This window comes from Clavibacter sp. GW821-FHT01D01 (assembly GCF_059422605.1).
On sequence record NZ_JBWKXC010000007.1, the window covers coordinates 1 to 57,671 of the forward strand.

At 68.2% G+C, this 57,671-nt stretch carries 47 protein-coding genes, 1 tRNA gene and 1 other RNA gene (1 of these 49 running past the window's edge); 11 read left to right on the plus strand and 38 right to left on the minus strand.

The genetic code is table 11. The annotated features are described in order from the left end of the window. The 4 genes from AC07VC_RS10425 to ffs form a co-directional block, all read right to left on the minus strand. A partial coding sequence (locus AC07VC_RS10425) for a choice-of-anchor G family protein (protein WP_494724462.1) occupies window positions 1–2,210 on the minus strand: 2,210 nt, incomplete at its 3' end. A 51-nt stretch (window positions 2,211–2,261) separates the two neighbouring features. After that, window positions 2,262–3,452, minus strand: a complete 1,191-nt coding sequence (locus AC07VC_RS10430) for an acetate/propionate family kinase (protein ID WP_494675328.1) — start codon at window positions 3,450–3,452, stop codon at window positions 2,262–2,264. 60 nt (window positions 3,453–3,512) lie between these two features. After that, the gene (pta, locus tag AC07VC_RS10435; protein WP_317229942.1) at window positions 3,513–5,630 is read right to left on the minus strand and encodes a phosphate acetyltransferase; all 2,118 of its coding nucleotides are present in this window, start codon (window positions 5,628–5,630) and stop codon (window positions 3,513–3,515) included. Between the two features lie 105 nt (window positions 5,631–5,735). Next, window positions 5,736–5,832: signal recognition particle sRNA small type (gene ffs / locus AC07VC_RS10440), an RNA gene on the minus strand. A 96-nt stretch (window positions 5,833–5,928) separates the two neighbouring features. Between ffs and AC07VC_RS10445 the strand changes: the two genes are divergently transcribed. From AC07VC_RS10445 to AC07VC_RS10460, 4 genes are all read left to right on the plus strand, one after another. Next, window positions 5,929–6,582 (plus strand): SDR family oxidoreductase, encoded by a 654-nt coding sequence (locus AC07VC_RS10445; RefSeq protein WP_317229941.1) that lies wholly within the window; start codon window positions 5,929–5,931, stop codon window positions 6,580–6,582. A 406-nt stretch (window positions 6,583–6,988) separates the two neighbouring features. Continuing rightward, a complete protein-coding gene (locus AC07VC_RS10450; RefSeq protein WP_494675327.1) occupies window positions 6,989–9,772 on the plus strand; it encodes a helix-turn-helix domain-containing protein in 2,784 nt (927 codons plus the stop codon). Window positions 9,773–9,820: 48 nt separating this feature from the next. Then, a tRNA-Ser gene (locus AC07VC_RS10455) sits at window positions 9,821–9,908 on the plus strand. 94 nt (window positions 9,909–10,002) lie between these two features. Beyond that, the gene (locus AC07VC_RS10460; RefSeq protein WP_494675326.1) at window positions 10,003–11,364 is read left to right on the plus strand and encodes a tyrosine-type recombinase/integrase; all 1,362 of its coding nucleotides are present in this window, start codon (window positions 10,003–10,005) and stop codon (window positions 11,362–11,364) included. 268 nt (window positions 11,365–11,632) lie between these two features. Here AC07VC_RS10460 and AC07VC_RS10465 read toward each other — a convergent pair whose 3' ends face one another. From AC07VC_RS10465 to AC07VC_RS10515, 11 genes are all read right to left on the minus strand, one after another. Next, window positions 11,633–13,480, minus strand: a complete 1,848-nt coding sequence (locus AC07VC_RS10465; protein WP_494675325.1) for an FtsK/SpoIIIE domain-containing protein — start codon at window positions 13,478–13,480, stop codon at window positions 11,633–11,635. 97 nt (window positions 13,481–13,577) lie between these two features. Beyond that, window positions 13,578–13,967: a hypothetical protein gene (locus tag AC07VC_RS10470; RefSeq protein WP_494675324.1), complete on the minus strand. Its 390-nt coding sequence runs from the start codon at window positions 13,965–13,967 to the stop codon at window positions 13,578–13,580. A 130-nt stretch (window positions 13,968–14,097) separates the two neighbouring features. Beyond that, entirely contained in the window at window positions 14,098–14,274 is a 177-nt protein-coding gene (locus AC07VC_RS10475) for a hypothetical protein (protein ID WP_494675323.1), read from the minus strand. A gap of 649 nt (window positions 14,275–14,923) precedes the next feature. Next, a complete protein-coding gene (locus tag AC07VC_RS10480) occupies window positions 14,924–17,110 on the minus strand; it encodes a replication initiator (RefSeq protein WP_494675322.1) in 2,187 nt (728 codons plus the stop codon). Between the two features lie 614 nt (window positions 17,111–17,724). After that, window positions 17,725–18,807, minus strand: a complete 1,083-nt coding sequence (locus AC07VC_RS10485; protein ID WP_494675321.1) for a hypothetical protein — start codon at window positions 18,805–18,807, stop codon at window positions 17,725–17,727. A 114-nt stretch (window positions 18,808–18,921) separates the two neighbouring features. Then, window positions 18,922–19,521 (minus strand): hypothetical protein, encoded by a 600-nt coding sequence (locus AC07VC_RS10490; RefSeq protein ID WP_494675320.1) that lies wholly within the window; start codon window positions 19,519–19,521, stop codon window positions 18,922–18,924. Between the two features lie 106 nt (window positions 19,522–19,627). After that, entirely contained in the window at window positions 19,628–20,803 is a 1,176-nt protein-coding gene (locus tag AC07VC_RS10495; RefSeq protein ID WP_494675319.1) for a hypothetical protein, read from the minus strand. Between the two features lie 112 nt (window positions 20,804–20,915). Next, window positions 20,916–21,521 (minus strand): hypothetical protein, encoded by a 606-nt coding sequence (locus AC07VC_RS10500; RefSeq protein WP_494675318.1) that lies wholly within the window; start codon window positions 21,519–21,521, stop codon window positions 20,916–20,918. 192 nt (window positions 21,522–21,713) lie between these two features. Next, window positions 21,714–22,274, minus strand: coding sequence for a hypothetical protein (locus AC07VC_RS10505; RefSeq protein ID WP_494675317.1), 561 nt, complete (start codon window positions 22,272–22,274; stop codon window positions 21,714–21,716). Window positions 22,275–22,422: 148 nt separating this feature from the next. Beyond that, window positions 22,423–22,998: a hypothetical protein gene (locus AC07VC_RS10510; RefSeq protein WP_494675316.1), complete on the minus strand. Its 576-nt coding sequence runs from the start codon at window positions 22,996–22,998 to the stop codon at window positions 22,423–22,425. A 224-nt stretch (window positions 22,999–23,222) separates the two neighbouring features. Beyond that, window positions 23,223–23,444: a hypothetical protein gene (locus AC07VC_RS10515; RefSeq protein WP_494675315.1), complete on the minus strand. Its 222-nt coding sequence runs from the start codon at window positions 23,442–23,444 to the stop codon at window positions 23,223–23,225. 586 nt (window positions 23,445–24,030) lie between these two features. Here AC07VC_RS10515 and AC07VC_RS10520 point away from each other — a divergent pair. Both AC07VC_RS10520 and AC07VC_RS10525 read left to right on the plus strand, forming a co-directional pair. Continuing rightward, the gene (locus AC07VC_RS10520) at window positions 24,031–24,711 is read left to right on the plus strand and encodes a hypothetical protein (protein WP_494675314.1); all 681 of its coding nucleotides are present in this window, start codon (window positions 24,031–24,033) and stop codon (window positions 24,709–24,711) included. Continuing rightward, complete coding sequence (locus tag AC07VC_RS10525; RefSeq protein WP_494675313.1) at window positions 24,711–25,664, plus strand: aminoglycoside phosphotransferase family protein; 954 nt, start codon at window positions 24,711–24,713, stop codon at window positions 25,662–25,664. Before AC07VC_RS10520 ends, AC07VC_RS10525 begins: the two co-directional genes overlap by 1 nt. Here the strand turns inward: AC07VC_RS10525 and AC07VC_RS10530 are convergent. The 3 genes from AC07VC_RS10530 to AC07VC_RS10540 form a co-directional block, all read right to left on the minus strand. After that, window positions 25,661–26,746, minus strand: a complete 1,086-nt coding sequence (locus AC07VC_RS10530) for a heparan-alpha-glucosaminide N-acetyltransferase domain-containing protein (protein ID WP_494675312.1) — start codon at window positions 26,744–26,746, stop codon at window positions 25,661–25,663. The genes AC07VC_RS10525 and AC07VC_RS10530 overlap by 4 nt on opposite strands. 40 nt (window positions 26,747–26,786) lie before the next feature. Then, window positions 26,787–28,022 (minus strand): multidrug effflux MFS transporter, encoded by a 1,236-nt coding sequence (locus tag AC07VC_RS10535; RefSeq protein ID WP_317230822.1) that lies wholly within the window; start codon window positions 28,020–28,022, stop codon window positions 26,787–26,789. A gap of 128 nt (window positions 28,023–28,150) precedes the next feature. Further along, a complete protein-coding gene (locus AC07VC_RS10540; protein ID WP_494675311.1) occupies window positions 28,151–29,248 on the minus strand; it encodes an aminotransferase class V-fold PLP-dependent enzyme in 1,098 nt (365 codons plus the stop codon). Window positions 29,249–29,329: 81 nt separating this feature from the next. Between AC07VC_RS10540 and AC07VC_RS10545 the strand changes: the two genes are divergently transcribed. The 3 genes from AC07VC_RS10545 to AC07VC_RS10555 all read left to right on the plus strand — a co-directional run bounded on the left by AC07VC_RS10545 (window position 29,330) and on the right by AC07VC_RS10555 (window position 31,322). Further along, window positions 29,330–30,286 carry a LysR family transcriptional regulator gene (locus AC07VC_RS10545; protein WP_494675310.1) on the plus strand — a complete coding sequence of 319 codons (957 nt, stop codon included), beginning with the start codon at window positions 29,330–29,332 and terminating at the stop codon, window positions 30,284–30,286. Window positions 30,287–30,423: 137 nt separating this feature from the next. Beyond that, window positions 30,424–30,759, plus strand: a complete 336-nt coding sequence (locus AC07VC_RS10550; RefSeq protein ID WP_317229511.1) for a hypothetical protein — start codon at window positions 30,424–30,426, stop codon at window positions 30,757–30,759. 125 nt (window positions 30,760–30,884) lie between these two features. Continuing rightward, the gene (locus AC07VC_RS10555; RefSeq protein ID WP_494675309.1) at window positions 30,885–31,322 is read left to right on the plus strand and encodes a MarR family winged helix-turn-helix transcriptional regulator; all 438 of its coding nucleotides are present in this window, start codon (window positions 30,885–30,887) and stop codon (window positions 31,320–31,322) included. A 55-nt stretch (window positions 31,323–31,377) separates the two neighbouring features. Here the strand turns inward: AC07VC_RS10555 and AC07VC_RS10560 are convergent, their stop codons facing one another. From AC07VC_RS10560 to AC07VC_RS10600, 9 genes are all read right to left on the minus strand, one after another. Next, a complete protein-coding gene (locus AC07VC_RS10560) occupies window positions 31,378–31,944 on the minus strand; it encodes a GNAT family N-acetyltransferase (protein WP_494675308.1) in 567 nt (188 codons plus the stop codon). Continuing rightward, window positions 31,941–33,428: a GH1 family beta-glucosidase gene (locus AC07VC_RS10565; protein ID WP_494675307.1), complete on the minus strand. Its 1,488-nt coding sequence runs from the start codon at window positions 33,426–33,428 to the stop codon at window positions 31,941–31,943. Before AC07VC_RS10565 ends, AC07VC_RS10560 begins: the two co-directional genes overlap by 4 nt. Next, the gene (gene yicI, locus AC07VC_RS10570; protein ID WP_317229507.1) at window positions 33,421–35,742 is read right to left on the minus strand and encodes an alpha-xylosidase; all 2,322 of its coding nucleotides are present in this window, start codon (window positions 35,740–35,742) and stop codon (window positions 33,421–33,423) included. The genes AC07VC_RS10565 and yicI overlap by 8 nt, the downstream gene beginning before the upstream one ends. Further along, window positions 35,739–37,781, minus strand: coding sequence for a beta-galactosidase (locus AC07VC_RS10575; RefSeq protein ID WP_494675306.1), 2,043 nt, complete (start codon window positions 37,779–37,781; stop codon window positions 35,739–35,741). Before AC07VC_RS10575 ends, yicI begins: the two co-directional genes overlap by 4 nt. A 114-nt stretch (window positions 37,782–37,895) precedes the next feature. Beyond that, on the minus strand, window positions 37,896–38,828 hold the full coding sequence (locus AC07VC_RS10580; RefSeq protein WP_494675305.1) for a carbohydrate ABC transporter permease: 933 nt from the start codon (window positions 38,826–38,828) through the stop codon (window positions 37,896–37,898). After that, a complete protein-coding gene (locus AC07VC_RS10585) occupies window positions 38,825–39,796 on the minus strand; it encodes a carbohydrate ABC transporter permease (RefSeq protein WP_317229504.1) in 972 nt (323 codons plus the stop codon). The genes AC07VC_RS10580 and AC07VC_RS10585 overlap by 4 nt, the downstream gene beginning before the upstream one ends. Window positions 39,797–39,807: 11 nt before the next feature. Next, a complete protein-coding gene (locus AC07VC_RS10590) occupies window positions 39,808–41,106 on the minus strand; it encodes an ABC transporter substrate-binding protein (protein ID WP_317229503.1) in 1,299 nt (432 codons plus the stop codon). A 91-nt stretch (window positions 41,107–41,197) separates the two neighbouring features. Further along, window positions 41,198–42,247 carry a LacI family DNA-binding transcriptional regulator gene (locus AC07VC_RS10595; protein ID WP_494675304.1) on the minus strand — a complete coding sequence of 350 codons (1,050 nt, stop codon included), beginning with the start codon at window positions 42,245–42,247 and terminating at the stop codon, window positions 41,198–41,200. A 147-nt stretch (window positions 42,248–42,394) separates the two neighbouring features. Continuing rightward, window positions 42,395–43,372, minus strand: coding sequence for an aldo/keto reductase (locus AC07VC_RS10600; protein WP_494675303.1), 978 nt, complete (start codon window positions 43,370–43,372; stop codon window positions 42,395–42,397). A gap of 96 nt (window positions 43,373–43,468) precedes the next feature. On the opposite strand from AC07VC_RS10600, the gene xylA reads away from it, so the two are divergent. Further along, a complete protein-coding gene (xylA, locus tag AC07VC_RS10605; protein ID WP_494675302.1) occupies window positions 43,469–44,662 on the plus strand; it encodes a xylose isomerase in 1,194 nt (397 codons plus the stop codon). Window positions 44,663–44,771: 109 nt separating this feature from the next. On the opposite strand, the gene AC07VC_RS10610 is transcribed toward xylA, so the two are convergent. The 9 genes from AC07VC_RS10610 to AC07VC_RS10650 form a co-directional block, all read right to left on the minus strand. After that, the gene (locus tag AC07VC_RS10610; RefSeq protein WP_494675301.1) at window positions 44,772–45,137 is read right to left on the minus strand and encodes a hypothetical protein; all 366 of its coding nucleotides are present in this window, start codon (window positions 45,135–45,137) and stop codon (window positions 44,772–44,774) included. Window positions 45,138–45,511: 374 nt separating this feature from the next. Beyond that, window positions 45,512–45,772 (minus strand): hypothetical protein, encoded by a 261-nt coding sequence (locus AC07VC_RS10615; RefSeq protein ID WP_494675300.1) that lies wholly within the window; start codon window positions 45,770–45,772, stop codon window positions 45,512–45,514. A 268-nt stretch (window positions 45,773–46,040) separates the two neighbouring features. Then, entirely contained in the window at window positions 46,041–47,228 is a 1,188-nt protein-coding gene (gene mmsB / locus AC07VC_RS10620) for a multiple monosaccharide ABC transporter permease (protein WP_317229497.1), read from the minus strand. 5 nt (window positions 47,229–47,233) lie between these two features. Then, window positions 47,234–48,763, minus strand: a complete 1,530-nt coding sequence (gene mmsA, locus AC07VC_RS10625; protein ID WP_494675299.1) for a multiple monosaccharide ABC transporter ATP-binding protein — start codon at window positions 48,761–48,763, stop codon at window positions 47,234–47,236. A 181-nt stretch (window positions 48,764–48,944) separates the two neighbouring features. After that, window positions 48,945–50,075, minus strand: coding sequence for a sugar-binding protein (locus AC07VC_RS10630; RefSeq protein WP_317229050.1), 1,131 nt, complete (start codon window positions 50,073–50,075; stop codon window positions 48,945–48,947). A 76-nt stretch (window positions 50,076–50,151) separates the two neighbouring features. Then, window positions 50,152–51,669 (minus strand): L-arabinose isomerase, encoded by a 1,518-nt coding sequence (araA, locus tag AC07VC_RS10635; protein ID WP_317229049.1) that lies wholly within the window; start codon window positions 51,667–51,669, stop codon window positions 50,152–50,154. After that, window positions 51,666–52,376 (minus strand): L-ribulose-5-phosphate 4-epimerase, encoded by a 711-nt coding sequence (locus AC07VC_RS10640; RefSeq protein ID WP_494675298.1) that lies wholly within the window; start codon window positions 52,374–52,376, stop codon window positions 51,666–51,668. The genes araA and AC07VC_RS10640 overlap by 4 nt, the downstream gene beginning before the upstream one ends. Further along, window positions 52,373–54,094, minus strand: coding sequence for a ribulokinase (araB, locus tag AC07VC_RS10645; protein ID WP_494675297.1), 1,722 nt, complete (start codon window positions 54,092–54,094; stop codon window positions 52,373–52,375). Before araB ends, AC07VC_RS10640 begins: the two co-directional genes overlap by 4 nt. Window positions 54,095–54,272: 178 nt before the next feature. Then, the gene (locus AC07VC_RS10650) at window positions 54,273–55,295 is read right to left on the minus strand and encodes a LacI family DNA-binding transcriptional regulator (protein ID WP_104290771.1); all 1,023 of its coding nucleotides are present in this window, start codon (window positions 55,293–55,295) and stop codon (window positions 54,273–54,275) included. Between the two features lie 190 nt (window positions 55,296–55,485). Here AC07VC_RS10650 and AC07VC_RS10655 point away from each other — a divergent pair, with 190 nt between their 5' ends. Further along, complete coding sequence (locus AC07VC_RS10655; protein ID WP_494675296.1) at window positions 55,486–56,250, plus strand: RNase H family protein; 765 nt, start codon at window positions 55,486–55,488, stop codon at window positions 56,248–56,250. A 99-nt stretch (window positions 56,251–56,349) separates the two neighbouring features. Here the strand turns inward: AC07VC_RS10655 and AC07VC_RS10660 are convergent, their stop codons facing one another. Then, a complete protein-coding gene (locus AC07VC_RS10660; RefSeq protein WP_494675295.1) occupies window positions 56,350–57,522 on the minus strand; it encodes a cystathionine gamma-synthase in 1,173 nt (390 codons plus the stop codon). A 47-nt stretch (window positions 57,523–57,569) separates the two neighbouring features. Further along, window positions 57,570–57,671 carry the final stretch of a cystathionine beta-synthase gene (locus AC07VC_RS10665; protein WP_317229046.1) on the minus strand. It continues 1,263 nt past the right edge of the window, so the window shows 102 of its 1,365 coding nt (coding positions 1,264–1,365); its start codon lies off the right edge, out of view; the stop codon is at window positions 57,570–57,572.

A 57,671-nucleotide genomic window follows, 5' to 3' on the forward strand; every position in this document is an offset into this window, starting at 1 on the left:
CCGCTCACGATCACGTCCTGAGTACCGCCCGCGATCACCTCGTCCTCATCGGGCTCGAGGATCGTCACCGGAGCGACATCCGGCGCGACCGGACCGACGGTGAACGTCACCGTGTCGGTGGTCGTCACCCCGCCGACGGTCTGGGAGGCGGTCGCCGTGTAGGTGCCCGCGACGAGTCCCGGGAACTCGACCGAGAACCCGCCACCTGCGGCGACAGGAGACGTCTGGGTTGGCTGACCGGCGATGCTGACGGTGACAGGCGCCGATTCATCGGCCGTGCCCGACACGGGAACATCCGCCGTCGTGGCGTCACCCGCGAATGCGAAGTTCTGGTCGGGAGTCGGCGACATGATGTCGACCGGGGTGGCCGGTGCGACGACCGCCTCAGCCCGCACGGAGGCGGATGCGAGGTCGATCACGGGCCCATTCACGAGCGGGAGGAGGGAGACGCGGAGCGCGGTCACCGTGAAGATGCCGGCTGTGTCGGTGCCCTCGGGGTCCGCGAAGCCGAAGGGCTCTTCCTGGTCGGGAGCAGGGTCAGCCGTGATCTCCTGACGATTCACCGTCAGCTGGACCACTTCGCCGACGACGTCGAAGACGGGGTCCAGCGATCCGATGAGGGGCGTCGTGACCGCCGTCACGTCTGCCAACTGCAGCACGTCCCCGAGGGACGTCCGCAGCGAAGGCAGCAGGTTGGCGACGACGATGTCCGTCAGCGGCTGGGCGATGTCACCCAGGGGCAGATTCAGGATGCTCGTCCCGGACACGTCGATCTCCGGCTGCGAGTTCCCCGGACCCGTCGGGTTGAGGAGGTCAGACAGCGTCGTGTCGATCTGGATGTCCACGGCTCCGACGTTGAGCGGGAGAACTGTCCCGAGACGGACCGCGGCGTCCACGTCGACTACGACGCGAGTGGAGTCGAGCACCGCCTCCAGCACTGCGGCCGGGAGGAGATCGGTGAGGATCTCGTCGACGGCGGCGGCGATCGTGTCCGCCAACAGGATGTCGGTGTTCGCCCCGCGATCGTTCAGCGATACGAGCTCGTCGATGTCGACCGTGACCGTGCCGTCGTCGAGATCGATCGTGACGCCGCCGCTCGTGATCGGCTGGGTGAGGACCGCGTCGACGGCCGACTGCGTGTCGAGCGTCACTGCGATCGTGCCGGTCGGCGTCGCCACGTTCACCACTCCGGTGAGGAGCGGGCCGAGGAGGGTGGTCAGCAGGCCGTCCAGGGTGTTGCCCACAGTGGGGCTCAGCTGCAAGGTCGTGTTGACGCCCGGCGCGAGCGCGACGATCCCGTCATCCAGCGATGTCGCCAGCGTGCCCACCAGCGGACTGGTGATGTTCGCATCGGCCGATGCGATGTTGTACCCGGACGTCACCTGGCCGGCTCCGGGGTCGGTCGCCGTGGCGGAGAGCGCCCCGAGCCCGAGGGAGAGGTCGGAGACGGTGCCCGTCGCCCCGAGCTCACCCAGCAGGGGTGCGAGGTCCAGCTGGATCACGTCGCCCGAGCCTGCGTTGAGGTTGATGGCGCCCATGTCGGTCACGGCACCGGCGGCACCGGTCGCGCCGACGCTTCCTGACGACGCGTACTGGTTGGCAGCGCCACCAGCGACCGCCTGATCGAGGGTGAGGATGTCGCCGAGCTGGATGTCGGCCGCGATCTGCGCCTGGAGGAGCCCGCTGAGGACGGTGGCGTCGATGACGCCCGACTCCCTCTGCGGATCCACGGCGTCACCCGGCCGGAAGCCCGTGTAGGCGCCCGAGAGCTGGGCGATGGCGGACAGGTCCGGCTCGCCGGAGAGCGTGAGGAGACGGCCTTCCGCCTCCGCTGTGTCGCCCACCGCGGCGTTCGCGGGCACGGTGCCCCCGAATGCAACGATGGCCGCGGCCAGCCCGAAGGCCGTCGCGGTCGCCAGCCTGCTTCTGCGGCTGGGCATGTGTAGTGCCATGTTGGATCCCCTCGATTGCATGGCCGGCCAGCAGCGCCCGAAGGGCGCGCGGCCGTGCGTCATCACCGAGAGGTGGCCCCCACCAGTCCCCCCGGACCCCACGAGCGTGTCATCCGCGCTCATGGGCCGACAACCCTGCGGGGCACTGGTCTGCCGGGGATGGGTACTGCGTGCTGGAACCAGTAGTGGAGCCAGTGGCGCTACCGGCCCCGGGCGTCCCGGGGACGCGGAGGAGGCCCGTGATCCGGAGAGGATCACGGGCCTCGGAGGCGGCGCCGCGGAGGAGGAGCGGCGGGAGGGAGCGGCGGTTCAGCCCGCCGTCGCGGCGAGCGACTGCCGTGCGATCTCCAGCTCCTCGTCCGTGGGGATCACGAGCACCGCGACGGGGGACCCCTCGGGGCTCACGTACCGCGGCTCGGAGGAGATGAGCTCGTTGCGGTCGTCGTCGATGGCGATGCCCATGAACTCGAGGCCCGCCAGCGACCGGCGGCGGACGAGCGGGTTGTTCTCGCCGACGCCGGCCGTGAACACGACCGCGTCGACGCCGCCGAGCTGCGCCGCGTACGCGCCCACGTAGTGGCGGATGCGGTGCCGGTAGACGCCGAGGGCCGTCTGCGCGGCCTCGTCGCCGTCCGCGGCGGCGCGCTGCACGTCCCGCATGTCTCCGAGGCCCGTGAGTCCGAGCAGTCCGCTCCGGCGGTTCAGCAGCGTCTCGAGCTCGTCGAGGCCGAGGTCGGTGTGGCGGGCGAGGTGGAACAGGATCGCGGGGTCGATGTCGCCGGAGCGGGTCCCCATCACGAGGCCCTCGAGCGGGGTGAGGCCCATGGACGTGTCGATGGACCGGCCGCCCTGCACGGCGGCGGCCGAGGCGCCGTTGCCGAGGTGCAGCACGATGATCCGGGTCTCCTCGAGCGGCTTGCCGAGCAGGCGCGCGGCGGCCTCCGAGACGAACTTGTGGCTCGTGCCGTGGAAGCCGTAGCGGCGGATGCGGTGCGCTGCGGCGAGCTCCCGGTCGATGGCGTAGGTGTACGCCTCGGCGGGCAGCGTCTGGTGGAACGCGGTGTCGAAGACGGCGACGTGCGGCACGTCGGGGAACGCGGTCTGCGCTGCCTCGATCCCCTGCAGCGCGCCCGGGTTGTGCAGCGGCGCCAGCGCGGAGAGGTCATCGATGTCGGCCTTCACCTCGTCGGTGACGACGGTCGGCTCGACGAACACGTCGCCGCCGTGCACGACCCGGTGGCCGACCGCGACGGGCGGCTCCTCGTCGAGCGACGGCCCGTGCTCGGCGAACGCGTCGAGCATCGCCTGGAACCCGGCGGTGTGGTCCGCGATGGGCAGCTCGCGCTCCCATGAGTCGCCGCCGGCCTTGTGACGCGTGGATCCGGTCGGCTCGCCGATGCGCTCCACGAGCCCGGACGCGAGCACGGACTCCGTGTCCATCTCGATGAGCTGGTACTTGAACGACGACGATCCGGAGTTGACGACGAGGACGACGGGCACGGGGGTTCTCCTGACGGTGCGGGTGCGAGTGCGGGCGGGACGGACGGGACGGACGGGCGCTCAGCCCGCCGCGATCCCCTCGGCCTGGATGGCGGTGATGGCGACGGTGTTGACGATGTCCTGCACGAGCGCGCCGCGGGACAGGTCGTTGATGGGCTTCCGGAGGCCCTGCAGGACGGGTCCGATCGCGACGGCGCCGGCCGACCGCTGCACGGCCTTGTACGTGTTGTTGCCGGTGTTGAGGTCCGGGAAGATGAACACCGTCGCCCGGCCGGCGACCTGCGAGTCGGGCATCTTCGTGGCCGCGACGGCCGCGTCAGCCGCCGCGTCGTACTGGATGGGCCCCTCGACCGCGAGGTCGGGCCGCAGCTCCCGCACGCGCGCGGTGGCCTGGCGGACCTTCTCCACGTCGGCTCCGGCACCGGACTCCCCCGTCGAGTAGGAGAGCATCGCGATGCGCGGCTCGATGCCGAACTGGGCGGCGGTCGCGGCGGACGAGATGGCGATGTCGGCGAGCTGGTCGGCCGTCGGATCCGGGTTCACGGCGCAGTCGCCGTAGACGAGGACGCGGTCGGCGAGCGCCATGAGGAACACGCTGGAGACGACGGAGACGCCGTCCGTGGTCTTGATGATCTCGAAGCCCGGGCGGATGGTGTGGGCCGTCGTGTGCGCGGCACCGGAGACCATGCCGTCGGCGAGCCCGAGCTGCACCATCATCGTGCCGAAGTAGGAGACGTCGGTGACGGTCTCGCGCGCGATGTCGAGCACCATGCCCTTGTGGGCGCGGAGGCGCACGTACTCCTCCGCGAAGCGCTCGCGGAGCACGGCGTCGAAGGGGCTGAGGACGGTGGCACGGCCGATGTCGATGCCGAGCCCGATGGCCCGCGAGCGCACCTCGATCTCCTCGCCGAGGATCGTGACCTCGGCGATGCCGCGGCTGAGGATGGTGCCCGCGGCGCGGAGCACCCGGTCGTCGGTGCCCTCGGGCAGCACGATGCGCTTGCCCGCCGTCCGCGCGCGCTCGATGAGGCCGAACTCGAACATGAGCGGCGTGACCACGTCGGAGCGGCTGACGTCGAGGAGCTCGAGCAGGCGGGAGGTGTCCACGTGCTGCTCGAACGCGGCGAGCGCGATGTCCATCTTCCGGGCGGACTCGGGAGAGAGCCGGCCGCGGGTCTGCGTGATCCGCTTGGCCGTCTCGTAGGTCCCGAGCTCCGTGGAGATGATGGGCAGGGTCTGGTCGAGGCCCGAGACGAGCGTCTCGATGGTGGGCGACAGGGCGAAGCCTCCGTTGAGGACGATGCCCGCGACCGTGGGGAACGTCTCGGAGGCGTGCGCAGTGAGGACGCCGAGGAGCACCTCGCTGCGGTCGCCGGGGATCACGACGATCGCGCCCTCGGTGAGGCGGGCGAGCACGTTCTCCATCGACATGGCGGACACGACGACGCCGAGCGCCTCCCGGCTGAGGAGGGCCGCGTCGCCCTTCACGAGCGTGCCGTCGACCGCGTCGAGGAGCTCCGCGACGGTCGGCGCCACGAGGAACGCGTCCTCCGGGATCGCCCACACGGGCACGTGCGGGGTCCGCGCCTGCAGGGAGGCCGGGATCGCGGCGGGGATGGCGGCGGTGATGGCGTCGAGGGCGTCCGGGTCGGCGCGGTTGACGACGATCCCGAGGAGGCCCGCGTGCGCGGTGACGAGCTCGGGGACGGCGAGGTCGGCGATCTGGCGCATCTCGTCGGGGCTGCGGCCGCCGGACTCGTCGGAGCGGCGTCCGGTGAGCACCAGCAGCACGGGGGCGCCGAGGTTCGCGGCGATCCGCGCGTTGAACGACAGCTCGGTGGGGCTGCCGACGTCGGTGTAGTCGCTGCCGACGATGACGACCGCGTCGCACTTGGCCTCGACGGCCTTGTAGCGCTCCACGATGCGCGACAGGGCGGCCTCGGGATCCGCGTGCACGTCGTCGTAGGTGACGCCCACGCACTCGTCGTAGTCGAGGTCGACCCCGTCGTGCGAGAGCAGGGCCTCGAGCACGTAGTCGCGCTCCACGATGGACCGGGCGATGGGCCGGAACACGCCCACCCGCTGGATCTGGTGGGTGAGGGTGTCGAGCACGCCCAGCGCCACCGTCGACTTGCCCGAGTGCCCTTCGGCGGACGTGATGTAGATGCTCCGAGCCATGCCCGCAAGCCTATGGGCGTCGCCTGCACGGCGGCCGGACGGATCCTGGGCCGCGCGGGCCGCGACGCGATCCACCACGGAGCGCTGAGGCGCGCCCGGTTAAAAGGAGAAGACCCCTCGCGCACCTGCCAGAGCCCGGCTGCCCTTGCTGCGTCTCCGCCCTGGGGGAGTTCACCTGGATGGCACCACGCGAGGAGCCGACACCGAGTGTACCCGACCCGGCGAGCCCGCCGGTCGGCCCGCCGTCGGTCCCGCTCCGCCCAGCGACCGGTCACGAAGCGCGCGTACCGTGGACGTCATGCGCATAGTCATCGCCGGAGGACACGGCCAGATCGCCCGACTGCTCGAACGACGCCTCGCCGACGCGGGCCATCAGCCCGTCGGCATCGTCCGCAACCCCGACCACTCCGCCGACCTCGCCGAGGCCGGCGCGGAGGCCCTCGTGCTCGACCTGGAGGAGAGCGACGTGGATGCGGTCGCGGAGGCGCTCCAGGGCGCCGACGCCGTGGTCTTCGCCGCGGGCGGCGGGCCCGACTCGGGCCCCGAGCGGAAGCTCACCATCGACCGCGACGGCGCGATCCTGCTCGCGGACGCCGCCGAGCGGGCCGGGGTCCGCCGCTACGTGATGATCTCGGCCATGGCGGTCGACGGGTTCGACCCCGACAGCGACGACACCTACGAGATCTACCAGCGCGCCAAGTCGGAGGCGGACGCCGACCTCCGGGCGCGGGACCTCGACTGGACCATCGTCCGCCCGGGCGGCCTCACCGACGAGCCCGGGACGGGCCGGATCCAGGTCGGCACCTCCACGGGCCGGGGCACCATCCCCCGCGCGGACGTCGCGGAGATCGTGGCGACCGCGCTCATCGACGGCACGGGCGTGCGCGTCCAGTTCGAGGCGGTCTCGGGCGAGGAGCCCGTCGCCGAGGCCATCGCCGGCCTCCGCTACTAGCGCCCGCGGACGGGGCCCGAGCGCCCATCCGGATGACGGTCCCCTCCTCCCCGGAGGGGGCCGTCATCCGCTTCCGGGCTGCTGAGGCACCCGGGTCGTGCCGCGGTCGACCTCGCCGGCCCGACGGCACCCGAAGCCGTCGTCGGCCCGCGCGTCGCCGCACGTGTGCGCCGGAGCGCACCATCCGGAGCATCCCCATGCCCGGACATGTGGAACACGCTAGGAGCGGCATCGGGTGTCCCCCACAGTGCGGACTACTTATTTCCGTGACGCATCCGATCAGTAAGCGTCGGTCCGCCTGGCCTGATCCCCGTATTCCGGCGAGTATGGGAACTCAGGGTCCGCGCAGCCTCGGGGGATGCGGCGCGTTCCACCGCTCTTCCGCGACGGGGGTCACATGAAGCAGATGACGCAAACCTACCTACGGGCGAGCGCACGACCGGCGAGCACCTCCGCCGGACGGGGCAGCCGCGCGCGCGACCTGGAGACCCTCGAGCGCTGGCTCATCGCGGGCACCAGCGCCGTCGTCACGGGCAGCGTCGGGTCCGGTCGGAGCCACGTCGCCGGCCGCGTCGCCGACTCCCTCACCCGCGCCGGCCTCACCGTGATCCGCGCGCACGCGTCCACGCCCGACCTCGCGGAGGTCCTCCGCCGGGTCATCGACCAGGTGCCCGGCATCCGCGCGCCGCGTCCGCTGCCGGCCGCGCGCCCGATCGTCGTGATCGACGACGCCCACCTCATGCCCGCCGACCTGCGCGCCGCCCTGGTGGACGCCCGCGCGCGCGAGCGCTGCACCCTCCTCGTCACCGTCGACGACACGGGCAGCGACGCCCGCCGCCCCCGCGGTCGCGACGCCGAGGCCGGCGGGGACGCCGCCGCGCGCATCGCGCAGGCCGCCTCCGAGGTGCTGGGGCTCTGGCGGAACGGATACGCCGAGCGGCTCGACCTCGCTCCGCTCGACACGGCCGAGGTCGACGCCATGGTCGACTCCCTCGCGGGGTCGGTGGCGCTCGACAAGGCCACGCGGGTGCAGATCCAGCGGCGCAGCGCCGGCCGCCCGTTCCTCGTCCGCGAGCTGACCTTCGAGGCGCTGGAGGCGGACGGCAGCGCCCGCACCGTCACCGGGTACGCGTTCCCGAGCCCGCACGCGCCGCGCGCCCGCATCCTCGAGCTGGTGTCGTCGCGCGTGTCGATGCTGGGCGACGACGAGCGCAGCACGCTCATCCTGCTGGCCCGGCTGGACGGCGTGCCGTACCAGCGCGCCGCCCGCCTGTTCGGCGAGACGATCCTCCGGGTGCTCGGCGCGCGCGGGCTCGCGCGGGTCCAGGGCCAGGGGGACATGATCCTCCGCGCCGACCTGCTCGAGGCCGAGGCGGCCCTCGCCCGCACCGATCCCGACGCCGTCGACGTGCTCACCTGCCGCGTCGTCCGCGCGCTCATGCAGGAGGCCGCGAACGGCGTGCCGCTCAGCCCCAAGGAGAGCCTGCTCATCGCGCGCACGCTCACCGAGTCCGGACGGCGCGAGGCGGTCGAGCGCTTCGGCGCCCCGCTCCTCGCCGCCGTGCACCTGGTCGCGGCCCGGCTCGCGAACGACGTGGGCATGACCCACGACGCGCTCGCGTTCGCGGAGATCGCCGCCGACGGCGGATCGCCGGCGTACGCGGCCTGCGAGACCGCGCGGGCGCTCGTGGTCCTCGGCAACCCCGGACGCGCCATGGACCTCCTCGAGGCGCTGGACGAGACGGGCCTCACGCCCGCCGAGCGCGTCGAGGTGCTCCGGTGGCGCGTGCTGACCACCCGCGCCGCGCTCCCGGGCACCGAGCGCATGCGCCGCGTGCTGGAGGGCCTCGCCCACGGCCAGGACCCCCGCGACGACGACGACGTGCGCGCGCAGGCGACGGTCATCGGCGCCGTCATGGCGCTCGGCACCATGGAGTGGGAGGCGGCGCTGACGGCCGCCCGGGAGGCCGGCGCGCTCGCCGGGAACCCCCGCGTCCGCATCCGCGCCCAGCGGACGATCGTCCTCGCGCTCGGCCACCTGGGCCGCGGTGCCGAGCTCGGCGAGGAGATCGACGCGGGCCTCCGGCTCGTGTCCACCCGGTCCGCGTGCCGCGGGACCTACGACGACATCCTGCTCGAGGAGGCGCGCCTGGAGCTGCTCTCGGCGAGCGCCTTCAGCCGCCGCCTCTGCCGCCTCGACCTCCCCGACCTCGAGCGGGAGCTCGACACGTGGGTGGAGTCGGCGATCGCCCAGGACGCGCAGTGGTTCATCCCCGTCCTCGGGGCCATCACGGGCGGCGTCGCCCTCGACCTCGGGCGGCTGGACCGCGCCGAGGCCGAGCTGAGCATCGCCGACGACCGGCTCGTCGGCCCCGACACCGGAACCTGGCGGCTGTGGATCGGCATGCAGCGCGCCCGCGTGCTGGCGCTGCGCGGCCGCACCGACGAGGCCGAGCGCATCGCCGCGGACATCGCGCACCGCGCCGACCCGCGGTTCCCCTACCAGCGCCTGCTCGCCGAGGGCGTGCGGGTGGAGATCATCGCCGCGCGCGGCCGGCCCGACGAGGCCGCCGCCCTGCTCCTCGACCTGGGCGAGCTCAGCGGGGACGCGTACGCGCTGCGCGCCGGCATCCTGTTCCGGGCCTGGATGCTCGGATCCACCGAACCACGGCTCCTCGACGGCGCCCGCCGGGTGCGGGACCGCACGGACGTCCCCGCGCTGCACGGCATGGCCGAGGTGGTGGAGGGGTCCCGCACGGGCGACGCCGCCCTGGTCGAGCAGGGGGTCCGCACGCTCGAGGAGGCCGGGCTGCACCAGGAGGCCCGCACCGCCTGCGAGGAGCTGCTGCGGATGCTCGCCTCCGACGACGCCGGACCGGCGCTCGCCTCCGCGCGGGCGGCCCTCGCGCGCATCCAGGCCCGCATCGACCGCGGCACGCCCGCCGCCGCGACGGCGTCCGCGAGCCCCACCCTCGACGTCAGCATGCTGACGCGGCGGGAGCTCGAGATCGGCGTGCTCGCGGCGCAGGGCCTCAGCAACCGGGAGATCGCCGGACGGCTCTTCCTGTCCGTCCGCACCGTCGAGTCGCACCTCTACCAGGCGCGCGCGAAGCTCGGCGCGCCCTCGCGTCGGGCCCTCGCCGGGCTCCTCGACACACCGGGTGCATCGAGGCTGCTCTCGGGCAGGTAGTATCGACGGGTGCCGCCGCGCGTTCCTGACGCCGACGGCACGCGTCATGGAGGATTCGCCTAGTGGCCTATGGCGCACGCTTGGAAAGCGTGTTGGGTGAAAGCCCTCAGGGGTTCGAATCCCCTATCCTCCGCCAGATGAACAAAAAGCCCGGAAACATGCGGGTGTAGCACCCCCAGTAGAGGTCAGAACCCGCACCGTAGACTACTTTTTAGAGTTACGGTGCGGGTATGACTACCTGGACCCCTGAGATGCGTGAAGCCGCCTCTGAGCGTGCGAAGCGGAAGCGACGGCCCCGAGGCGCAGGCACTGTGTACCGCGTGATGGTGGACGGGGAACGCAAGTACCGGGCAGCCATGACGGTCTGGGACTCTGACGGGAAGCGCCGGATCATCACCGGAACCTCCGGTGACCAGCGGACAGCCATAGAGCGCCGCACGAGGGCTCACCTGGTCTGGTTGGTGGAGCAAGGCCAGGCTGACCCGTCTGTGCTCGTCACGCCGGAGACGAAGGTGTGGACAGTCGCGGAGTGGCTACAGAAGTGGGCTGATGAGCAGAACCCGAGAGACGTACAGGCGAACACCCGCCAGCGGAACCGTGGACTCATCCGAAACCACATCATCCCGGCCCTAGGTACGAAGAAGCTCACCGCACTCACAACCGTTCAGATTCAAGAGTTCCTTGAAGAGACGCTTCCCGCGAAGAAGGACAAGGACGGGGCTCCGCTGCTTGGTAGCTCTCCCCTGCGTGGCATCTACTACATCCTCACGTCTGCGATGGAAGAGGCGACGAAGGCGAAGATCATCCGCGAGGATCCGATGCGGTTCATGAAGCCGCCGAAGAAGACGCGGAAGAACGTGCTGAACCTCGGGGAGCGTCTGGGTGATGTTGCGAAGCTGCGGAGGCACCTACAGGACAACCGGGACGACGCGGTGTACTGGGCTCTGTCGTTCTACGGTCTGCGCGCCTCTGAGCGTCTAGGACTGGAATGGTCCTCGTTCAACAATCTAGACGGCGACTGGGGCAAGCCTGCCACGGTGACGATTGACCGGCAGCTGTACAACGATGCCGAGAACAAAACGCTGAGCATTAAGCACGACACGAAGACGGAGGCGAGCATGCGAGTCATCCCGCTGTCTCCTGATGTTAGGTCGCTGCTGTACCACTTGAAACTGCGACGCGTGACGCTGATGAAGCAGGACACATGGGCTCCGCGGGCGGGCTTTGAGGACCTGGTGTACACGACTGCCACCGGCAACCCGATCCGGCAGAGCACCGACAACACGCGTTGGAAGAAGCTGCTGAAAGACGCGGGCGTGGAGCCGCTGAGAGGGCATGACATGCGGCACCTGACAGCTTCCTACCTCGCAGCCACCGGCGTCCCTGTAGAGGTCGTGAAGAGCATCCTGGGGCACAACAGCGTGGCTATGACTAGCTACTACACGCACATCAGCAACGAACAGAAGACGAAGGCAATCATGACACTGGGCCTGGCTTACGCCTCGGACATGGAAGCGTACAAGCCTCTGACGCCGAAAAGCCGGAGCATGATCCGCATACCTAAGAAGCCTCAGCCGAAGAAAGAAGCCTAGAGGGGCAAGGTGATCCAGCAGCCGAACCCCTCTAGGGAAGAAAGCCCCCAGCCATGGAAACGGGGTACACCACTTTCTTACAATATAGTATTGGCTCAATATCATGATTTGCGCACGTTCCACTAAAACAATAAGACCCTTCTCAATCTGGCAAGACTAGAGAAGGGTCCTATTGCTATGGTCGCACATCGCAATGCGAACAGCAGGGTACACTAACAGTGATTCGGCTTATCAGATTCAATAAGCTTCCTCATGTATTAGTATCGGCTTAATCTGTCAACCAAGCGTCCTGTTCCGCTTTTTCGTTAAGATTCTTTTCTTCCGGCACAGGAAGTTCAGCGAGGTAACGTCTGATGCGCTTCGTGGACACGAAGTAGCTCTTACAATAGTTGCGGGTTTCTAGCCCACGCGGGACGAACTGACCACGGCCAATCTTGTTGCCGTTCTTGTCAACACCGCTTGGAATGAGATGAGGTGCGACGGTGGCATCGTTAGGGAATCCAAGGAACCCGCTTTCCATGTCATCATTTGTCGGGAACCCTAGGCGGTGATCAATCATGCCGTTTCGGATACCCGTGTCCAGCAAGTCACTTCGTAGTGACTGGGATGAAATGATGGCACCGATACCGATGGAACGACCGATGCTCAGTACGTCTTTCAAGCGAGCTTGGAAGTCTTTGTACTCACCTGTAGTCATACCTCCGAACATAGTTGATAGCTCGTCAATGACGATGATGAGGTAATAACCGTCATCAAAGTGGTTCCATGTGTCAGTGTGACGCTCTTCGTCGTTCAGGTCTGAGTTGAACAGGTGGTCTGCGAGAATGCGTTGACGGCGCAGTTTCTCTGCTTCAATGTGGTTGAAGAAGCGGTCAACACCTGCTGCGCGTTCCTCTGGGAAAGATACAAAGCAGTCAGCGAACTGTTTGAACATGGCGAACTCTGTTCCTTTTCCGTCCAGGATGACTGTTCTGACATGCGGAGCAGCAGCCCACGTCATCAGGCATGTACGAACCGGCCCACTCTTTCCACCACCGGTCTTTCCTGAAATGACTACACGGTTGGTGCCTTCAGGACCACACATCGGGAGCGCGACTTCATCGCCGTTGTTGGTGACCCCGATGGGGATGTCTAACCACGGGTCTAGCTTGGTGGCGTCACTCGTGATGATTGGCACTAGCTCTTCGTCAATGTCGTCCTGTAGGACGTTGATGCGAGACGCGAGCAGTGTTCGGGTTCCAGCAGTGTCATCGGTGATGAGTTCTGAGACGTTGTTCAATCTCAGAGCGGTCTTCACGATGGGCGGCATGACCCGCAGAAGGTACTCATCTGTCAGCGGCGGGATGACGTCAAACACCAGTAGATACACGCCGGGGATGCGTTCATATACTTGGATATATTTCGTTGGGTCTACTTTCACATATAACGAAGTTTTTGAAGCGACATCCCAGAGGTCGTGCCGTATTTGGTTGAGTTCCCCGTCCAGGTGGTTCGCCCTACGGTTTGAGACCACGGGACGCTTAATCGGGACACGTCCGATTTTGAGTAGAGAGTCATCTGAGCTAAATACGCTCACAAACTTAACCTTGTACCAGAACAGACCCCATGCGACGAAAACAATAACGCTGACCAGGGGCATGAAGTTCATAAACGGCAGGATGACTGCGACGGTTGCCAAAAACAGTGTGACAGCACGGGGGAACCTCCGATAGCCATTCTTTATCCACAGCCCGAGGTAGGCTTGTAGAATGAGTTTCGCCATAGGCTTGGTTTTCTCATCAGCCCACAGCACGCGGAAGCGCCCGAACTTCTGTGAGGCATCATCCATCGGCTCAATGCCGTTATCTGCTGCGAGCTTTCTTACCTTCCAGGTTTGGCGGAACGCCTTCTCCGCCGCGACTCTCTTAGCGTTGTCCGCTTTGCTTTGCTTTTTTTCGGCCTTCTTGACGGAGCCAATAGCGCGAGCAGGAGCGCCAGCTTTGTGGAACTTGACAGCCTCAGCAGATAGGGCCTTAGCTGCGGTAGAGGTCTTACTGAGAACTACGCGTGTGCGACTCTCGGTTGTAGGGAACGGCTTGCGGTCAGCCGGTTCAGGTGTTTTGTTGAAGTCAATCATAATAATGCTTTCTGTTAGTGATGCGATGTGTGTTCGTGCGGGTAGAGACAGAAGAGGGAGGAATCAGTGACGACCCCTCCCCCTTTAGTTAGTGCTCTCAGTTGTGGTTGTCAGCTTTAGGTGCTGGCGGGAAAGCCTTGCCACCGTTAGCAGCGACAAGTTCACCGATGAGCTTGTAACTGATAGCTGGACGGTTGTTGTTCAACCAGGCGGCAGCAACGAAATCGCCAGACAGCTTGTAGTCAGTTCGCGGCTCTAGAACAGGTTCTTTGACTGACGCGATTTTAATAGTGACTGATTCAACTGAGCCGTCAACCTCGTTGATCAACTCAATAGCCACTTTCCACAATGGAAGGTTAGAAACCTTATCTAACTCCTGTACAGGGACGTGATTAGCAGGAGCGTTGTCAACGTGAACGTTTTGTGCTTTCACCTGTGGCTTTGAACCAGTGAAGGCTTTGTATTTGTTTGAATCTAATGCGAGCATGATATATCTTTCTGTTAAGTGACCCTCGTTGTTGAGGTATAAATACTTATCGGCACACTTTTCTATTTCTGGCACAAAATGGCAAAGAAAAACCCCGACGTGTTAGATCGGGGTTAATCTCGCCTGTCGTCTAGTGATAAGAACCGGAACTGACGGACTTGAAACTGTCTGTGTAGTTCGTGAGGGAATCACCGATACCGGCCACATTATCCGCCGCAACACCAAACGCGTTGAGAAGGAACATAACGACGAAGATTGCGATGATTGCGGATACGACGTGCTTGGATGCGAAGCTGAGGAAGTTCATGATGCTGCTTTCTGTTAGTCTTGCCTGTTCAATATCCCTAACGGGCAAAACAAAGAAAAGCGCCTAAAACCAAAAACTGCTCATAAAACTTCTGTTACAGCCACGGACCTTCCCCGTAAATGGGATTCCCGTAAGCATCGTGAGTGGGGATAACGAGCTGTTCCGGGTCCCCGTAGTTGTCCTCCCCCTCATATACAGCGAAAGCACCGTGTTCAATCCTTTGGGCTCTAGCATCGTGGTCAGCAGCAATATCAAGCCGGTTGTTCCTACGCGCAATATCTGCTGCGATCACTTCCGAGTTGTACAGTGCTCGTCTTTCCCTTGATAGTTCTTGTGTCATGATTCACCTCCCTTCTTTCTTCCCTTATCTGCTGATTCTCCCCAAAACTACCTTTTCCGGGCTGTCGCCTTTTTTACTTTGTTAATCAAGGGGCGGCCGGGCTGCGCCCGACCACCCGGCCTGTGAAACAGCGTCATTTCACCCGTGCTGCCCTTCCGCTCACGGCTTCCCGGCTTAGCTGCGCACGCCGTCAGCCTTCCGCGTCCGGTTGCCCGTGCTCATGTCTCTATTTCTACGGCACGGGGGCACGACAAATAACGCCGCCATGATTGACGACGTAAAAAGAGTGGCAGTTCCGTCTCAGGTCTTTTAGTTTTCATCCAGATGGAAGAGTGGGGGTGTTTCTGACTCTGAACCGGGCGGCGGCTCTGTGTCCCGGACTTGCGCCGATGTGCTTGTGTCCCGCTCCATACCTGCTTTCTTAGCCAGCTCACGGTTGATTCGCGCTTTAGCGATCTGAGGCAGGAACTCCTTGGAATCATCCCAGCGATCCCACTTCCATGTCTCCTGCTCTTCTTCCGGGTGCTGCGACAGGTACCAGGCGACTCGTGCTGCTTTGAGTTGCGTCAATGTGGTCCAGTTATGGGCGGTGACGAGCGACCCTGTGAAACCAGCGTTACTGGCCGTCCGGTTCAGCATCATGGCGAGGTAGCGCAATGGCAAAAACTGTTCGTTTGCCATGTTCCGCGTGGTGTCGCTCAGCGGTGGTTGGTTGGGGTCCTGCCCTCCGTGCCCTTCAACAGGTTCCAGTACGTTCCTGGTTCTGCCGTCCATGTCTTCGTCCGTCCCAACGACCCGATGTTTCGTGACTTTGGTAGCGAGCAGTTCGTAGGGGTTGGTTTTCTGCCCTGGCAACGTGGTCTTCTCAATCAGTAGCTGTAGATCAACCGCTCCGATCTTCCGGTTACGGAGGTGGTGGACGACCCAGAATCCGAGCGCCGTGGGAAGGTACGGGGCTTCTGCCAGGCGGCGCGTCTGTGCGGTGTAGGCGCTCACGTATGCCCCTAGCTCTGGTGTGTAGCCGACTGTGGGGATCGGCCTGAGGATCAGGTACTTCTTCCCGGTCCGGCCTTTGAGCACGTTGATGTACTCGGTTGGGTCTTTCAGAAGCCTCTCTATGTACCTCTCGCGTTCCTTGGTCTGTGCGGCTCTCAGGCGCTGCTCTACGAGGAGGTACAGGGATGCCCGGCGTAGACGGCTGTAGTGCGCGCGGAGGGGCTTGGACTCGGCTCCTACTCGTATGAGGGCTTCCGGGCTGAACGCGCTGTTGTTCTTCGTGAGGTACTTAGCCAGGTAGGAGGCTGACCGGCTGAACGTCACGAGGTCTACTGAGTCCGGGTTAAACGGCTTGGGTGCTGCTGCTTCCTCTGGGGCGCCTGTGGGGTCCTCAGGCGTCTCTGTGGGCTCGGCTGGGGCTGTGGTGTCCCCTTCCACAGGGTCCGGCTCTAGTACGCGGATGTCACGGACGCTGCCCCAGGTGGTCTGTGGGTTGCCGTTCTCATCCCTGGGGAGAGCTGTGAGGGCGTCTTGAGCGACTTTGGCTGGGAGGGCGGCCTTCATGTCGTGGTCAGCTGCGACGTAGCTAGTAGCGGCGGCGTAGCTGGCAACGTCCATAGGGCTGATAGCGGCTGTGGGCTGCTTCCACTTCCCTTGACCAGGGGTGAGGTCTTCCACGAGCTTGGTGAACGCCTCAGGGTCGTTGGGGACAGCGAGGAGCAGGTGGACGTGGAGGGCTCCGCGCTTCTGACGCTCGTAGACACCGAAGATGGAAAGCTTGGGGATGCCGAGCTTCTTGGCGTGGTCCTTGAGCTTCTTCTCCGTGCTCTTCATGAGCGCTGGCAAGTTCCGGGACCACATAGCCTCGGCAAGGTAGTTGTAGCGGCCGGTGGGAGTCCCAACCTCTGGGTCTGAGTAGCTGTGGTGCTTGCGACAGTCACAACGGCTTCCGTCTCTACCGGCCTGTGTGGCGTCCTTCATGTCAGCGAGCTCGGCCGGATCCATCTTGCGGGCGCGGTAATCGTCCTTCTTCGTCCAGGTAGCTCGGTGGACAGAACCAAAGGACGGGGCGGTGAGAGTGAACAGCGCGATGTTCATGCCACCAGATTCCAGAACGTCAAGGATTTGGACTCGTCTGACTTTCTGCTTCCACTCAGCACACTCAGGACAGTCATCAGGGTTGTTCATCTCGCAAGCCCGTTTTATTTGCTTGACTTGACCTTTTGCGTTTTCAGCCCGGAGGAACTGAGGGTTTGAGCACTTGTCTGCCCGACTGTAGGACTTAAGGTTCAATACATCTTCGTAGTCCACTCCATCCTCTGCGCACTGAATGCGGAACTCCTGGCTCTGGGATAATGCTTTGGCTTGCTTCCAGGTCCGGCGACGAGCGAACGTTTTAGACAGGACAATCTCAGGCTCTACTTGTCGCTTCTCGTCCGCGTACTTCAGGCGGTGGGTGTAGATGGGTTCGTCGTCACTCGTCGTGTCATTGTTCAGCATGTGGAGGTTCCTAATGGCCGGGTGTCTGTTAGTTATCGGCCGCACGACATAAAAATGATGAAAAGCGCCTTTAACAAGAAAAACCCTCCAACTTTCTTAGCTTGGAGGGTCTGACTCGTGCTGGTATCAGCAGTAGTTTTTGTGATGGTTCATGAATGACGCGAACTTGTCATACTCATATATCTTCCGGATAGTCATGCTTTGTCCGCAGTCACAGTGACATTTCCAGATGCTGCGATCTTGGTCAAGGTCTAGGAATACGGGGCCGGTTTTTACTTGGACTTTCATGGTGGAGCCTTTCTGTTAGTGTCACATGTTCCTAACGGCCAAAAACAGAAAAGTGCCTTTAAAGAGAAAAACCCTCCAACTTTTTTAGCCTGGAGGGTCTGACTCGTGCTGGTGCTACAGCAGCTTATTGACGGTGAAGTCACATTCCACTTGTGCGGGGAACACAGCGAGACATTTACTGAGTTCTGTGACTGTCACGATGGACATGACCCCGACGATCAGCAGCGCGGCCGTTATGAGGATGAAGACAGTCAGCCAGCCTTTCAGTCGGTTGTTGCTGCGCCGCAGTTTCCATATATAGTCCTGGTGATGCTCTAGACCAATCATTACCAGGTCCCGTTTTGAGTCATAACGTACTGAGACTGGTTATGATAACCCAGGTACAAGTGAGCAACTGTTCCGTCTGAGAGCTTGACATTCAAAGTCGTTGGCTCAGAGTGCCCTAACACATCTACAGTCAGATAATCAGCCCCCTGCCATTGCGCTGTCAGATCCTCTTTACTCAAGATTGACTGATAGTACGCTTTTACCTGCCCGGCGAGAAGTGCTTTATCAGACGCTGATGCGACATAGTTCGTTGGATTGTCCAACGGCTCAACTTGGTAGTTCTCATCCCATTTCACATCTACCACAGAGGTCCCGTTAGCAGACACTTTGATGGTTGTAACGAAGTTGAATGTTCCTTTTGTGTAGTTGTAGTTTCCGCTTTCGTCATATTTCGGGTCGTCAAACCAGTTGAAGCCAGTTCCATCTAAACCAGTGACTGTGTAGCTGCCGTTGTTCTTCGCAGGAACAGCTGAACCAGTAGCTGAGATGTTGTTGGTGACGGAGGGCTGACCGTTCGCTTCAATGGAGCCGAGGCAGGTAGGATCCCCTACTTCAGCGAGCATAGGTTTTGGCTCAGCGAAGGAAGCTACGAATGTACGGCCAGAATCGGAGACAACAGCTGAATCGTATGATCCGGTTTCAGTGTCACTGGCAACTACGCAGATGCGGCCTTCTTTGTCCCACATACCACCGGAGGCGGTATCAATACCGGAAGAAGTAGTGAAGAGTCCTGCTTCTTGGAGCTGTTGAAGGTTAGCGAATGACGCTGACCCCGAAGCTGCTGGTTTTACCGAGCTAGCGCCGAACGTGTTGATGAAGGCCAAAGGAGCGGAGATGAAAGCTGGTTGAGGTTCAGATGAGAGGCCTGCTGCTTCAACGCTGAGGCCCCGTTGTGCTGACTGAGCGGTTTGGATGTTGACAAGCTGATGTTTGGCTGCTGAGTCCTGAGCCCACGGGATGACCGCGAAAACCGTAGCAGCGATTACGCCGCCGATGATGCTGACGATGATTACGCCCACCATGATGCTGGCGAGGTCAATCGCTGCCTTGGATGAGTGAAGGATACGTGCGAACTTAATCATGATAATGCTTTCTGTTAGTGGTTAGAGGTTCCTAACGGCTGTAGAAGCGTTATCGGCTGTTAAAGCAAAAATCCCTCACATCTTTTTTGACGTGAGGGATTTCGTGCTGTGGACTCATTCCACGGATGACGGTGCTTTCGTGACGGTGATGCTGTAGATGCTGTCCTGAGTGGTAGGGGCTTGGTCACCGGATTGCTGGCCGCTGTTGAGGTAGGTCACGGTGGTCAGTTCTATCAGCACGTCGTTGAACGTGTCAGTGACGCTCTGCGGGTTGGTCTGGTCCGCGGTCTTCACAGCTTGGATGTAAGCCTCAGTGAGGGTTGTCGTAGTGAAGTTCTCAGCGAACCCGTCCAGTTGGTCTTGCGTATGTACGTAGGTGGTCTCACATACGGACGCCTGGCATGTCACGTCAAAAGACGGGTGATCGCTCTGTGTGGTGTCCGTGGAGAAGCCGACAGGAGCAGTGACCTCTGTGACGTACGCCGAGAACTGGACGGCGGTGGGATCGGTCACAGTCACGGACGGCTCTGCGGACGGCTCTGGGGCTTCCGGCGTGTTGCTCTGGTCCTCTGGTACGCCGACGTAGCCAGGGTTCCGGTCAGGTGCCTTGTAGTCGTCAGCAACGTCCGACGAGCAGGAGTTGAAGAGGACGAGACCGGCGACGACGGTGAGCGCGAAGCCGATGAACGCAAAAAAGGATTTGATGAACTTCATGATGGTGCCTTTCGTTAGTGTCTCATCTATATCGGTCACTACCGTCTTTAAAAAGCGAACGCCCCCTAAATGGTCACAAATAGGAGGCGATAGCGCTTAAAACAAACTAGTTCTGTTTCAGGAGTGCCTTTCTGACGATGAACAGTGATGCGCCAGCGATGAGGAACACAACAGCAGCCCATGCGTTTCTGAACACGGAGTCAGTACCTGTCTTCGGGAGGACGTTGGAGCTTGCGACAGGAGCAGGTGTCTCGGTTGGCTGCGTCACAGGAGCGTCCACAGCAGGCGTCTCAGGAGCGGGTACGAGCGGCGTGACAGCCTCCGGGACCTCTGGGGTGAGGACGACCGGCGGGACTGCTACAGGAGCCTCAGGGACGGTAGGTGTCTGCGGCTCTGTAGGAACCTCAGGGACCGAAGGAGTCTCCGGCTCAGTAGGGACCTCAGGGACCGTAGGAGTCTCAGGCTCAGTAGGGACCTCAGGTGTCGGGGTCACAGGAGGAACGAACGGGTAGAAAGACGCGTCTACAGACACCTGAGTGTTGCCGAAGAAACTACAGATGCCGAGGTCGCCGCCTGGCACGGTGGATTGGGAACAGTCACCGAAGAAGTCGTCTGTGGACACGGCTGGGTTGGGTGTCATGAACGGGAAGTCACGGACGGATCCGAAGGCATCTGTCTCGGTGAAGGTGTACTCCCGGCCGTCCACGGTCGCAGTGAAGAGCGTGACAGTCCCCATGCCGGTGAGTCGGCCGTCAGCGTTGGTGCGGACGGTGCTCACGAGGGTGTCTGTGGTGGTGAAGTCCACGGTGACTGTCTCCCCTGCTGGTACTACAACGTCGCTCAAAAGCTCATCAGCTACGTCTGTGCCGTCCGGGGTGACCTGTGTGGTGAGAGAGTCCCCTGGAAGCTCAGGCTGAACTGTGCGGGCGCTGAGGTCTGTGACGGTGAACGCTGCGCCGGTGGTGTTCGTGAACCTCAGATGACGCTCTGTGGTCTCTACTCGGTTGAAGAACGAAGGTACAGATCCGTACCCGAGGAACGCGAAGCGCTCACCAGGATCCACGGAGCCCTCAGTGTCAGAGAAATACGTGGGGCGCGTGTGCGCGAACGCGAAGGACCCGATGGAGGCAGTTGCGTCTGTGTTGACGAGTTGCTGACCTACCCATCGGTCGTCGTCTACAGGAGCAGCGAGAGCCGGAGACGCAGGAGCAGCAAGCAACGGGATGAGGGACAGGCCCAGCAGCGCTGCGAGGTAGCGCGGGAGGCGTGAGTGTTTGAGCATGGTGGTCGTACCTTTCGTTAGTGGTACGACCGTTATCGGTTCAAGAACGCCTTTAAAAACGAAATGACCCGCATCCGGTTGTGGATGTAGGTCAGGTTTCGTTTAGCCGTGGTTACGCTCTGGGGTATCTATAGCCACTGACGAGCGGCTTGTCTGCTCGCGATGATAAGACGATGGTAGTAGCGAATCCATCCATGAACTTTACTTGCTCGGACTCGTTCACGATTGCTTTGTCTGTCAGAAGCTGCGAGACACGCACTTCCAGGCACTTGCGCCGATACACAAGCATCAACAAGTCAGTGATACGACCTTGGAACCCGAAGGGACTCATCTCATCCTGTACCTGCGCACTAGCAATCCATGAGCGCAGATAAGGAGTATCAGGGTTGTCTCGTACACTCGTCAGGCAGATTGAAAACTCCGGAACGCCTTCTTCGTCTAGTTTGTATCCGACGCGATACCCGTTGAACTTCTTGCCCCATAACCCTAGTGGGATTTGCTCGGACTCTACCACCCGGCACACAGCATTCAGAGTCTTTGTCGTCGCATTTTCTTTGTAGTATCCAGAAGCCACTGCGAGCTTAATCAGCTGGTCTAAACCGCCACTCACGTCAAACTTGTCAGGGTTGACGACCGCAACATCTAAGCCCATCTCACTGAGCTGCTGAATCTGAGCTTCATGCTCCTTGGACATTTTCTCCAGGCTATTGGTAGCCATTTCGTGCTCCTTTGTTTGGTGTTTCACTATCATAACACACATTTCGTCTTTCTTAGACCATTTCGCGCATTTCCTTGAAACTTTCTTCGCACCGAGCTGGAATCACCTGACTTTAGGTAACAAAAAACGCCCCGACACAATCTCTCGTGGGGACGCTTTCTGCTACTGCGGTTGATCTTCTTATTCGTTGCTTCAGTTCTCGTAGGCAGCAATGACTTCCTGAGTCTTGAAGATTTGACGGTTCACAGTGTCACCTGGGAAACGTACATCAAACGTGATGTCAATGTCGTTCTCAACAACTTTGAGGAACGCATCAACGGTGTTGTCTTTGTCACGCAAGACGGTGGAGCTTCCGAAGACCCCTGCCACGTAAGCCTCTGCGACGACACGTTTGATCGCTTGTACAGCTTCCGTCATCCACTCACTTGTCACGATGTCGTAGGCGTAGTCACTGCGTAGCTCAGTGTTGATTTCAGCAGCGAGTTCTTGTCCTTCTTGGAAGGTCAGGCCGTCGTTGCCGTATCTGTTGAACTGGTCGCGTGTGATTAGAGCCTTCAGCTTTGGACGCATGAAGAATAAGTTAATCAGTACAGAAATGTCGTGCTGGTAGGAGTTCGTTGTAGGTGTCACTAGAGACCAACCTGTTGCGCCACGAGGTAACGAGCTGAGAGGCCCGCCTTCGTCCAGAAGTTCGCTGATTCCACGGTTGAGGGTTGTGAAAGGTAACGCTCTGAGGTTCAAGAGATGGTTCATGGTGATACTCCAATAAGTTAGACACAACAACACGAGGTGTGCTGTCACTCATGGTTATCGGCTTCTTTGCCAAAGTTGGTAGCATCACGTTAAATAGAAAACGCCCCGACACAATCTCTTGTGGGGACGCCCTCTACTTGGTAGTACGTTATTTCTTGTCAAGACCAATCTTCTCTGCGTAGGCAGCTAGGACTTCACTGGTGTTGTATGGTTCATATTTGTAGTTCTCAATCTCCACATTTAGGAAGACACGAATGAGAGTTCCATTTTCTTCAAGGAAGAAGCTGTCGGCCTCTGCTTGAAAGTCTGAATCCATGTGCTCTCCGAAGATAGCATCAACACAGACCCCTGCTACAGCGCCTTTCAGCGTTGATGTTGCGAATGAGCCCCAGCCGCTCTGATGTACTCTCTCGTTCAGCGCAACGTAGACACTAGTGTTGATTTCCCGAGCTAACTCTTCTCCTTGTTCAAAGGTAAGAGTTTGGCTCTCAAAGTAATCGTAGTGTTCAGCTGTGATGAAGTCGGTGAGGTCAGGACGATTAAACGTCAAGTCAACAACAACGTTGATCGCGTTGTTCAGGAATGGGTGTGGAGTTGTCTTCACGAAGCTCGTTACTAGGCCCTCAGGTGATACCGATGTTGACTTCACAAACTCAATGGCAACCTCAGTTGCGTCAAGGATTTTGCGGGATGATACTTGGTTGAGTTGTAATAAGTTGTTCATGATGATACTCCATAAGTAAGACACGACAACACGTTGTGTGCTGTTATAAGTAGTTATCGGCAGAACTGCGCTATTCTCGCGTGGAGGCAGCAAAAAACCCCCTCAGTTTGCGCTAAGGGGGTTTTAAGTGTTCGTGTCAGAACTTATAAAGGCGGGTATCAAGCGCCTTCATAGAACAGTATCGGTTCACATGCTCATGTTTCGGACGATACTTGAGAAATATCTCAATATCCACGAGTTCTTTTCAGCCAGGCAGTTGCCTCTGGGTCTGGGTCTACAGACGGGTCACTCACGTCTCCGCGGGAGTTGAGCATGTCAGCGAAGCTTGATGATGCGTCAGGTGTTGCCCGGTACACGTCTCTGCCTTCCCGGATGTCAGCGAACATCTCCCCTTCCATCGCTTCTAGTCTCATGCGGTTGCTCTCTTCGGCGTTCGGGTATCTCATGGTCGTGCCTCTCTGTAGGTGTTCTCCGATGCGACTGACCTGGACAGGGCGAACGGGACGGGCAGGCCGAGGCCCTGAGTGCGTCCACGGAAGTCATGGAGCCACTCGGAGCGGCGTGTGTCACGCTCGTCGTCTGTCAGCTGTAGATCAGTCATACGAACGGTTATCGGCTGACACGAGCCGTTTGGCGCGTCTACGGGGCAGATTCGGCGCTTAGAGTTGCGCTTAGAGTTGCGGGCGGTTTGCGACGCCCGTTGATTTGGTTGCTGACCAGGGATTTTGTTTTGGCGCTTCAGATCCCCTATCCTCCGCCAGACGAGATGAGAGCCCCGACGGACCGCGGTCCGGCGGGGCTCTCGTCGTCCCGGGTCGCGACCGCCGCGGTGCCCGCCGATGCGCGGGTCCGCGTCCGGTTGTACCCCGACCGGGCGCAGCTGTCCCCCATGGCGCCCACGTCGCGTCGAGGTGCGCGCACCTAGGCTGGACCGGTCGTCCCTCCCGCGTCGCGGGCGCCACCGCCCGCGACGGGCGGCGTGCCGGGCGGCCACGGGCGCGAGGACGGCGCCGGACGACGACCGGAGGCGACGTGCACCACGACGGCGACCCGGCCCCCGCCTCCCCCCTGCGCCCGGTCGACGGCGACGACGGCCTCACCACCCTCATCCGCCCCCGCCGCGCGCTCCTGCGCCAGCTCGGCCTCGCGACGCTCGCGCTCGTCGTGCCGCTCGGCGCGGCCCTCCTGGTGCTCGCGATCCCGACCGGCAACGCGGCGGCCGTGATCCTCGGCGTCGCCGTGGTCGTGCTGCTCGGCTCCCTCCTCGCCGTGCTCTACCTCACCTCCTACGTGCGCATCACCCTCGCGACGGGCGACGTGGAGTCGCGCTTCCTCGGGCGCCGGACGCGCGTGGCCCGCACCGCCGTGCACGGCCTCCTCGTGGTGCACGTCTACCAGGGGCTGACCCTCGACACGCAGCCGCGCCTGTTCGTCACGGACGTCGACGGCCGCCTCCTGCTGCGCCTCAGCGGCCACGTGTACGACCTCCTGACCATGCGCTCGATGGCGGCCGGCCTCGACCTCCCGCTCACGGAGCAGGCGAAGGTGCTGACCATGGCGGAGCTCCGCGGCAGCCGGCGCGGGATCCTCCCCTGGTACGAGCGGTCGCGCGTCTCGCTCGCCGCGGTTCTCGTGCTCCTCGGGGTCGGCGTGATCGGCGCCGTCGTCGGCATCATGGCGCTCACGGGCGTCCCGCTCTCCATCCGGCTCTGATGGATCCCGCGGCCGACCCGGACCTCGCCCCGCTCCTGGCGCGCTGGCGGCTGGAGCCGGACGGCCCTCTCCTCCGGACGCCCAGCAGCGTGGTCGCCCCCGTGCGTCGCGACGGCTGGCGCCTGGTGCTCAAGGTCCCGACGGTCGAGGAGGAGCGGCGGGGCGGTCGTCTGATGGCCGCGTGGGCCGGACGCGGCGCCGCGCCGGTGCTGGCCGCGGATCCCGACGGGACCCTGCTCATGGCGCGCGCGGACGACCCCGGGATCCTCGAGCGGGAGGCGTCCGCGACCGGGCCCGACGCGACCGGCGCCGACGCGGACGCGCGCGACGACCGGGCGACGCGGATCCTCGCGCGTGCCGCCGTGCGCCTCCACGGCGTGGCGCTCGACCCGCGGGCCGTCGCCGACGCGGTGCCGCTCGACGCCTGGTTCCGCGAGCTCCTCGACCCGGTCCGCCCGCTGCCGCGCTCCCTGGACCGCGGCGCGGGGATCGCCCGCGAGCTCCTCGCCGGATCCGCCTCCGGCCCCGCGGCGGTGCTGCACGGCGACGTGCACCACGGCAACGTGCTCCGGTTCCCCAGGGAGGGCGCGGACGCCCGGGACGACGAGGCGGCGACCTGGCGGGCCATCGACCCCAAGGCGCTCGTGGGCGACCCCGGCTTCGACACGGCCAACGTCCTCTGCAACCCGACGCCCGCCGTCGCCCTGCGGCCCGGTCGGCTCGCCCGCCGCGCCCGCGTGGTGGCGGAGGAGACGGGACGGGACGTCGACGCCGTCCTCGCGTGGACGGAGGCGTGGTGCGCGCTCAGCGCCGCCTGGGACGCGGCGTCGCCCGCGCAGGCGGGCCGGGTGGAGGCGCTGGGGCGCATCGGCGCCGTCGCCCGGAGCGCCCGCCGGGGACTCGGGCGCGGTGCGGGCGGGCCGGGCGCCGGCACCACCCCGCTGCCGGTCTAGGGGATGGGCTCGGCTGCGGGCTCGCGGTCGTGCCGCCCGCGGGCACCGGCACCCGACGTCCGCCCGGCCACGGCCCCCAGCGCGCGCTCGAGCGGGCCGCGCCCGAGGGTCCGGGTCCAGAGCAGGCACAGCACGACCGTGACCGCCACGAACGCGAGGTAGGCGCCGTCGTCCGCGATGAGGTCGCCCTCGGGCGCGAGCAGGTCGATGACGACGATGTGCACGGCGTACACGGTCAGCGCGAGCTGCCCCACGGCCTCGAGCGGCACCAGCACGGCGGGCAGGAGGGCGGCGACGCGGAGGCACAGGCCGATGACCGCGATCGCGGTCCCGCCGGAGCCCACCACCTCGAACGGCGATCCCTCGTGCGGCGTCGTCGACAGGATGTACTCCCAGCCCGGGGGCGGCGCGGGCACGGCCGCCTCGAGGAGGGCGGAGCCGCCGTACGCGAGCACGGCGAGACCCGCCCCGACCGTCACGAGCAGCAGCTGCACGCGCGTCGATCCGAGCGCGAGCCGCCCGATGCCGAGGCCCGCGACGGCGAACGCCACCCAGGTGAGCGCCGGGTAGTGGCCCGTGACGACGAGCAGCACGAACGGGTCCGGCCGCATGAGCGAGCCGTCGAAGTGGATGGTGAGCGCGGTCGTGAGCACCGGCAGCGCCACGGCGCCGGCGCCGGCGAGCGCCAGCAGCCGGGATGCCCGCCACCGCAGCAGGGGCAGCACCGCGACGAAGAGGACGGCGTAGACCTCCAGGATCACGGCGACGTACGTCTGCAGGGACGCGAGCAGCCCGCCGAGGAGGAAGACGCAGGCGGCCCGCACCAGGATCCGGAGCCGCACGCGCGCGAGGTCGTCGCCCGACGCCGGACGCTCCCGACCCGACATGAGCGCGATGGACACGCCCGCGAGCGTCGCGAAGAGGATGGAGGACCGGCCGTCCGTGACGGCGAGCCACGACGCGGGGTCCCCGAGGTCGAGCGTGCGCGGGAGCGCGACGTGCGCCGCCATCATCCCGACGACCGCGAGCCCGCGGGCCGCGTCGATGCCGCGGAGTCGGGCCGGGTCGCGGACGGGGCTCATGGCCTCACCCTACCCAGCCCGCCCGCGGGCCCCGACGGCGTCAGCTGGTGAGCGCGGGCACCGTCCGCGGCTGCACGATCAGCCACATCGCGAGGATCGACACGACCGCGCACGCGCCCATGACCGAAGCCATCGGCACGCCCGAGGTGATGCCGAGGACGCCGACGATGGGCGAGATCGCGCCCGCGAGGCCGAAGTTCACCGCGCCGAGCAGCGACGCCGCCGTGCCCGCCTCGTGGCCGTGGTTCACGAGCCCGAGGACCTGCACGCAGGGGAAGCCGAAGCCGCAGGCGAGGATGAAGAAGAACAGCGGGATGAGCGTGCCGAGGAGCCCGGCATCGGTGAAGGTCCCGAGCAGGACGATGGCGGCGCTCGACGCGAACTGCACCACGACGACGCCCGCGAGGATCCACTGCGGCCCGACGAGCTTCGTCATGCGGGCGGCCACCTGGTTGCCGATGACGATGCCGAGCGAGTTCACGCCGAACAGGATCCCGAACTGCTGCGCGTCGAACCCGTAGACGTCCTGGAACAGGAACGACGAGCTGGACAGGTAGGAGAACAGGCCCGCGAACTGCATGCCGCCGATGATGGCGACGCCGACGAACACCCGGTCGCGGAGCACGTTCCGGTAGCGGCGCAGCAGCGCGCCCTTCTCCTCCTTCACGACCTCATCGCGGGGCAGCGTCTCCACGATGAGGAAGACCACGGCGACGACGACCAGGACGCCGTAGGCGGCGAGCGCGTAGAACACGCCGCGCCAGTCGACGATGCGGAGCAGCTGCGAGCCGATGACCGGGGCGAGGATCGGCGCGAGCCCGGTGACGAGCGCGAGGCGCGAGAGCATCCGCACGAGGGGCCGGCCGCCGAAGAGGTCGCGCACCATCGCCATGGCGACGACGGCACCGGCCGCGGCGCCCGCGCCCTGCAGCACGCGGAAGACGAGGAGCATCGTCACGTCGGTGGAGAGCGCGGCACCGAGCGACGCGAGGATGTGGCCGCTCGAGGCGACGATGAGGGGCAGGCGACGGCCCACGCGGTCGCTCCACGGGCCGACGACGAGCTGGCCGAGCGCGAAGCCCACGGTCGTGCCGGTGAGGGTCAGCTGGATCGCCGCGTCCGAGACGCCGAACTCGTCCTTGAGCACCGGGAACGCCGGCAGGTACAGGTCGATCGTGAACGGCCCGAGGCCCACGAGGGCGCCGAGCACGAGGATGTAGACGATGCGCTCCCGGCGGGAGAGCGCGTCGCCGGGGTGGATGACGGCAGACGACACGGAGGCGTTCCTTCGATGGGCGTGGCGCACGGGGGCGCCGGAGGGCGGAATGCGAGGGCGGAGACGAGCCACCTGGAGGTCCAACTTCCGCTCACCCGGCTTATTCCCAGGTGGAAGAGTTTCGTCGCTCAGCCGCGGAGGGCCGCGACCACGCGCTCCACGTCGTCCTCGTCGTTCCACACGTGGAAGGCGATGCGCGCGCGCCCCGCCCGCCCGGACGCGACGATCCCCGCCGCGCCGAGGCGCGCGAGGTCGGCGCCGTCCGCGTCGGGCCAGGTGACGATCGCCTGGCCGCGCTCCTCGATGCCGAGGCACCGGCTCACCAGGTCGCCCAGCTCCGCGTTGCGGCGGTGGACGGCGTCGAGGTCGAGCCGCGCGAAGAGGGCGATGGCCGGGGCGGCGCCCACCCACGCGCCGAAGGCGGGCGACACGTCGAACGCGCGCGCGTCCTCGGCGAGCGCCATCGCCGGCCCGTAGCAGGACGCCCACACGTCGGCCCCCGCGTACCAGTTGGCCTGAACGGGCACGAGGGTGCGCCGGTAGCGGTCGGACAGGGTGAGGAACGCGGCGCCGCGGGGCGCGCACAGCCACTTGTAGGCGTGGCAGGCGGTCGCGTCGAACAGGCTCGCGTCGACGGGCATGGCGCCCGCGGCCTGCGTGGTGTCGCAGAGCGTGAAGGCGTCGTGCACCCGGGCCGCCTCGCGGATGGCGGCGACGTCGGCGACCCGGCCGTCCGCGGACTGCACGAGCGAGAACGCGACCAGGTGCGTGCGCGGGCCGATGCTCGTCGCCAGCTCCTCGAGCGGCACGTGCCGGACGACGACGCCGCGCGCCTCGGCCACGACGAACGGGTAGGTGAGCGAGCTGAAGTCGCCCGTGACGCACAGCACCTCGGCGCCCGCGGGCACGGCGGCGGCGAGCACGCTGACGAAGGAGGCCGTCTGCGAGCCGACGGCGACGGATCCTCGCGGGACGCCCACGAGCGACGCGTACTCGGCGCGCACCCCCTCGACGATCCCGCCGTACCCGTGCGCGGTGGATCCGCCGGCCGACCAGGTGCCGAGGTCGGCGCGCAGGCGCTCGACGGTCTCGCGCGTGGGGAGCCCCATGGTGCAGGCGGAGAGGTAGCCCGGGCCGGCCTCGAACAGGTCGCGGAGGTCCTCGGGCACCGGCGCGGCGCCCGTGTCGGCGGGTGCGGGATCGGGGGTCGGGGTCCGGGACGGCATGCTCCCAGCGTGACGAGCGCGGGAGCGCGGAGCAAGCCCCCGGCGGGCATGCGTCCCATAAGCCGCAGTTATGCTCCGCTCATGACGGATGCGCCCTCGACCGCCCGCGACCTCGACTCGACGGCGCTCGCCGCGGTGCACGCGCTCGCCGTGCGCGGCTCGATCACCGCCGCCGCGGCCGCGCTCGGCGTCAGCCAGCCCGCGCTCTCCCAGACCCTGCGCCGCCTCGAGGCGCGGATCGGCGTCCCCGTCACGGCGCGCTTCGGCCGCGGGGTGGTCCTCACGGACGCGGGGCGCGTGCTCGCCCGCCACGCGGAGACCGTCGTGCACGCCCTCGACGCGGCCGCCGACGAGCTCGACGACCTCCGCGGCCTCCGGGCCGGCACCGTGCGCGTCGCGGCCTTCCCCTCGGCGTCGTCCACGGTCGTGCCCCGGCTGCTCGGCGGCCTCGCCGCGGCGCATCCCGGCCTCGGCTTCGGGTACCTCGAGGCCGAGCCGCCCGAGGCCGTCGCGGCGATCCGCGCCCGCGAGGCCGACGTCGCCGTGACCTTCGCGTACCCGGGCGACCCCGACGACCCGGCGGCGGGCGCCCTGGACGGCCTGGAGGCGCTCCCCCTCTGGCGCGAGACGCTCTGGGCCGTCCTCCCCGAGGCGCGGGCGCTCCGCCACCGCGGTCCGCTCGCGCTCCGCGACCTCGCGGACGACCGGTGGATCGCGGGCTGCGTGCGCTGCCGCCGCCACCTGGTGAGCGCGTGCGCGCGCAGCGGCTTCGCGCCGGAGACCTCCTTCGAGACCGACAACGCGGCGGCCGCCGTGGGCATGGTGCAGGCGGGGCTCGGGGTCGCCCTGCTGCCGTCGCTCGCGCTCGCGACCGCGCCGCTCCCCCGTGGCGTCGTCCGGCGTCGCGTGGCGGGCGTCGGGGAGCGCGTCGTGCACGTCGTGACGGCGCCGGGCGGGTCCGGATCGCCGGGCGTCCGCGCCGCCGTGACGGCCCTCGCCCGGCTCCGGGTGGGCGACTGGGAGCTCCGCCGGGCCTGAGGAGCGGGCGCGCACCCGGTCGCGCGCCGGAGCCCGGACCGCCGCGACTGGCCCTCTGTCGGTGGTCGTCCGTAATGTCTGAGGGGTCTGCCTCCGGTGTCCACCGGCGGCACCCTGACGCGGAGGAACGGTGACGCATGTCGGACGAGCACGGCGACGAGCTCCAGGACGAGGTGCAGGCCTCGGGCGGCTCCACCGAGCGGCTGAACCGCCACCTGCAGCGCAGCCACTCGGAGCAGGCCCGGTACCTCTCCGCCTACTTCGGCTGGAGCCTGCTGGGCGACTCGATCCGGGCGCAGGGCACCACCGTGGCCATGTTCGTGGAGGACCTGGCCGACACCATGCTGGCGCTCGGGTGGCTCGACGGCTCGGGCATCATCTGGGACCGGGTCCCGGTCGACGCCGACCGGGCCGTCGAGCTGGTGCGGCGCCACCAGATGGAGCAGGGCTGGATGGCGCCCGGCACCGAGTGATGACCCGACCCTCCGTGCGCGCTGTGCGTGCGCCGACCGCCCGCATCGCCTCCTGACTACGGGAGTAGCGTCCGAGGGGATCAGGCCGTCGGGGGACGAGTTCCCGCGCACGGCCAGGAGGACACATGACGGACCACGACGGAGCGCTGCTCGACCGCGACATGGGACTGCTGCTCGCAGCCGCGTCCCGAGCGGTGATCTCGCTCTACCGGCCGTTGCTGAAGCCCTACCACCTCACGCATCCGCAGTACCTCGTGATGCTCGCGCTGTACGAGGAGGACCCGCGCCGGGCGGGCGACCTGAGCGAGGCGGTGCAGCTGACGCCGGGAACCCTGTCCCCGCTCTTCAAGCGCCTCGAGCTCCTCGGCTACATCACCCGGCAGCGCGACCAGGCGGACGAGCGCCGGCTGCTCATCGCCCTGACGGACCGGGGGCGCGGGATCCAGCCGGACCTCCTGCGCGTCGCCGACAGCGTGCGCGAGGACGTGGCCGACCGCAGCGGCACCGACTCCAGCGCGCAGGCGCGCCTGCGCAGCATGACCGACCTGCTGCTCGACGCCTGAGCCGCCGGGCGCGGGGCGCCGGGAACCGCGCGGCGGTCCCGGAGCCGACTGCCGGTCAGCGCGCGCCGTCGACCACGCGCTGCCACAGCGTGTGGTCGCTCCACGCCCCGTCGATGCGGAGGTAGGCGGGGGCGACGCCGATCGCGGTGAACCCGGCGCGGGACAGCACCCGCTCGGATCCGGCGTTCCCCACCAGCGTCGACGCCTCCAGCCGGTGCAGCCCCGCGGCCCGCGCGATGCGCACCGCCTGGTGGGCCGCCGCGGTCGCGAGGCCGACGCCCTGCCGCTCCCGGTCGATCCAGTAGCCGAGGCTCGCGCTTAGCGCCGCGCCCCGCTTCACGGCGAACAGGTCGCAGCGGCCGATGATCCGGTCGCCCTCCGCGATGAGGTAGGGCAGCCCGGACCCCGCCGCCCGTTCGGCGACGCGGCCCGCGAGCTGCGCGCGCTGCCCGGCCGACGTGAAGAACGCGTCGGTCCGGGCGGGCTCGAACGGGCGGAGGTGCTCCCGGTTCGCGCGGTACGCCTCCGCGAGCGCGGCGGCGTCGGTGATGCGGGCGGGCCGCATCACCACGCCGGGGGCGAGCGCGACCCGCTCGTCGGTGCCGGGCAGGGGCCCGCTCACGCCCCGGGGCGCACGTCGCGCTCGGGGCGGGCGTCCGCGGCGGGGATGGCGCGGTCGGCGATGAACCGCGCGTACCAGAGGGCGCTGTCCTTCGGCGTCCGCTCCTGGCTGTCGTAGTCGACGTGCACGATGCCGAACCGCTTCGAGTACCCGAAGGCCCACTCGAAGTTGTCCATGAGCGACCACACCTGGTACCCGCGGAGGTCGACGCCGCGGGCCATCGCCCGGTGCGCGGCGGCGAAGTGGCGCGACAGGTAGTCGATCCGTTCGGCGTCGTGCACGGCGCGCACGCCGTCCTCCACGGTCACCTCGTCGTCGAAGGCGGCGCCGTTCTCCGTGACCATGAGCGGCAGGTCGGGGAACTCCTCGTGCAGCGACACGAGCAGGTCCTCGAGGCCCTGCGGCTCGATGTTCCAGCCCATGGCCGTGTACGGGCCCGGCTGCTCGAGGAAGTCGACGTCGTCGGTGCCGGGGAACGGCGAGGCGGCGACGTCGCCGTGGATCGAGGTGCCGCCGGCTGGGGCGGCGCCGTCGCGCATCCGCACCCGGCTGGTGTTGTAGTAGTTGACGCCCAGCAGGTCGAGCGGCTGGCGGATGAGCTCCGTGTCGCCCGGCAGCACGAACGACCAGTCGGTGATCGCCTCGGTGTCGGCGAGCACGTCCTCCGGGTAGGCGCCGTTCAGCAGCGGGTCGAGGAACAGGCGGTTGCCCACTCCCCCGACGCGGCGCACGGCCTCCGGGCCCGTCTCGCCCTCGCCGCGGATCACGTGCAGGTTGAGCGTGATGGAGAAGCGCGCGTCGTCCGGCACCACCTCCTTGAGCGCCGCGACGGCGAGGCCGTGCGCGAGGTTCAGGTGGTGGACGGCCCGGAACGACTCCTCCGCGTCGGTGCGGCCCGGCGCGTGCACGCCGGCCGCGTAGCCGAGGTACGCGGAGCACCACGGCTCGTTGAGGGTGGTCCACGTGCCGATGCGGTCGCCGAGCGCCTCGCCCATGATGCGGGCGTAGTCGGCGAACGCGTACGCGGTCTCGCGGTTCGTCCAGCCGCCCTCGTCCTCGAGCGCCTGCGGCAGGTCCCAGTGGTACAGCGTCGCGATGGGCGTGATGCCGCGCGCGACGAGCCCGTCGACCAGCCGCCCGTAGAACGCGAGCCCCTCGGGGTTCGCCGGCCCGCGTCCGGTCGCCTGGATCCGCGGCCACGCGATCGAGAACCGGTACGCCTCGAGCCCGAGCGCCTGCATCATGTCGAGGTCGGACTCGAGCCGGTGGTAGTGGTCGTCGGCCACGTCGCCCGTGTCGCCGCCCTGCACCTTGCCCGGCGTGCGGCTGAAGGAGTCCCAGATGGACTCCCCGCGGCCGCCCTCGTGCACCGCGCCCTCGATCTGGTACGCGGCCGTCGCGGATCCGAACAGGAAGCCGGGCGGGAACTCGAGGCCCGTGCCCCGGTCGTCCGGGGTGGCGGCTGCGGGGCGTGCGTCAGTCATGGCTGAGGGTGACCTTTCCGTCGGTGAGGCTGGTGAGGGGCCCGCCGTGCAGGCGCACGCGCAGCGGCACGTCGGGATCGGCCGTGACCTCGACGCCATCCTGGCCGTGCACGACGCGCACGTCCACCTGCCGCCCGGTGGTGGGGCTGGTGACGCGGGTGGTGCGCGTGCCCGTCCCACCGGGGTGGATCGTGACGATCAGCCCGTCCAGGTGGTCGTGGTCGGGCCGGTCGACGCGCTCGGTCGTGGCGAGCACGGCGCCCTCGCGCACCCACACGGGCAGGCTCATCACGTCGTGGACCTCGCGGTGCCAGCCGCCGCCGGTGCGGACCTCGCCCGTGAGCAGGTTCGTCCAGGTGCCGGCGGGCAGGTGGTACTCGACTTCGCCGTCGGCGCGGAACACGGGCGCGACGAGCAGGTCCGGGCCGAGCATGTACTGCCGGTCCAGGTGCGCCACGGCGGGGTCCCCGGGGAACTCCAGCTGCATGGGACGCATGAACGGGACGCCCGTCTCGTGCGCCTCGATGCCCACCTGGTGCAGGTACGGCATCAGGCTGAGCTTCAGGCGCGAGAAGGCGCGCGTCACGTCGACGGCCTCCTCGTCGAAGGCCCACGGCACCCGGTAGCTGGTGGATCCGTGCAGGCGCGAGTGGCTGCTCATCATGCCGAACGCGACCCAGCGCTTGAATACCTCCGGGTCGGGCGTGCCCTCGAAGCCGCCGATGTCGTGGCTCCAGAAGCCGAAGCCGCTGAACGCGAGCGACAGGCCGCCGCGCAGGGTTTCCGCCATCGACTCGAAGGAGGAGGAGTTGTCGCCGCCCCAGTGCACCGGCATGCGCTGCCCGCCGGTGGTGGCGCTGCGGGCGAAGAGCACGGCGTCGCCCTCGCCGCGGTGCTCCTCGAGCACCTCGAAGACGGCCTGGTTGTAGAGCTGCGTGTACCAGTTGTGCATGGCCTCGGGGGCGGTGCCGTCCGCCCAGACGACGTCGAGCGGGATCCGCTCGCCGAAGTCGGTCTTGAGCGCGTCGACGCCCTGGTCGAGGAGGCCGCGGAGCTTGTCCTGGAACCAGCGGGTCGCGGCGGGGCTCGTGAAGTCGACGAGCGCCATGCCCGCCTGCCACATGTCCCACTGCCAGACGCTCCCGTCGGGCCGGCGCACGAGGTGCCCGAGGGCGCGCGCCTCCTCGAACAGCACCGAGCGCTGCGCGATGTACGGGTTGATCCACGCGCTCACGCGGAGCCCCCGGTCGTGCAGGCGCGCGAGCATGCCCTCGGGGTCGGGGAACACGCGGGCGTCCCAGACGAGGTCCGTCCAGGTGAACTCGCGCATCCAGAAGCAGTCGAAGTGGAACACCGACATGGGCAGGTCGCGCTCGCGCATGCCCTCGATGAAGCGGGTGACCGTCTCCTCGTCGTACTGGGTGGTGAACGAGGTGGAGAGCCACAGGCCGTAGGACCAGGCGGGCACCCGCGCGGGCCGGCCGGTGAGCTCCGTGTAGCGCGCGAGCACGTCCTTCGGGGTGGGCCCGTCGAAGACCAGGTACTCGATCGCCTCGCCCGCGGTGCTGAACTGCACCCGCTCCACGGTCTCGCTGCCCACCTCGAACGACACGTGCTCGGGCTGGTTCACCAGCACGCCGTAGCCGCGGTTGGTGAGGTAGAACGGGATGCTCTTGTACGACTGCTCGCTGGACGTGCCGCCGTCGGCGTTCCAGACGTCGACCGACTGGCCGTTCTTGATGAGCGGCCCGAACCGCTCGCCGAGGCCGTAGACGAGCTCGCCCACGCCGAGGCTCAGCTGCTCGTGCACGTACGTGCGCGACGGCGCGAGGCCCGTGGTGGTGATCCCCGCCGTGCCCGTGGGCTCGGCCGCGACCGGGGCGCCCTCGTCGAGGGTCATGTAGCCCACCGACTTGTGGCCGCTGGAGGTAAGGACGCGCCCGCCCGACTCGAAGGTCAGGTCCCAGGGCGCGCCCTTCGTGATGCGCGCGGTGAGGGAGCCCGTGGTGAGCGTGCCGCCGGTCTCGTCCGCGTGCGCGACGCCGGACCCCTCCACGGCGCCGACCAGGTCGAATCCGGGCGACGGGGTGCCGCCGCGGTGGTGCTCGATCCGCACGCGCACCACGCCCTCGAGGGGCGAGGAGAGCGTGACCGTGAGCAGCGGCCGGTTGAGCGTGTCGCCCCGCCCCTGGATGCGCTTGGTGGGCGCGTACGCCCGCAGCGTGTCGCCGTCGGCCTCGACGTCGTACGCCTCCTGGGCGTACTGCGCGTCGACGCCCGGCCTCGTCTGCCAGAACCCGTCGGTGAACCTCATCGTGCGTCCTCTCGGATGACGGCGACGGCGCCTGCCGTCACGCGGCTGCCGGCCGCCGTGCGCTCGCCGGTGACGAGGTCGAGCCCGTCGACGTCGAGCCGCAGGTCGCGGTCGGTGTGGTTGATGGCGAACAGCCACGACGCGTCGTCGCCGACGCGCCGGACCAGCTCGAGCCCCGCCTCGGCGGAGGCGACCGGGGCGATGCCCGCGCGGCCGACGAGGTCGTCGACGAGGGCGCCCGCGCGCTCGCGGTCGAGGTGGGTGGAGACGTAGGTCGCGGTGCCGCGGCCGCGCCGGGCGCGGGTCACGGCGGGCAGTCCCGCGAGGTCGCCGGAGGCGTACGCCACCACGACCTCCGCGTCGTCCGCGCGGAGCCGCTCCGTCCAGATGCGGACGCGGCCGGGCGGATCCAGCAGCACCTCCTCGTCCGCGAGCAGCGGGGCGGGCTCCTCGACGCGGACGCCGAGGAGGTCGCGCAGGAGCCCGGGGTAGCCGCCCGCGACCACCCGGTTGTGCCGGTCGACGATGCCCGAGAGGTACGTGACCGCCAGGTGGCCGCCGCCCTCGACGAACGCGGTGAGCGACGCGGCGCCCTCGGGCGCGAGCGCGAACAGGGTCGGCGCGAGGACGACGGCGTACCCGTCGAGGTCGTCGTCGGGGTGGAGCACGTCGACGGCGATCCCGCGGGCGGTGAGCTCCCGGTGCAGCGTGAGCGGGGCGTCGAGCGCGGTCACGTCCACGCTGGGCTTGGGTCCGCAGCGGAGCGCGGTCCACGCGACGTGGTCCATGAGGATCGCCGCCCGGGCCCGTTCGACGCGGCTTCCGGCGACCTCGCGGATCCGGCCGAGCAGCGCCCCGAGCTCCGCGACCTCCCGGTAGACGCGGCTGTCGGATCCCGCGTGCGGCACGACCGCGGAGTGGAACTGCTCGCTCCCGCCCGTCGACTGCCGCCACTGGAAGAAGAGCGCCCCCTCCGCGCCGCGCGCGATGTGGGCGAGGCTGTTCCGGGCGAGCTCGCCGGGCGACTTGGCGCGGTTGCGCGGCTGCCAGTTGACGGCCGACGTGCTGTGCTCGATGAGCAGCCACGGGTCGCCGTGCGCCATGCCGCGCACCCGGTCGGCGCTGAAGGACAGCTCGCCGTGCCGCTCGGGGTCGGCGGCGATCGTGTAGTGGTCGTTGGAGACGAGGTCGACCTCCTCCGCCCAGCGCCGGTAGTCGGCGAGGCCCGGGTGGTTCTGCACCATGAAGTTGGTGGTCACGGGGATCCCCGGCGTGACGCGGCGGAGCACCGCGCGCTCGGCGAGGTGGTGGCCGAGCAGCGCGTCGGACGTGTAGCGCTCGAACGCCAGCTGCAGGCCGGGGTTGTGGCTCGTGCCCGAGAAGCGGGGCGGCAGGACCTGGTCGAACGACGTGTAGCGGTGGCCCCAGAAGGCCGTGCCCCACGCCTCGACGAGGTCGTCGATCGTCGCGAAGCGGGCGCGCAGCCAGTCCTGGAAGGCCGCGGCCGTCTCGTCGCCGTAGTCGTGCGCGTTCTCGTTGCCGAGCTCGTTGCTGATGTGCCACATGCGCAGCGCCGGGTGCGTGCCGTAGCGCTCCGCCATGCGCTCCACCAGCCGCAGCGCGTAGCGGCGGAAGACCGCCGAGGCCGGCGACCAGGCGAGGCGCCCGCCCTGGGCGAGGCGCACCCCGGTGTCGGTGACGCACGCGATCTCCGGGTGCGCCCGCATGAGCCAGATCGGCGGCGCCGCGGTGGGCGTGGCGAGGTTCACGCCGATGCCGCCCTCGTGCAGGAGGTCCATGATCCGGTCGAGCCAGCCCCAGTCGAACTCGCCGTCGGCGACCTCGATGAGGCCCCAGGAGAACACGCCGAGGTTCACGGAGTTGACGCCGGCGCGGCGCATCAGCTCGACGTCCTCGGCCCACACCTCCTCGGGCCACTGCTCGGGGCTGTAGTCGCCGCCCAGGGCGAAGCCCTGGGCGATGGGCGGGAACGTCGTGCCCGCGGGCAGGTCGGAGGAGCGGGAGCGGATGCGGGTCATGTCTTCGCCTTCGGAGGTGGGCGGTGCGCGTGCGGCACCGCGGGGCGGGGAGGGACGGGATGCGGGAGGTGGGGACCGGGGCGATGGACGCGGCCACCGCCCCGGTCGTGCCGGTCAGCCCTTGAGTCCGCCGGAGAGCAGGTCGAGCCGCCAGAAGCGCTGCAGGAACAGCATCAGCAGCACGAGCGGGATGATCGAGACCGCCGCGCCCGCGATGGCCAGCGAGTACAGCGCCGGCGTCCCCGAGCCCTTGGACAGCAGCGTGTAGAGGCCGACCGTCAGCGGGTAGCTGTCCTGGTCGCTCAGCATCACGAACGGCAGGAGGAAGTTGTTCCAGATGCCCACGAACTGGAGCATGAACACCGTCACCATGCCGGGCAGCATCATCGGGATCGCGATGGACCGGAAGATCCGCCACTCCCCCGCGCCGTCGAGCCGCGCGGCCTCCATCGTGTCCTGCGGGATCGCCGACGCCGCGTAGACGCGGGAGAGGTAGATCCCGAAGGGGCTGATGACGAGGGGCAGGAGCACCGCGAGGTAGCCGCCCGCGAGCCCCAGCTGCGACAGCAGCAGGTACTGCGGGATCGCCAGCGTGATGCCCGGGATGAGCACGCCGCCGAGGATCGAGTAGAAGATCAGGCTGCGCCCGCGGAACTCGTACTTGGCGAGCGCGTAGCCGCACATCGCGGAGACGACGGTCGAGAGCACGCCGCCGAGGCCCGCGTACAGCAGCGAGTTGAGCGCCCACATGCCGTACTGCCCGCCGCCGTAGGTGAACAGGTCGCGGAGGTTGTCCACGAGGCCCGTCCCCGGCGCGAACGAGAACGTCGTGAAGAGCTCGCTCCGCCCCTTCGTCGTCGCGCTGAACACCCATGCCACGGGGATGAGGCAGTAGAGCGCGCCGATGAGGAGCACCGTGGTCGGGATCACCCGGCCGGCGAGCGAGCCCTGCCGGGCCCGCCGGCGCGGCGCCGAGGAGCCGCCGCGCGTCGGCGTGCGCCGCTGGGCGTCGATCTCGGCCCGGCGCTCGGCGGTGACGGCGGTCACGAGACGGACCCCGCGGTGCGGCGGTTCGTGATCCACAGTACGAGCGCGGACACGAGCACCGTCCCGAGCGCGAGCACCACCGAGAGCGCGGCGGCGCCCGGCAGGTCGTCGGTGAGGAAGGCGTTGCGGTAGATGGTCATGAGGGGCACCCAGGTCTGGCTGATGACGTTGGTCAGCGGCTTGAGAGTGGTCGGCTCGCCGTAGAGCTGCAGCGCGCCGATGAGGGAGAAGATGCCGGTGAGCACGAGGGCGGGCACCACCAGCGGGATCTTGATGCGGAGCGCGATCTGCAGCTCGCCGGCGCCGTCGATCCGCGCGGCCTCGTAGATCTCCGCCGGCACGCCGCGCAGCGACGTGTAGATGATGATCATGTTGAAGCCGACGCCGCCCCAGATCGCGATGTTCGCGACGGAGGCGTAGATCGCGGGCTCGCCGAGGAACGGGATCGCGCCGCCGCCGAGGGCCTCGGACACGGCCGAGAACGGGCTCGTCCCGGGGAGGTACATGAAGCCCCAGAGGAGCGCCGCGACCACGCCGGGCACCGCGTACGGGATGAAGATCGCCGTGCGCGCGAACCGGGTGGCCCGCGCGGCGGGCACGTCGAGCATGAGCGCGAACAGGAGCGCGAGCCCGAGCGTCAGAGGCACGGAGATGATGCCGTAGATCGCGAGCCTGCCGAAGCCGGCGGTGAGCTCGGGGTCGGAGAGGACGGCCGCGTAGTTGTCGAGCCCGGCGAACACCTGCACGCGCGTGCCGAGGATGCCGCCGCCCTCGAGGCGGTAGGTCTGCAGGCTCAGCCAGGCCGCGTAGACGATCGGCACGAGCATGAAGACGACGAAGAGGACGACGGCGGGGGCGGCGAACAGGTACGGCGCCCACCGCACGGGGCGGCGGCGGGCGCCGCCCCGTGCGACCGGCGTGCGCCGGGGCTCGGCCGCCTGCGCGGCGGCGACGGGCGTGGTGGTCACGGGCGCCTCCGTCAGTCGGCCACGGTGAAGCCGGACTTCGTCATGTCCGCCTCCACGGTCGCCTGCACCGCGGTGAACGCGTCGCGCCACGGGGTGCCGTCGGAGATCGCCTTGTTGAGCGCGTCGGTCATGGCCGTCTCGGCGACGTTGACGTTCGGGCCCCAGGTGACCGGGATGGTGTCGGACGAGATGTCCGCGGCGATGCGGTAGTAGTCGGTCTGCTGCGGCATGAGGGCCGGCGGCGCGCTCTCGGCGGCGGCCTCCTGGCCGCTGGTCGCGGCCGGGTACCCGTTCTGCACGTTGAGCACGAGCTCCGCGCCCTCCTCGCTGGCGTTCAGCCACTTGGCGAAGGCCGCGGCCTCCTCCGGGTGCTCGGATCCCTTGGTCACGATGACGCCGGATCCGCCCTGGTAGGCGACGGCCGCCTCGCCGGGCGTCCACTCGGGCAGCGGGCTCATCGACCACTTGCCGATGGTGTCGGGCGCGACGCCCTCGATCACGCCGGGCGCCCAGAGCGCCGACGGCCAGGACAGGAACTTGCCGGCGTTCGCCTTCGCGTTCCACTCCGGGGTGAGGATCGGGTCGGTGCTGATGAGGTCGCGGTCGGCGAGGTCCTGGAAGTAGTCGGCCACCTCGAGCGACGGCTCGTCGCCGATGCCGACGGACCAGGTGCTGCCGGAGACGTCCCACCAGGAGGCGCCGGCCTGCGTGGCGACGCCCGCGAAGAACCCGAACTGGTCGGCGGGGATGCTCGCGATGTAGGCCTCGGGGTCGGCGTCGCGCACCTTCTGCGCGGCGTCGGCGAACTCGGCCCACGTGGTGGGCACGGGGATCCCCCACTGCTCGAGGAGGTCGCTGCGGTAGACGAGCGCCATCGGCCCGACGTCCTGCGGGAGGGCGAAGACGTGGTCGTCGAAGGTGACCTGCTCCCAGGTGCCCTCGGTGTAGGCGTCCTGGACGTCGGCGACCTGCTCGGTGATGTCGAGCGGCACGTCGGCGACGATGAGGGACGGGAGGGTCGTGTACTCGACCGCGGACAGGTCGGGCGCGTTGCCGGCGCGGCTGGCGGTGAGCAGCTTGGCGGACGAGTCGCGCCCGCCGCCGGCGTCGGTGTACTTCACCTGCACGTCGGGGTTGGCCGCGTTCCAGGTGTCGACGAGCTCCTGCGTGTTCGGGGCCCACGACCAGAAGTCGAGGGTGACCTGCCCGCCGGCGGCGGAGTCCCCTCCCCCGGAGGCGGAGCAGCCGCCGAGGAGGAGGGCGCCGACGCTGACGGCGGCGAGCGAGGTGAGGATCCTGCGTGGGTTCATGGCTTCTTCCTTGAGGCGATGCGTCGAAGCGTTTCGACGATGGGCGTTCGGATGGGGGATCGTGCGGTCGGGGGGATGGTCGGTCGGACGGTCAGGCCGCGGCGGTCGCGGGCGCCGGTGCCGGCGCGTCGCGCGCCGCGGGCGCCGCGGTTGACCCGAGCGGCCGGTACTCGGGCGGGATGAGCTCCACGTGGGGCTCGCCGCGCCCGTCGAGCCGCTCCATGAGGAGCTCTACGGCCCGCCGGCCCTGGTCCTCCGCGGGAAGCGGGATGACGTCGAGCGGCGGCACGAGGTGGTCGGTCGGGAAGCTGGAGCAGGCGGAGACGAGGGACAGGTCCTCCGGCACGCGCACGCCGCGCTCGCGCAGCAGCTCGAGCAGGATCGAGTGCACGTTCTCGTTGCAGTTCAGCACGAGCGCCGTGAGGTCCGGGAGCTCCGCGCGCACCGCGTCGAGGGCGGCCGTCACGGCCTCGCGCGTCGACTCGGTCGTGTGGAAGGCGGTCCGGATCCCCCGGGCGGCTCCCGCGGCGAGGTAGCCGTCGCGGAAGCGGGGCGCGAAGTTCGACCCGCGGTCGTAGAGGTGCTGGGAGTGGCCGAGCATGCCCACCGAGTCGTGCCCGAGGTCGACGAGGCGCTGGACGGCGAGGTCGGCCGCCGCCTCGAAGTCGAGGTCGACGCAGGTGAGGCCGGCCGTCTCGTGCGGGATCCCGATGAGCGCCGAGGGCAGGTCGAGGTCGCGCAGGACGGGGACGCGCTCGTCGTCGACCGCCACGTCCATCATCACGATGCCGTCGACGAGCGAGCTCGACGCGACGCGGCGGAGGCCGGAGAGCGAGTCGTCCTGCGTGAGCAGCAGCACGTCGTAGTCGTAGGAGCGGGCGGCGGTGACGACGGCCAGCACGAAGGACATGAGCGCCGGCGGGTGCGTGTCGCCGTGCATGGGCGCGGTGAGCGCGATGATGCTGGTGCGGCTCCCGGCGAGCATCCGCGCCCCGGCGTTCGGCCGGTAGCCGAGCTCCGCGACGGCCCGGTCGATGCGGGCGCGCGTGCCGGCGGTGATGGACCTCTTGCCGGAGAGCGCGTACGACACGGTGCTGATGGACACCCCGGCGACGCGCGCGACGTCGTGGATGGTGGCCATGCGGTGACTCCGTCGTCTAAGCGCTTCGATGATCCGAACGGATCCCACGCTAGGTCATCGAAGCGCTTCGCACAAGATCGCATCGTGCACTCCCGCTCGACCGCCCGCGATCCTCCCGACGGGGCGCCGGGCGCCGGGCGCCGCCCCTCAGCGCGCGTCGATCCACTCCCCCGGCGCCGGCCGCAGCGCGGCGAGCTCCGCCCACAGCTCCTCCGGCACGGGAACCGCGGCGAGCGCCATGGTCGCCGCGAGGCGCGCCGCCGACGAGATGCCGACCACGGTCGAGTGCACGCGCGCGTCGCGCATGCTGGACTGCAGCGCCGCGGCCGCCAGGGGCACGCCGTGCCGGGCGCACGCCTCCCCCATCCGGCGGGCCGCCTCGGCCACCGCGGGCCGGGCCGGGCCGTACCCGTACGTCGACGCCTGGGCCGGGTCGCCGGTGAGGATCCCGCCGCCGTACGGCGCCGCGTTCGTGACGCCCATGTCGCGGGCGCCCGCCGCCTCGAGCAGCGCGGCGGCCGAGTCGTCGAGGAGGGTCGCGCGGTTGTGGGTGATGAGCGCGTCGAACACGTCGAGCTCCACGAAGCGCTGGATGAGGTGCACGTCGCCGCCGGAGATGCCGATGCTGTCCGCGAGGCCCGCGTCGCGGATCGCGAGGAGCGCCTCCACGGGACCGCCGGGCGCCGTGGCCGCCTCGAACGTGGTGTTCTCGGGATCGTGGAGCATGAGCACGGGCACGCGGTCGACTCCGAGCCGGGTCAGGGACTCCTCGATGCTCCGCCGCATCCGGTCGCCCGAGAAGTCCCCGGTGCGCGCGTCGCGGTCGACCTTGGTCTGGATCACGAGCCGGTCGGCGAGCGAGCGCCCGTCCGCGAGCGGCCGTCCGACGAGCGCCTCGGACTCGCCGCCCCCGTAGATGTTGGAGGTGTCGAGGAACCGGAGCGGGCCGTCGAGGATGGCCGCGGCGAGCTCGGCGATGCGCGCGTCGCGCGCGGCCTCGTCCTCCCCCGACCGGGCCGGGCCCCAGCCCGAGGTGCCGATGCAGATCGCCGGCACCTCGATCCCGGTGCGGCCGTAGCGCGTGGTCGTGGCGGAGGGATGGGTGGTCGCGTCGTCGAGGTCCATGCCTGCGAGTCTGCCCCCCGCCGCATTGTGCCGAGCCATGCCACGCTATAGGTTGTATAGAGCAACAAATCATCGACGACGCTGACAGGAGACACCATGGCGCTCACCCCCACCCGCGAGGACAAGTTCTCGTTCGGACTCTGGACCATCGGCTACACGGGGGCCGACCCCTTCGGCGGCCCGACCCGCGCCGACCTCGACGTCGTCGAGGCCGTCGAGCGCATCTCGGAGCTGGGCGCCTACGGCCTCACCTTCCACGACGACGACCTGTTCGCCTTCGGCTCCACCGACGCCGAGCGCCAGACGCAGATCGACCGCCTGAAGGGCGCGCTCAGCGACACCGGCATCGAGGTGCCGATGGTCACCACGAACCTCTTCTCCGCCCCCGTCTTCAAGGACGGCGGCTTCACCAGCAACGACCGCGCGGTCCGCCGCTTCGCGATCCGCAAGGTCCTCCGCAACATCGACCTCGCCGCCGAGCTCGGCGCCAAGACGTTCGTCATGTGGGGCGGCCGCGAGGGCGCCGAGTACGACTCCGCCAAGGACGTCCGCGGCGCGCTCGAGCGCTACCGCGAGGCCGTCAACCTCCTCGGCGACTACGTCACCGACAAGGGCTACGACATCCGCTTCGCCATCGAGCCGAAGCCCAACGAGCCCCGCGGCGACATCCTGCTGCCGACGCTCGGCCACGCGCTCGCCTTCATCGAGACCCTCGAGCGCCCCGAGCTCGTGGGCGTGAACCCCGAGGTCGGCCACGAGCAGATGGCGGGCCTCAACTTCACCGCCGGCATCATGCAGGCGCTGTACCAGGGCAAGCTCTTCCACATCGACCTCAACGGCCAGCGCGGCATCAAGTACGACCAGGACCTCGTATTCGGCCACGGCGACCTGCAGAACGCGTTCTCGCTCGTCGACCTGCTGGAGAACGGCGGCGTGGGCGGCGGCCGCTCGTACGACGGCCCCCGTCACTTCGACTACAAGCCGAGCCGCACGGAGGACATCACCGGCGTGTGGGACTCCGCCGCCGCGAACATGCGCATGTACCTGCTCCTCAAGGAGCGCGCGCAGGCGTTCCGCGCCGACCCCGAGGTCCAGGAGGCGCTCGCCGCCGCCAAGGTCGCCGAGATCGACACCCCGACGCTGAACGAGGGCGAGTCCTACGACGACATCCTCGCCGACCGCTCCTCCTACGAGGACTTCGCGGCCGAGGAGTACTTCGACGGCAAGGGCTTCGGCTTCGTGCGCCTCAACCAGCTGGCGCTCGAGCACCTCATGGGCGCGCGCTCCTAGCTGACCCGCCCGCGGCACGGCCGCACCGCACGAGAGCCGCTCCCGGATCACGGGGGCGGCTCTCGTCGTCTGCGCGTCGCGATCGTCGTGCCGAGGCCCGCGGAGAGGATCACGAGGGGGTCGCTGAGGACCGGGCGGCCGGGAGGGCTCGACGCGTGCGGCGAGCGTGGGAGTACCGCAGCTGGAAGTCCGCGAGGGCGAGAAGGAGCACCCCGCACGCCATGAGCGCGGCGCTGATGCCGGGCTGGACGACGCCGACGAGGATCGCGACCGTCAGCACCACCAGGGTGTCGCGGAGCACCCGGCTCTGCACCTCCGCCGCCAGCGCATGCTCCCGATCGTCGGCCCCACGACGCGCCCTCCTGCGCCTCACGACCAGGACCGTGACGGGTCCCGCCATCGAGACGGCCGCGACGACGGCCGCCCTGACCGGGTCACCGCCCTGGTCGACGACGTGCCACACGCATGCGGTCACCAGGATCGTCGCGATGACGACGGTGGATGCGACCGCTTCCGCATCGTTCCCCTCCTCGTGGTGCGGTCCGTCGGACCTCCCTGCCGGTCGTCGAGCGCGTCTGCATCGGCACCGCGACGCGGCCTTCGCGTGGGCGGACGCCGCCGCCTCGATCTCGACACCAGGGAGAGCATGAACACGATGACCAATGGCACGGTGACGATCGATGCGCACCGCTCGCCATCCCCTGCCTCGAGGATCCATCCCACGATCAGCACCGCAGCGGAGCCGACGATCCAGATGAGCAGAGGCGCCTTCATCTCGTCCTGTCCTCACCGTGATGCCCGATGCCCGGCGGGTCCTCTGCGTCCCCGGCATCGACGTACGATGACGCGTCAGACACAACGACCCTGCAAGGTCGAGGCGTAGATCCGCAGCTCCCGCCTTCCCGAGCACGGTCCCCGCTTCAGCACACATGCGGCAGCAGCGGCGATGACCACCGTCGCGATCCCGCAGGCGACCGGCCCTGCGGCGCAGATGGCGACGCCGAGCGCGGCGCCGACCCCGGCGGACAGGGCCTCCTGATCCGTCGTGTCGAAGGAGACGTGCACGCCGGGCCCCCTCTCCCAGCCCGCGCCGATGAGCGACGCCGACACGGCGGCATCCGCGCACGCCGTCGCGCGGCGGCCCGGTGCCCGCGCGGCGGATTGACGGGGACGGTGGGACCTGGTTGCGACCGCGGGTCTCATGCTCGGAACGCATCGGGCACGGACGATCGGGGCTCATGGAGTGCACAGGCGGTCCTTGACCCGGTCCTGTGGTGTGCGGATGCCCGAGCGGGGTCGCCGACGACGACGAGGGGCCCGGCATCCTCTCGGATGCCGGGCCCCTCGTCCGCGCCGGAGCGCAGGTGCTGCGGGTCGATCAGGTCGCGGACTTGGCTCCACGGCTCTTGTTGAACACGTCGAACGCGACGGCCAGCAGGAGCACGAGGCCCTTGATGAGCGACTGGTACTCCGTGCCGAGACCGAGCAGCGACATGCCGTTGTTCAGCACGCCCATGATGAGACCACCGACCATGGCCCCGGTCACGGTGCCGATGCCGCCGGTGACGGCTGCGCCGCCGATGAACACCGCGGCGATGGCGTCGAGCTCGAAGCCGTTGCCGGCGCCCGGGAGCGCAGAGTTGCTGCGGGCGGTGAAGGCGATGCCCGCGAGGGCGGCCAGGAAGCCCATGTTCACGAAGAGCAGGAAGTCCACGCGCTTCGTGTTGATGCCGGACAGCTGCGCCGCGTTGAGGTTGCCGCCTCGGGCGTAGATGTGACGGCCGAAGATGCTGCGGTTCATCACCGCCGTGTAGACGAGCACCAGCACCGCGAGGATGACCAGCACGATCGGCGTGCCCTGGTAGCTGGCGAGCAGGTACGTGATGCCGAGCACGAGGACCGCGATGAAGGCGAGCTTCGTGATGAACCAGGCGAAGGGCTCGTCCTCGAGGTTCAGCTTCACGCGGGCACGACGCTCGCGGAGCTGCTGGGCGACGAGGAAGACGGCCGCGAGGACGCCGAGGGTGACGGTGACCCACTCCAGGTACGACGTGCCGTCCGAGGGGTCGGGCAGGAAGCCGGCGCCGACCGCGACGTACTCGTCCGGGAACGGCGTGATGGGGCGGTTGTCGAGGACGATCTGGGCGAGGCCGCGGAACGTCAGCATGCCCGCGAGGGTCACGATGAACGCGGGGATCCCGACGTACGCCACCCAGAAGCCCTGCCAGGCGCCGATGAGGCCGCCGACCACGAGGCTCGCGATGATGGACGCCCACCAGGGCCAGCCCCAGTTGACGGCGAACACGCCGGATACGGCGCCGACGAGGGCGACGACGGAGCCGACCGACAGGTCGATGTGGCCGGCGATGATGATCATCACCATGCCGATCGCGAGGATCAGGATGTACGCGTTCTGGACGACGATGCTGGTGACGTTGCGGGGCTCGAGGAGCGTCCCGTCGGTCAGGATCTGGAACAGCACCACGATGGCGACCAGCGCGATGAAGATGCCGATCTGCCGGAGGCGGCTGACGAGGAATCCCGCCACTGTGCTGAGACTGGACATGGTGACTATTCCTTTTCCTTGGTCATGTAGGTCATGAGGCTCTCGGGGGTCGCCTCAGCGATCGGGAGCTGGCCCGTGATCCGCCCGGCGGAGAGGGCGTAGATGCGGTCGCAGATGCCGAGCAGCTCGGGCAGCTCGCTGGAGATGACGATGACGGCCTTCCCCTGCGCGGCGAGCGCGTTGATGATCGTGTAGATCTCGTACTTGGCGCCGACGTCGATGCCGCGGGTGGGCTCGTCGAGGATCAGCACGTCCGGGTCGGAGAACATCCACTTGGAGAGGACGACCTTCTGCTGGTTCCCGCCCGAGAGCTTCCCGGTGATGGACCCGACGCTCGGTGCCTTGATGTTCATGGACTTGCGGTAGCCGTCGGCCACCACGTACTCCTCGTTCGCGTCGACCCAGCCGGCCTTCGCCAGCTTCTCGAGCGCCGCGCCGGAGACGTTGCGCTTGATGTCGTCGATGAGGTTGAGGCCGTAGTGCTTGCGGTCCTCGGTGGCGTACGCGAGGCCGTTCTTGATGGCCTCCCCCACCGTGCGGGCGGTGATCTCCTTGCCGCGCTTGTAGAGCTTCCCGGAGATGTTCGCGCCGTAGGAGCGGCCGAAGACGCTCATCGCGAGCTCGGTGCGCCCGGCGCCCATGAGGCCGGCGATCCCGACGACCTCACCGGCGCGGACGTTGAGGTTCGCGTGGTCGACGACGACGCGGGAGTGCTCCTGCGGGTGGTGGACCGTCCAGTCCTCGATGCGCAGCACCTCCTCGCCGATGTCCGGGGTGCGGTCGGGGTAGCGGCTCTGGAGGTCGCGGCCGACCATGCCCTTGATGATGCGCTCCTCGCTGATGGAGTCGCGCTCGAGGTCGAGGGTCTCGATGGTCTTGCCGTCGCGGATGATCGTGACGGCGTCGGCGATCGCCTTGATCTCGTTCAGCTTGTGGCTGATGATGATGCTCGTGATGCCCTGGCCCTTGAGGTGCTTGATCAGGTCGAGCAGGTGGGCGGAGTCCTCGTCGTTGAGCGCGGCGGTCGGCTCGTCGAGGATGAGGAGCTTCACCTCCTTGGAGAGCGCCTTCGCGATCTCCACGAGCTGCTGCTTGCCGACGCCGATGTCGGCGATCCGCGTGGCCGGGTTGTCGTTCAGCCCGACGCGGGCGAGGAGCTTGGCCGCCTCGAGGTTGGTGGCGTTCCAGTCGATGAACCCGCCCTTGGAGATCTCGTTGCCGAGGAAGATGTTCTCCGCGATGGAGAGGTAGGGGCTGAGCGCGAGCTCCTGGTGGATGATCACCACGCCCGACTTCTCGCTGTCGCGGATGTTGGAGAACTTGACGACCTCGTCCTCGAGGACGATGTCGCCGTCGTAGGAGCCCGCGGGGTACACGCCGGAGAGGACCTTCATGAGGGTCGACTTCCCGGCACCGTTCTCGCCGCAGATCGCGTGGCACGTGCCGCGCGTGACCTCGAGATTGACGTCCTGCAGCGCCTTGACGCCGGGGAACGTCTTGGTGATGCCGCGCATCTCGAGAATGTGGTTGGCCATGTCCTGCCTCGCTTTGTGGATGGTGGTGCCGGGTGCCCGGCGGTGGTGCGCCGGGCGGCGGGTGAGCGCCGCCCGGGGTCGGGCCGGCCGTGGTGCACGGCCGGCCCGATCCGGGGGGAGGCCTGTCGACGCGAGCGTCGACCGGCCGGGTGCACCGCGCTACGTGCGGTGCGGGTGAGGACTACTCGCCCTTGTCGATCTCGTCCTGCGTGTAGTAGCCGCTGTCGACGATGACCTCGATGAGGTTGTCCTTCGTCACGGTGACGGGCGGGAACTGCTTGGTCGGGACGTCCTTCACCTTGTTGTTGTAGGTGTCGGGCGCGTCCGGGGTCTCGCCCTTCAGCAGGTCGTCGACCATGGTGACGGCCTCGGCGCCGAGGAGGCGCGTGTCCTTGAAGATCGTCGAGTACTGGACGCCGTCGAGGATGAGCTTGTCGGACGCCTTCTCGCCGTCCTGGCCGGTGATGATCGGCATGGCGTCGTCCGCCGTGCCGCTCGAGCGCAGGGCGTTGATCACGCCGCGCGACAGGCCGTCGTAGGGCGAGAGCACGCCGTCGAGCTGCTGGCCGCCGCCGTAGAACCCGCTGAGGAGGTTCTCCATGCGCGCCTGGGCGCCCTCGAGCTTCCACTGCTGGATCGCGACCTGGCTGAAGTCCGTCTGGCCGGAGCCGACGGTGACCTGGCCGGAGTCGAGGAACGGCTTGAGGGTCTCCATCGCGCCGTCGTAGAAGAACTGCGCGTTGTTGTCGTCCGGGCTGCCCGCGAAGATCTCGATGGTCTTCTTCTCGGTGCTGCCGGTGCTGTTGCCGTCGGCGTCGACGAGGCCGAGGCCCTGGAGGAGGGAGTTGCCCTGGAGCACGCCCACCTGCTGGTTGTCGAACGTCGTGTAGTAGTCGACGTCCTCGGTGCCGTTGATCAGGCGGTCGTACGCGATGACCTTGACGCCGTCGTCGGCCGCGGTCTTGAGGACCTGGGTCAGCGCGGTGCCGTCGATCGACGCGACGATGAGCGCCTTGGCGCCCTTGTTCAGCATCGTCTCGATCTGCGAGATCTGGTCCTGGACCTTGTCGTTGGCGTACTGCAGGTCGACCTGGTAGCCCAGGTCGGTGAGCTGCTTCTGCACGTTGTTGCCGTCGTCGACCCAGCGCTCGCTGGTCTTGGTCGGCATGGCGACGCCGACGAGGGTGTCGGCGGGGTTCACCTCGCCGTCGGCGGCGGCGCCGCCGCGGCCTCCGCCGCCGCCGGAGCAGGCGGCGAGGGAGAGGGCGATGCTCGTGGCGGCGATGCCGACGAGGACCTTCTTCATCTTCACGGTCGTGTCCTTTCGTACTGCTGCTGTGAGACGCGGATCCGGCATCTGCGCCGGGTCCGCACCCCTGGTGTGGGTGTTACAGGCCCTGGGCCAGGCGGTGGTACGCCTGGTTCCAGCGGACTTCCTTGGTGAAACCCTTGAGGGTCGTGTCCTCGTCGATGACGAGGAGCTCGGTGCGCGCGATCTCGGCGAAGTCCTCGAAGACCTCGACGCCGACCTGCGTGCTCATGACCGTGTGGTGGGCGGCCCCGGCGGTGAGCCAGGCCGCGGCGCTCGTCGCGAAGTCGGGTGCGGGCTTCCACACGGCACGGGCGACGGGCAGGTTCGGGAGGGGCTCGTCGAGCGGCACGACCTCCACGACGTTGGCGACGATGCGGAAGCGGTCGCGCATGTCCGACATGGCGACGACGACCGCGGGGCCGGGGTCGGTGTCGAAGACGAGGCGCACCGGGTCCTCGCGGCCCCCGATGCCGAGCGGGTGGATCTCGAGGCTCGGCCGGCCCGTGGTGAGCGTCGGGCAGACCTCGAGCATGTGGGCGCCGAGGATCTTCTCCTCGCCGGGCACGAGGTGGTACGTGTAGTCCTCCATGAGGCTCGCACCGCCCGGGAGGCCCGCGCCCATGACCTTCGCCGCGCGGATGAGGACGGCCGTCTTCCAGTCGCCCTCCGCGCCGAAGCCGTAGCCCTCCGCCATGAGGCGCTGGACCGCGAGGCCGGGGAGCTGGCGGAGCCCGCCGAGGTCCTCGAAGCTCGTGGTGAAGGCGCCGAAGCCGCCCTCCTCGAGGAACGAGCGGAGCCCGACCTCGATCGCCGCGCCGTAGCGGAGCGACTCGTGGCGCTCGGCGCCGCGCCGCAGCTCGGGGGCGATGTCGTAGAGCTCCTCGTACTCGTCGACCAGCGCGTCGATCTCGGCGTCGGTCGCCGCGTCCACGCGCTCGACGAGGTCGTTGACGCCCCAGGTGTTGACGCTGACGCCGAACTTCAGCTCGGCCTCGGTCTTGTCGCCCTCGGTGACGGCGACGTAGCGCATGTTGTCGCCGAAGCGGGCGACCTTGAGCTCGTGCACGGCGGCCCAGCCGGCGGCGGCGCGCATCCAGGTGGCGATGCTCGTGCGGACGGACTCGGTGCTGACGTGGCCGACGACGGTCTTGCGGGTGACGCCGAGTCGCGACTGGATGTAGCCGAACTCGCGGTCGCCGTGCGCCGCCTGGTTGAGGTTCATGAAGTCCATGTCGATGCTGCTCCACGGCAGCGCGACGTTGGCCTGCGTGTGGAGGTGCAGGAACGGCTTCTGCAGGGCGTCGAGGCCCTGGATCCACATCTTCGCGGGGCTGAACGTGTGCATCCAGGCGATGAGGCCGATGGTGCGGTCGCTCGCGTTGGCCTCGAGCGCCATGCGGCGGATGCTGTCGGAGTCCTTGAGGACTGGCTTCCACACGACGCGGACGGGCACGTCCGACGCCTCCTCGAGCTGCCGGGCGATCTCCTGCGACTGCTCGGCGACCTGCTGGAGGGTCTCCTCGCCGTACAGGTTCTGGCTGCCGGTGAGGAACCAGACCTCGTAGTGGTCGAGGGACGTGGTGATGCGGCTCACTTCAGGGCTCCTTGGGGTGCTTGTCCGTAGACGTTCTGGTAGCGGTCGAACAGGGAGTCGACGGCCTCGACGGGCAGGGCGGTCGGCTCGCCCAGCTGGCGCGAGATGTGCACGGTGCGCGCCACGTCCTCGACCATGACGGCCGCCTTCACGGCGTCCTTCGCGTCCTTGCCGATGGTGAACGGGCCGTGGCCCGCCATCAGCACGGCGCGGGAGCGGTGGCCGGTGAGGGTCTCCACGATGCCGCGGCCGATCGAGTCGTCGCCGATGATGGCGAACGGGCCCACCGGGATCTCGCCGCCGAACTCGTCGGCCATGGCGGTGATCACGCACGGGATGGGCTCGCGACGGGCCGCCCACGCCACCGCGTAGGTGGAGTGCGTGTGGACCACGCCGCCCACCTCGGGCATGTTGCGGTAGACGTACGCGTGCGCCGCCGTGTCGCTCGAGGGCGCGTTGCGGGAGCCCGGGGTGTCCGGGATCACGTTGCCGTCGAGGTCGCAGAGGATCATGTTCTCGGGGCTCAGGTCGTCGTAGCTCACGCCGGACGGCTTGATCACGAAGAGGTCGGCGCCGGGGACGCGTCCGGAGACGTTGCCGCCGGTCCAGACCACGAGGCCGTAGCGCACGAGCTCGGCGTGCAGGCGGGAGACCTCGGAGCGGACGCGGGCGACCGCGACCTCGATCTCGGGTGCGTAGGTGCTCACGCGCGGGCCTCCCTCTTCAGCGACTTGAGGCGCTTCATGACGTCGTTGGCGCCGCGACCGAAGTAGTCGTGCAGCGTCGAGTACTCCTCGTACAGGCGGTCGTAGGCGAGCGAGCGCTCCTCGTCCGGCTGGTAGCGGCCGCGCTCGACCTTGCCCATGGCGTCACCCGCGACGCGGACGTCGGGGTAGGCGCCGGCGGCGACGGCGGCGTGGATCGCGGATCCGAGCGCCGGGCCCTGCTCGCTCGTGATGACCGAGATGGGGAGGCGGAGGATGTCGCTGTACGCCTGCATGAGGAACGCGTTCTTCAGCAGGCCGCCCGCGACGATGAACTCCGTGACGGGGACGCCCGAGGCGCCGAACGTCTCGACGATCTTGCGGGTGCCGAACGCGGTGGCCTCGAGCAGCGCCCGGTAGACCTCCTCGGTGCGGGTGGTGAGCGTCGTGCCGACGACGAGGCCGGAGAGCTCGTGGTCGACGAGGACCGAGCGGTTGCCGGAGTGCCAGTCGAGCGCGACGAGGCCGTGGCCGCCGACGGGCTGGTCGGCGGCGAGGTCGGTGAGGTGCTGGTGCACGCTCTTCCCGGCCGCGGCGGCCTCCTCGGCGTAGCGCGCTGGGACCTGGTTCTTGACGTACCAGGCGAAGATGTCGCCCACGCCGGACTGGCCGGCCTCGTAGCCGTAGAGGCCCGAGACGATGCCGCCGTCGACGACGCCGCACATGCCGGGGACCTCGGTCAGCACGTCGCTGTTCATGACGTGGCAGGTGCTCGTGCCCATGATGGCGACCATCTGGCCGGGCTCGACAGCACGGGCGACGGGGGCCGTCACGTGCGCGTCGACGTTGCCGACCGCGACCGCGATGCCCTCCGGGAGGCCCGTCCACGCGGCGGCCTCGGCGGACAGGGTGCCGGCCGCGGAGCCGAGCTGGCCGATCTCGTGGGCGACCTTGTCCTCGGCGAAGGAGGCGAAGTCCGGGTTGAGCGCCCCGAGGAACTCGCGGGTGGGGTACTCGCCGTCCTGGAGGATGCCCTTGTAGCCGGCGGTGCAGGCGTTGCGCACGTAGGAGCCCGTGAGCTGCCACACGATCCAGTCGGCCGCCTCGACCCAGTGGTCCATGAGGCCGTAGAGCTCGGGGTCCTCCTCGAGGAGCTGCAGGCCCTTAGCGAACTCCCACTCGCTGGAGATGAGGCCGCCGTAGCGGGCCAGCCACGCCTCGCCGCGCTCCTCGGCCAGCGCGTTGATGCGGTCGGCGTGCGACTGGGCCGCATGGTGCTTCCAGAGCTTGACGTAGGCGTGGGGGCGGTCCGCGTAGCCCTCGACCTCGTTGAGCGGCGTGCCGTCGGCGAGGGTGGGGACCATGGTGCAGGCCGTGAAGTCGGTGCCGATGCCGATGACGTCTGCGGGGTCGATGCCGGCCTCGCGGATGGCGGCGGGCACCGCCTGCTTCAGCACGTCGACGTAGTCGCTCGGGACCTGCAGGGCCCACTCGGGCGGGAGCTGCGCGCCGGTCGCGGCGAGCGTGTCGTCCATGACCGCGTGCGGGTAGTCGAGGACGCCGGAGCCGAGCTCGACGCCGTCCGAGACGCGCACGACGACGGCGCGGCCGGAGAGGGTGCCGTAGTCGACCCCGATGACGTACTGCTCGGACCGCGGAACGCTCTCGCTCTGCGGAGCCTGGCCGGCCTCGGCATCGCGGGGGGCAGGGGCACTGGGCACGGGATCGACTCCTTCGTCTGATGCAGTGCGGCCCGGGAAGGCCGCGCGTGATGTGAACGGTCACATCGGCGGATGTCACTCTCACACCCGGACGATCGACCTGTCAAGCCGAGACGGCCCGACCCCTCGGAATGGGGTGGCGGCGGCCTCGATCGGGGGCGTCGTGGTCGCCCGATGGTCAGGACGAGGGCGGTCCGGTGGACGCCCGGACGACGAGCTCGGGCATGATCGTGCCGCTGTAGCGGTCGCCCGAGCCGCCCATCCCGTCGAGCAGGAGCGCCACCGAGCGGCGGCCGACCTCCGCGAAGTCCTGGCGCACCGTCGTGAGGGGCGGCCAGAAGTGCGCCGCCTCCGGGATGTCGTCGAAGCCGACGATGCTCACGTCCCGCGGCACGTCGAGCCCCGCGTCGCGCACCGCGTGGATGAGGCCGAGCGCCATCTGGTCGTTGCTCGAGAAGATCGCCGTGAAGTCGCGGAGGCGCAGCATCTCCCGGCCCGCGTAGTAGCCGAACTCCGCGGTCCAGTCGCCGAGGATCGGCGCCGTGGTGGGCACGTCCGCCGCCGACATCGCGTCCAGGAAGCCGCGCATGCGCGCCTCCGCCTCGATCCAGTCCTGGGGGCCGGCGAGGTGGTAGATGTCCCGGTGGCCGAGGTCCAGCAGATGCCGCGTGGCGAGCCGGGCGCCGGCGATCTGGTCGACGGAGAGCGCGTGCGCGTCCCCGAGGCCGTCGCTCTGCATCGTCACGTACGGCACGTCGAGCGACATGCTGGCGATGACCTCGCGGACGCGGACCTGGGGCGCGACGACCACGAGCCCCTCCACGGCCTGCTCCACGAGGTGGCCGAGCGCGACCTGGATCGCGGCCTCGTCGGACGACGCGAGGTTCGTGGTCGTGACCAGGTACCCGGCCTCGCGCGCCGCCGCCTCGATGGCCGCGATCGAGGAGGCCGGCCCGTACTGCGAGCTCTGCGAGGTGAGGACCCCGATGGTGCGGGAGCGGCTCGTGACGAGCGCCCGGGCGGCGCGGTTCGGCCGGTACTGCACCTGCTCCATCACGTCGAGCACGCGCTGGCGAGTCTCGGCGCGCAGGGAGGGCGAGTCGTTGAGCACGCGGGAGACGGTCTGGTGCGAGACGCCGGCGAGGCGCGCGACGTCGCGGATGCTGGGCGCGCGCCCGCGCGGCGTCTCCGTCGTCATCATCGACCCTCGTCCTCGTGCGGGGCCGCGGCCCCCGTCGCGCCGTGCGGCGCAGCTGTCACATTGTCACATGTGACAGTCACACGCGGGGTGACGCGTCCCTGCGACCGGGGTGCGGACCCTCCGGGACGCGGGGCGTCCGGGGTCGGCGCCCTGCGGCAGACTGGTCCTCCACCGACGAGAGGCACCACCTGTGACGATCACCGCCGCGGCAGACGGATCCGCGCTCGGCAACCCCGGACCCGCCGGCTGGGCCTGGTACGTCGACGACGAGCACTGGGCCGCGGGCGGCTGGGTGCACGCCACGAACAACCAGGGCGAGCTGAAGGCCGTGCTCGAGCTGTTCCGCGCGACCGCCCACCTCGACGACGACCTCCTCGTGCTCTGCGACAGCCAGTACGTCATCAACTCGGTGACGAAGTGGATGCCCGGGTGGAAGCGCAAGGGCTGGCGCAAGGGCGACGGCAAGCCGGTGCTCAACGTGGAGCTGCTCAAGGAGATCGATGCCGAGATCCAGGGACGGCGCTACCGCTTCGAGTGGGTGAAGGGGCACGCGAACCACCCGCTGAACGAGGCCGCCGACGCACGCGCGCGCGCCGTGGCGACCGCCTTCCAGGGTCGCAGCGCCGTCCCGGCCGGACCCGGCTGGGCCGGCCACGCCGCCGACGGCCCGGGCGACGCCGGGGACGCCGACGCGGACACCGAGGCCGCGGCCGTCGAGGCGGACGCCGAGCGCGCCGCCGATCCCGTCGTCGCCCAGGCCGAGGAGCTGGAGGCCGAGGCGCCCGCGCAGCCCGGGCTGTTCGACTTCGACGCGTTCGACGAGGAGACCGCGCCGGAGCCGGGCGACACCACCCTCACGATCGCGCTCGACCGCGACGCGATGGCGCGCCTCAGCGCCCACGCGCGGGAGCGCGGCGTGAGCGTCGACGAGGCGGTGCGGCTCCTCCTGCCCTGACCGGGACCGGGCCGGGCCGGAACCGCCACCGGGACCCTGGCCCGCCGCGGAGGAGGGGCGTCGGTGCGCGGACGCATCCGCGCCGCGCCCCTCCCGCGCCTAGTGCTTGCCCTGCTTGAGGGCCTTGCCGAGCGCGCGCTCGAGGTCGACCACGAGGTCCTCGACGGCCTCGATGCCCACCGACAGGCGCACGAGATCGTCCGGCACCTCGAGCGGCGTGCCCTTTACGGACGCGTGCGTCATCTCGGACGGGTAGCTGATGAGGGACTCGACGCCGCCGAGCGACTCCGCCAGCTGGAAGACGCGGGTCCCCTCCACCACGCGCCGCGCGGCCTTCGCTCCCCCGCGCACCTGGAACGAGATCATGCCGCCGAAGCCGGACATCTGCGACTTCGCGATGTCGTGGCCCGGGTGCTCGGGAAGGCCCGGGTAGTGCACGGCCGTCACGTCGGGGTGCTGCTGCAGGAACGCGGCGATCTCCTCCGCGTTGGAGGAGTGGCGCTCGACGCGCACGGCCAGGGTCTTGATGCCGCGCGTGGTGAGCCACGCGTCCATGGGGCCGGACACGGCGCCGACGGCGAACTGCAGGAAGCCGACCTTCTCCGCGAGCCCGTCGTCGTCCAGGATCAGCGCGCCGCCGAGCACGTCGGAGTGCCCGCCGAGGTACTTGGTGGTGGAGTGCACGACCACGTCGGCGCCGAGCGTGAGCGGCTGCTGGAGGTACGGCGAGGCGAAGGTGTTGTCGACGACCACGGTGGCTCCGGCCGCATGGCCGAGGTCGGCGAGCGCGCGGATGTCGCTGATCTTCATGAGCGGGTTGCTGGGCGTCTCGACCCAGAGCACATTGGCGGGACCGGACCCGAGGACCCGCTCGACCTCGGCGAGGTCGCTCATGTCGACGGTCTCGACGACGACGCCCCAGTCGCCCAGGACGCGCGTGAGGAGGCGGTAGGTGCCGCCGTACACGTCGTCGCTCAGCACGATGCGGTCGCCCGGGCGGGTGATCGCGCGCAGCAGGGTGTCCTCGGCGGCGAGGCCGGACGCGAACGAGAACGCGTGGCGGCCCCGCTCGAGCGACGCGAGGAGCTCCTGCAGGCCGGTGCGCGTGGGATTGGCGCTCCGCGCGTACTCGTAGCCGCCGCGGAGGCCGCCGATGCCGTCCTGGACGAACGTGCTCGTCAGGTAGAGGGGCGGGATCACGGCGCCCGTGGTGGGATCCGGGTCCTGCCCTGCGTGGATCGCGCGGGTGTCGAAGTCGTGCTTGTCGCTCACGGTGCTCGTCTCTGTGCGTCAGGGATCGGCGGGCCTCGGCCGGCGGATCAGTCGGTGAGGTAGGTCAGGAGGTCGTGCCGCGTGATGACGCCGACGGGCTTGCCGCCGTCGCTCACCATGAGCGCGTCGGCGGATCCGAGCGCGCGCCA

Bases quoted from the DNA above. Each gene is read 5' to 3' on its own strand.
- AC07VC_RS10480 (WP_494675322.1), bottom strand. From the start codon at position 17,110: ATGCTGAACAATGACACGACGAGTGACGACGAACCCATCTACACCCAC.
- AC07VC_RS10540 (WP_494675311.1), bottom strand. From the start codon at position 29,248: ATGCCGTCCCGGACCCCGACCCCCGATCCCGCACCCGCCGACACGGGC.
- mmsB (WP_317229497.1), bottom strand. From the start codon at position 47,228: ATGTCCAGTCTCAGCACAGTGGCGGGATTCCTCGTCAGCCGCCTCCGG.
- AC07VC_RS10505 (WP_494675317.1), bottom strand. From the start codon at position 22,274: ATGAACCATCTCTTGAACCTCAGAGCGTTACCTTTCACAACCCTCAAC.
- AC07VC_RS10515 (WP_494675315.1), bottom strand. From the start codon at position 23,444: ATGAGATACCCGAACGCCGAAGAGAGCAACCGCATGAGACTAGAAGCG.
- AC07VC_RS10510 (WP_494675316.1), bottom strand. From the start codon at position 22,998: ATGAACAACTTATTACAACTCAACCAAGTATCATCCCGCAAAATCCTT.
- AC07VC_RS10485 (WP_494675321.1), bottom strand. From the start codon at position 18,807: ATGATTAAGTTCGCACGTATCCTTCACTCATCCAAGGCAGCGATTGAC.
- AC07VC_RS10595 (WP_494675304.1), bottom strand. From the start codon at position 42,247: ATGGCCACCATCCACGACGTCGCGCGCGTCGCCGGGGTGTCCATCAGC.
- AC07VC_RS10565 (WP_494675307.1), bottom strand. From the start codon at position 33,428: ATGACTGACGCACGCCCCGCAGCCGCCACCCCGGACGACCGGGGCACG.
- AC07VC_RS10500 (WP_494675318.1), bottom strand. From the start codon at position 21,521: ATGGCTACCAATAGCCTGGAGAAAATGTCCAAGGAGCATGAAGCTCAG.
- AC07VC_RS10470 (WP_494675324.1), bottom strand. From the start codon at position 13,967: ATGCTCGCATTAGATTCAAACAAATACAAAGCCTTCACTGGTTCAAAG.
- AC07VC_RS10590 (WP_317229503.1), bottom strand. From the start codon at position 41,106: ATGAACCCACGCAGGATCCTCACCTCGCTCGCCGCCGTCAGCGTCGGC.
- AC07VC_RS10525 (WP_494675313.1), top strand. From the start codon at position 24,711: ATGGATCCCGCGGCCGACCCGGACCTCGCCCCGCTCCTGGCGCGCTGG.
- AC07VC_RS10550 (WP_317229511.1), top strand. From the start codon at position 30,424: ATGTCGGACGAGCACGGCGACGAGCTCCAGGACGAGGTGCAGGCCTCG.
- AC07VC_RS10495 (WP_494675319.1), bottom strand. From the start codon at position 20,803: ATGCTCAAACACTCACGCCTCCCGCGCTACCTCGCAGCGCTGCTGGGC.
- AC07VC_RS10575 (WP_494675306.1), bottom strand. From the start codon at position 37,781: ATGACCCGCATCCGCTCCCGCTCCTCCGACCTGCCCGCGGGCACGACG.
- AC07VC_RS10450 (WP_494675327.1), top strand. From the start codon at position 6,989: ATGACGCAAACCTACCTACGGGCGAGCGCACGACCGGCGAGCACCTCC.
- AC07VC_RS10475 (WP_494675323.1), bottom strand. From the start codon at position 14,274: ATGAACTTCCTCAGCTTCGCATCCAAGCACGTCGTATCCGCAATCATC.
- mmsA (WP_494675299.1), bottom strand. From the start codon at position 48,763: ATGGCCAACCACATTCTCGAGATGCGCGGCATCACCAAGACGTTCCCC.
- AC07VC_RS10650 (WP_104290771.1), bottom strand. From the start codon at position 55,295: ATGATGACGACGGAGACGCCGCGCGGGCGCGCGCCCAGCATCCGCGAC.
- AC07VC_RS10555 (WP_494675309.1), top strand. From the start codon at position 30,885: ATGACGGACCACGACGGAGCGCTGCTCGACCGCGACATGGGACTGCTG.
- AC07VC_RS10490 (WP_494675320.1), bottom strand. From the start codon at position 19,521: ATGAAGTTCATCAAATCCTTTTTTGCGTTCATCGGCTTCGCGCTCACC.
- pta (WP_317229942.1), bottom strand. From the start codon at position 5,630: ATGGCTCGGAGCATCTACATCACGTCCGCCGAAGGGCACTCGGGCAAG.
- AC07VC_RS10545 (WP_494675310.1), top strand. From the start codon at position 29,330: ATGACGGATGCGCCCTCGACCGCCCGCGACCTCGACTCGACGGCGCTC.
- AC07VC_RS10600 (WP_494675303.1), bottom strand. From the start codon at position 43,372: ATGGACCTCGACGACGCGACCACCCATCCCTCCGCCACGACCACGCGC.
- xylA (WP_494675302.1), top strand. From the start codon at position 43,469: ATGGCGCTCACCCCCACCCGCGAGGACAAGTTCTCGTTCGGACTCTGG.
- AC07VC_RS10445 (WP_317229941.1), top strand. From the start codon at position 5,929: ATGCGCATAGTCATCGCCGGAGGACACGGCCAGATCGCCCGACTGCTC.
- yicI (WP_317229507.1), bottom strand. From the start codon at position 35,742: ATGAGGTTCACCGACGGGTTCTGGCAGACGAGGCCGGGCGTCGACGCG.
- AC07VC_RS10530 (WP_494675312.1), bottom strand. From the start codon at position 26,746: ATGAGCCCCGTCCGCGACCCGGCCCGACTCCGCGGCATCGACGCGGCC.
- AC07VC_RS10465 (WP_494675325.1), bottom strand. From the start codon at position 13,480: ATGATTGACTTCAACAAAACACCTGAACCGGCTGACCGCAAGCCGTTC.
- AC07VC_RS10460 (WP_494675326.1), top strand. From the start codon at position 10,003: ATGACTACCTGGACCCCTGAGATGCGTGAAGCCGCCTCTGAGCGTGCG.